50 protein-coding genes and 2 tRNA genes are annotated in these 49116 nt (G+C 36.1%); 1 reads left to right on the top strand and 51 read right to left on the bottom strand.

From position 1 onward, the window contains the following. Window positions 1-307: 307 nt before the first annotated feature. The 42 genes from lysS to metG form a co-directional block, all read right to left on the bottom strand. On the bottom strand, window positions 308-1807 hold the full coding sequence (lysS, locus tag LOK41_RS22875) for a lysine--tRNA ligase (protein ID WP_241818430.1): 1500 nt from the start codon (window positions 1805-1807) through the stop codon (window positions 308-310). Window positions 1808-1969: 162 nt separating this feature from the next. Next, window positions 1970-2968 (bottom strand): tRNA dihydrouridine synthase DusB, encoded by a 999-nt coding sequence (dusB, locus tag LOK41_RS22870; RefSeq protein WP_241818429.1) that lies wholly within the window; start codon window positions 2966-2968, stop codon window positions 1970-1972. Between the two features lie 23 nt (window positions 2969-2991). After that, window positions 2992-3195 (bottom strand): helix-turn-helix domain-containing protein, encoded by a 204-nt coding sequence (locus tag LOK41_RS22865; RefSeq protein ID WP_174102927.1) that lies wholly within the window; start codon window positions 3193-3195, stop codon window positions 2992-2994. After that, complete coding sequence (gene folK, locus LOK41_RS22860; RefSeq protein ID WP_241818428.1) at window positions 3147-3662, bottom strand: 2-amino-4-hydroxy-6-hydroxymethyldihydropteridine diphosphokinase; 516 nt, start codon at window positions 3660-3662, stop codon at window positions 3147-3149. The genes LOK41_RS22865 and folK overlap by 49 nt, the downstream gene beginning before the upstream one ends. Then, window positions 3659-4021, bottom strand: coding sequence for a dihydroneopterin aldolase (folB, locus tag LOK41_RS22855; protein WP_241818427.1), 363 nt, complete (start codon window positions 4019-4021; stop codon window positions 3659-3661). Before folB ends, folK begins: the two co-directional genes overlap by 4 nt. Then, window positions 4022-4882 (bottom strand): dihydropteroate synthase, encoded by an 861-nt coding sequence (folP, locus tag LOK41_RS22850; protein WP_241818426.1) that lies wholly within the window; start codon window positions 4880-4882, stop codon window positions 4022-4024. Continuing rightward, window positions 4857-5726 (bottom strand): aminodeoxychorismate lyase, encoded by an 870-nt coding sequence (pabC, locus tag LOK41_RS22845; RefSeq protein WP_241818425.1) that lies wholly within the window; start codon window positions 5724-5726, stop codon window positions 4857-4859. Before pabC ends, folP begins: the two co-directional genes overlap by 26 nt. Continuing rightward, window positions 5720-6307, bottom strand: a complete 588-nt coding sequence (gene pabA / locus LOK41_RS22840; RefSeq protein ID WP_241818424.1) for an aminodeoxychorismate/anthranilate synthase component II — start codon at window positions 6305-6307, stop codon at window positions 5720-5722. Before pabA ends, pabC begins: the two co-directional genes overlap by 7 nt. A 5-nt stretch (window positions 6308-6312) precedes the next feature. Beyond that, the gene (trpE, locus tag LOK41_RS22835) at window positions 6313-7710 is read right to left on the bottom strand and encodes an anthranilate synthase component I (RefSeq protein ID WP_241818423.1); all 1398 of its coding nucleotides are present in this window, start codon (window positions 7708-7710) and stop codon (window positions 6313-6315) included. A 220-nt stretch (window positions 7711-7930) separates the two neighbouring features. After that, on the bottom strand, window positions 7931-8854 hold the full coding sequence (gene cysK, locus LOK41_RS22830) for a cysteine synthase A (RefSeq protein WP_241818422.1): 924 nt from the start codon (window positions 8852-8854) through the stop codon (window positions 7931-7933). 115 nt (window positions 8855-8969) lie between these two features. Next, a complete protein-coding gene (gene hslO / locus LOK41_RS22825; protein ID WP_241818421.1) occupies window positions 8970-9845 on the bottom strand; it encodes a redox-regulated molecular chaperone HslO in 876 nt (291 codons plus the stop codon). A gap of 6 nt (window positions 9846-9851) precedes the next feature. Further along, window positions 9852-10640 (bottom strand): type III pantothenate kinase, encoded by a 789-nt coding sequence (locus LOK41_RS22820; RefSeq protein WP_174102919.1) that lies wholly within the window; start codon window positions 10638-10640, stop codon window positions 9852-9854. Between the two features lie 419 nt (window positions 10641-11059). Further along, entirely contained in the window at window positions 11060-12961 is a 1902-nt protein-coding gene (ftsH, locus tag LOK41_RS22815; RefSeq protein ID WP_174102918.1) for an ATP-dependent zinc metalloprotease FtsH, read from the bottom strand. 85 nt (window positions 12962-13046) lie between these two features. Further along, entirely contained in the window at window positions 13047-13589 is a 543-nt protein-coding gene (gene hpt, locus LOK41_RS22810; protein WP_174102917.1) for a hypoxanthine phosphoribosyltransferase, read from the bottom strand. Next, entirely contained in the window at window positions 13586-15016 is a 1431-nt protein-coding gene (tilS, locus tag LOK41_RS22805) for a tRNA lysidine(34) synthetase TilS (RefSeq protein WP_241818420.1), read from the bottom strand. Before tilS ends, hpt begins: the two co-directional genes overlap by 4 nt. A 226-nt stretch (window positions 15017-15242) precedes the next feature. Next, window positions 15243-17714 carry a stage II sporulation protein E gene (gene spoIIE, locus LOK41_RS22800; RefSeq protein ID WP_241818419.1) on the bottom strand — a complete coding sequence of 824 codons (2472 nt, stop codon included), beginning with the start codon at window positions 17712-17714 and terminating at the stop codon, window positions 15243-15245. Between the two features lie 260 nt (window positions 17715-17974). Continuing rightward, a tRNA-Glu gene (locus tag LOK41_RS22795) sits at window positions 17975-18046 on the bottom strand. 13 nt (window positions 18047-18059) lie between these two features. Continuing rightward, window positions 18060-18133, bottom strand: a tRNA-Met gene (locus LOK41_RS22790). A gap of 167 nt (window positions 18134-18300) precedes the next feature. Further along, window positions 18301-18786, bottom strand: a complete 486-nt coding sequence (locus LOK41_RS22785; protein ID WP_017154400.1) for a S1 domain-containing RNA-binding protein — start codon at window positions 18784-18786, stop codon at window positions 18301-18303. 87 nt (window positions 18787-18873) lie between these two features. Further along, window positions 18874-19233 carry a cell division protein DivIC gene (gene divIC, locus LOK41_RS22780; RefSeq protein ID WP_241818418.1) on the bottom strand — a complete coding sequence of 120 codons (360 nt, stop codon included), beginning with the start codon at window positions 19231-19233 and terminating at the stop codon, window positions 18874-18876. Beyond that, a complete protein-coding gene (gene yabQ, locus LOK41_RS22775) occupies window positions 19230-19883 on the bottom strand; it encodes a spore cortex biosynthesis protein YabQ (protein ID WP_241818417.1) in 654 nt (217 codons plus the stop codon). The genes divIC and yabQ overlap by 4 nt, the downstream gene beginning before the upstream one ends. Next, window positions 19880-20167, bottom strand: a complete 288-nt coding sequence (gene yabP / locus LOK41_RS22770; protein WP_217448138.1) for a sporulation protein YabP — start codon at window positions 20165-20167, stop codon at window positions 19880-19882. Before yabP ends, yabQ begins: the two co-directional genes overlap by 4 nt. An 80-nt stretch (window positions 20168-20247) precedes the next feature. Further along, window positions 20248-20523, bottom strand: a complete 276-nt coding sequence (locus LOK41_RS22765) for an RNA-binding S4 domain-containing protein (RefSeq protein WP_017154396.1) — start codon at window positions 20521-20523, stop codon at window positions 20248-20250. A 12-nt stretch (window positions 20524-20535) separates the two neighbouring features. After that, window positions 20536-21999 (bottom strand): bifunctional methyltransferase/pyrophosphohydrolase YabN, encoded by a 1464-nt coding sequence (gene yabN / locus LOK41_RS22760; RefSeq protein ID WP_241818416.1) that lies wholly within the window; start codon window positions 21997-21999, stop codon window positions 20536-20538. 12 nt (window positions 22000-22011) lie between these two features. Continuing rightward, window positions 22012-23613, bottom strand: coding sequence for a putative polysaccharide biosynthesis protein (locus LOK41_RS22755; protein ID WP_241818415.1), 1602 nt, complete (start codon window positions 23611-23613; stop codon window positions 22012-22014). Between the two features lie 176 nt (window positions 23614-23789). Further along, window positions 23790-24326, bottom strand: a complete 537-nt coding sequence (spoVT, locus tag LOK41_RS22750) for a stage V sporulation protein T (RefSeq protein WP_241818414.1) — start codon at window positions 24324-24326, stop codon at window positions 23790-23792. A 135-nt stretch (window positions 24327-24461) separates the two neighbouring features. Continuing rightward, the gene (gene mfd, locus LOK41_RS22745; RefSeq protein ID WP_241818413.1) at window positions 24462-27992 is read right to left on the bottom strand and encodes a transcription-repair coupling factor; all 3531 of its coding nucleotides are present in this window, start codon (window positions 27990-27992) and stop codon (window positions 24462-24464) included. Window positions 27993-28099: 107 nt separating this feature from the next. Continuing rightward, complete coding sequence (locus tag LOK41_RS22740; protein ID WP_241818412.1) at window positions 28100-28324, bottom strand: anti-sigma-F factor Fin family protein; 225 nt, start codon at window positions 28322-28324, stop codon at window positions 28100-28102. Between the two features lie 70 nt (window positions 28325-28394). Further along, window positions 28395-28955 carry an aminoacyl-tRNA hydrolase gene (pth, locus tag LOK41_RS22735; RefSeq protein ID WP_174102906.1) on the bottom strand — a complete coding sequence of 187 codons (561 nt, stop codon included), beginning with the start codon at window positions 28953-28955 and terminating at the stop codon, window positions 28395-28397. 72 nt (window positions 28956-29027) lie between these two features. Further along, on the bottom strand, window positions 29028-29981 hold the full coding sequence (locus LOK41_RS22730) for a ribose-phosphate diphosphokinase (RefSeq protein WP_000107420.1): 954 nt from the start codon (window positions 29979-29981) through the stop codon (window positions 29028-29030). An 18-nt stretch (window positions 29982-29999) separates the two neighbouring features. Next, window positions 30000-31379 carry a bifunctional UDP-N-acetylglucosamine diphosphorylase/glucosamine-1-phosphate N-acetyltransferase GlmU gene (gene glmU / locus LOK41_RS22725; protein ID WP_241818411.1) on the bottom strand — a complete coding sequence of 460 codons (1380 nt, stop codon included), beginning with the start codon at window positions 31377-31379 and terminating at the stop codon, window positions 30000-30002. Window positions 31380-32057: 678 nt separating this feature from the next. Further along, window positions 32058-32351, bottom strand: coding sequence for a septation regulator SpoVG (spoVG, locus tag LOK41_RS22720; RefSeq protein ID WP_000454042.1), 294 nt, complete (start codon window positions 32349-32351; stop codon window positions 32058-32060). 152 nt (window positions 32352-32503) lie between these two features. Then, entirely contained in the window at window positions 32504-32878 is a 375-nt protein-coding gene (locus LOK41_RS22715) for a RidA family protein (protein WP_241818410.1), read from the bottom strand. 350 nt (window positions 32879-33228) lie between these two features. Then, the gene (gene purR / locus LOK41_RS22710) at window positions 33229-34077 is read right to left on the bottom strand and encodes a pur operon repressor (RefSeq protein WP_241818409.1); all 849 of its coding nucleotides are present in this window, start codon (window positions 34075-34077) and stop codon (window positions 33229-33231) included. 54 nt (window positions 34078-34131) lie between these two features. Next, complete coding sequence (gene ispE, locus LOK41_RS22705; RefSeq protein WP_241818408.1) at window positions 34132-35001, bottom strand: 4-(cytidine 5'-diphospho)-2-C-methyl-D-erythritol kinase; 870 nt, start codon at window positions 34999-35001, stop codon at window positions 34132-34134. Window positions 35002-35197: 196 nt separating this feature from the next. Further along, the gene (gene sspF / locus LOK41_RS22700) at window positions 35198-35377 is read right to left on the bottom strand and encodes an acid-soluble spore protein SspF (protein WP_001985066.1); all 180 of its coding nucleotides are present in this window, start codon (window positions 35375-35377) and stop codon (window positions 35198-35200) included. Between the two features lie 92 nt (window positions 35378-35469). Then, on the bottom strand, window positions 35470-35733 hold the full coding sequence (gene veg / locus LOK41_RS22695) for a biofilm formation stimulator Veg (protein WP_018767332.1): 264 nt from the start codon (window positions 35731-35733) through the stop codon (window positions 35470-35472). 276 nt (window positions 35734-36009) lie between these two features. Then, window positions 36010-36873: a sporulation peptidase YabG gene (gene yabG, locus LOK41_RS22690; RefSeq protein WP_241818407.1), complete on the bottom strand. Its 864-nt coding sequence runs from the start codon at window positions 36871-36873 to the stop codon at window positions 36010-36012. Window positions 36874-37127: 254 nt separating this feature from the next. Continuing rightward, window positions 37128-38009 (bottom strand): 16S rRNA (adenine(1518)-N(6)/adenine(1519)-N(6))-dimethyltransferase RsmA, encoded by an 882-nt coding sequence (rsmA, locus tag LOK41_RS22685; protein ID WP_241818406.1) that lies wholly within the window; start codon window positions 38007-38009, stop codon window positions 37128-37130. Then, window positions 38006-38563 (bottom strand): ribonuclease M5, encoded by a 558-nt coding sequence (gene rnmV, locus LOK41_RS22680; RefSeq protein WP_241818405.1) that lies wholly within the window; start codon window positions 38561-38563, stop codon window positions 38006-38008. Before rnmV ends, rsmA begins: the two co-directional genes overlap by 4 nt. Window positions 38564-38804: 241 nt before the next feature. Then, window positions 38805-39572 (bottom strand): TatD family hydrolase, encoded by a 768-nt coding sequence (locus LOK41_RS22675; protein ID WP_174102896.1) that lies wholly within the window; start codon window positions 39570-39572, stop codon window positions 38805-38807. A gap of 179 nt (window positions 39573-39751) precedes the next feature. Continuing rightward, the gene (gene metG / locus LOK41_RS22670) at window positions 39752-41734 is read right to left on the bottom strand and encodes a methionine--tRNA ligase (RefSeq protein WP_241818404.1); all 1983 of its coding nucleotides are present in this window, start codon (window positions 41732-41734) and stop codon (window positions 39752-39754) included. A gap of 364 nt (window positions 41735-42098) precedes the next feature. On the opposite strand from metG, the gene LOK41_RS22665 reads away from it, so the two are divergent. After that, window positions 42099-42383 carry an AbrB/MazE/SpoVT family DNA-binding domain-containing protein gene (locus LOK41_RS22665; protein ID WP_241818403.1) on the top strand — a complete coding sequence of 95 codons (285 nt, stop codon included), beginning with the start codon at window positions 42099-42101 and terminating at the stop codon, window positions 42381-42383. A gap of 20 nt (window positions 42384-42403) precedes the next feature. On the opposite strand, the gene rsmI is transcribed toward LOK41_RS22665, so the two are convergent. The 9 genes from rsmI to LOK41_RS22620 form a co-directional block, all read right to left on the bottom strand. Beyond that, entirely contained in the window at window positions 42404-43279 is an 876-nt protein-coding gene (gene rsmI / locus LOK41_RS22660; protein WP_241818402.1) for a 16S rRNA (cytidine(1402)-2'-O)-methyltransferase, read from the bottom strand. Next, window positions 43248-43538, bottom strand: a complete 291-nt coding sequence (locus LOK41_RS22655; protein WP_241818401.1) for a GIY-YIG nuclease family protein — start codon at window positions 43536-43538, stop codon at window positions 43248-43250. Before LOK41_RS22655 ends, rsmI begins: the two co-directional genes overlap by 32 nt. Beyond that, window positions 43525-44265: a tRNA1(Val) (adenine(37)-N6)-methyltransferase gene (locus tag LOK41_RS22650; protein ID WP_174102893.1), complete on the bottom strand. Its 741-nt coding sequence runs from the start codon at window positions 44263-44265 to the stop codon at window positions 43525-43527. The genes LOK41_RS22655 and LOK41_RS22650 overlap by 14 nt, the downstream gene beginning before the upstream one ends. A 118-nt stretch (window positions 44266-44383) precedes the next feature. Further along, complete coding sequence (gene yabA / locus LOK41_RS22645) at window positions 44384-44734, bottom strand: DNA replication initiation control protein YabA (protein WP_000412052.1); 351 nt, start codon at window positions 44732-44734, stop codon at window positions 44384-44386. A gap of 14 nt (window positions 44735-44748) precedes the next feature. Beyond that, entirely contained in the window at window positions 44749-45576 is an 828-nt protein-coding gene (locus LOK41_RS22640) for a PSP1 domain-containing protein (protein ID WP_174102892.1), read from the bottom strand. Window positions 45577-45581: 5 nt separating this feature from the next. After that, window positions 45582-46565, bottom strand: coding sequence for a DNA polymerase III subunit delta' (gene holB, locus LOK41_RS22635; RefSeq protein WP_241818400.1), 984 nt, complete (start codon window positions 46563-46565; stop codon window positions 45582-45584). A 35-nt stretch (window positions 46566-46600) separates the two neighbouring features. Next, window positions 46601-47227: a dTMP kinase gene (gene tmk, locus LOK41_RS22630; protein WP_174102890.1), complete on the bottom strand. Its 627-nt coding sequence runs from the start codon at window positions 47225-47227 to the stop codon at window positions 46601-46603. 8 nt (window positions 47228-47235) lie between these two features. Beyond that, complete coding sequence (locus LOK41_RS22625; RefSeq protein ID WP_241818399.1) at window positions 47236-48654, bottom strand: aminotransferase class I/II-fold pyridoxal phosphate-dependent enzyme; 1419 nt, start codon at window positions 48652-48654, stop codon at window positions 47236-47238. An 82-nt stretch (window positions 48655-48736) separates the two neighbouring features. Further along, complete coding sequence (locus LOK41_RS22620) at window positions 48737-48916, bottom strand: sigma factor G inhibitor Gin (protein ID WP_241818398.1); 180 nt, start codon at window positions 48914-48916, stop codon at window positions 48737-48739. Window positions 48917-49116: the final 200 nt, after the last annotated feature.

The following is a 49116-nucleotide window of genomic DNA, read 5'->3' as shown; positions in this document are numbered from 1 at the left end:
TCCGCCTAAGCGACTTTATTAATATAACATTTCGTTATATTTTCGTCAACAACTTTTTTATTTAAAAGTTGTTTTCGTTTGTTTTCTTTGTTGTCTTTCGTGACAACGAATATAAATATACCAGTTCGTTTATTAAAATGCAATAGTTTTTCCAATAAAATTTTTAACATAGTAAAAAAATATAAAAACAGTACTATCTCCCTATGTAAAGTACCTTTCTTCTATATCGGAAATAAATCGCCAAGGTTTTACTTCTCTATACAAAACAACAAAAAGAAAAGCTTTGGAGAAATCTCCAAAGCTTAGTTTAGTCTTGTTTATGACGCATCGCTGGGAATAACAGCACATCACGAATAGATGGTGCATTTGTTAATAGCATAACAAGACGATCGATACCAATTCCAAGTCCACCTGTAGGAGGCATACCATACTCAAGTGCTTCGATATAATCATCGTCCATCATATGTGCTTCATCATTACCTTGCTCACGTTCTTTTAATTGTGCTTCAAAACGCTCTTTTTGATCGATCGGATCATTTAATTCTGTAAATGCATTTGCATGCTCACGAGCAACAATGAATAATTCGAAACGATCTGTAAAGCGTGGATCTTCATCATTCTTTTTCGCAAGAGGAGAAATTTCTACTGGATGACCATAGATAAATGTAGGTTGGATTAACTTTTCTTCTACCTTCTGTTCGAAGAATTCATTAATAATATGTCCAACTTCCATTGTATCTTTAATTTCTACACCATGCTCTTTCGCTAGTGTACGCGCTTCTTCAACGCTCATTGGATTCCAGAAATCCGCTCCAGAGTATTGTTTAATCGCATCTACCATATGAAGACGTGTCCATTCTGGCTCTAAATTAATTTCTTGCTCACCGTATTGGATTGTTGTTGTACCTAGCACTTGTTTCGCAATATGAGCGATCATATTTTCTGTTAGTTTCATAATATCTTTATAATCTGCATACGCTTCATATAATTCAATCATTGTAAATTCAGGATTATGACGCGTTGATACACCTTCATTACGGAATACACGACCGATTTCATATACTTTCTCTAAACCACCTACAATAAGGCGCTTTAAGTGTAACTCGATTGCAATACGCATATATAGTTCCATATCTAACGCATTGTGATGTGTAATGAATGGACGAGCAGATGCCCCACCCGCAATTGCATGCATCATCGGTGTTTCCACTTCAAGATAACCATTGTCATCTAAGTATCTTCTCATTTCACGAATGATTTTACTACGAGTAACAAATGTTTCACGACTTTCCATACTTGTAATTAAATCTAAGTAACGTTGACGGTAGCGTTGTTCAACATCTTTCAATCCATGATATTTATCCGGCAGCGGGCGAAGAGCTTTTGTTAATAATGTGAAGTCTGTCGCTTTTACTGAAAGCTCTCCTACATTTGTTTTGAAAACTTTCCCTTCAATCCCTACTAAATCACCTAAGTCAGCTGTCTTAAATAATTCATACTGCTCATCTCCAACAGCATCCTTACGAACATAGATTTGAACTTGTCCGTGTAAATCTTGAATATGTGCAAAACCTGCTTTCCCTTTACCTCGCTTTGTCATAATACGACCAGCAATAGAAACAGAGATTTCCTTCTCTTCTAATTCTTCTTTAGAGAACTCTCCATACAAGTTGAATAATTCTTTCGTTGAATGTGTACGCTCAAAACGTTTACCAAACGGATCGATTCCTTGTTCACGTAAATTATGTAACTTCTCGCGACGCACAAGCAATTGGTCGTTTAATTCTTCGTGGTTCATGTTATCCATGGTATTGATATCACTCCAGCTCTATTAAAATTTACAATATATACAGTATATCATTTTCTACCCAACTAGAAAAACTGCCAGTAGTATACTGGCAGTCTTCTTTCTTTCACGTAATTATAGGAAGTGAACGAGAGAATGTCAATCGTCTCCTCTTACTTCTACTTAACCAACATGAATTGTTTGTTGTTTCGCTTCTACTTCCTCTACAAACGCCCCTAATAAAGAAGCAAAGTCTCGACGCGTATTACAAGCATTAATCGCATTACGCACTCTCGCATTACCACTGACACCTTTTAGATACCAAGCTGCATGCTTTCTCATTTCCCTTACCGCAATATCTTCATTCTTTAAATCAATAAGGCGATCTAAGTGCAGCATACATACATCTATTTTCTCACGCACCATTGGTTCAGGCATTAATTCCCCTGTTTCTAAATATTTTACCGTACGATAAATCATCCATGGGTTACCAAGAGCTGCTCGACCTATCATAACACCATCAACACCAACTTCATCAAGCATACGTTTCGCATCTTGAGGTGTTTCTACATCACCATTTCCGATAACCGGAATATTTACAGATTGCTTTACTTGTTTAATAATATCCCAATCCGCTTTTCCTTCATACATTTGAACACGTGTACGACCATGAACCGCTACCGCTTGACCGCCTGCACGTTCAACCGCTCTAGCATTTTCAATTGCGAAAATGTGTTCCTCATCCCAACCAATACGCATTTTCACTGTAACTGGCTTTTCAACAGCATCTACAACCGCTGCTACCATTTCATATATTTTATTCGGGTCTAAAAGCCACTTTGCACCAGCATCACACTTTGTAATTTTTGGAACAGGGCAACCCATATTGATATCGATAATATCCGCTGTTGTGTTTTTATCTACATATCTCGCAGCGTCAACAAGCGTTTCTTTCTCACCACCAAAAATTTGCAAACTTAGCGGCTTTTCTCTCTCATCGATATATAGCATATCTAATGTTTTTTTGTTATTAAATAAAATCGCCTTATCACTTACCATTTCAGCACATACTAGACCTGCACCAAATTCCTTTACTGTTAAACGGAATGCAGAGTTACACACTCCCGCCATCGGTGCTAGCACAACCGGATTCTTCATCTCAATGTTTGCAATCTTTAACAATCAACTGCCTCCTTTCTTTATCCTCACTTTGGCATTAATTCATCTATTGAAATCTTTAATGTCTTCGCAACTTCTACTACAAAATCTTGAGTTGGAGTTCTATTCCCTCTCTCAACTTCTCCTAAAACAGATACAGATACCCCTAATTCCTTCGCAAAACCTTCTTGCGTATAACCTTTTAACTTCCGAAAAGCACGAATGCGTCTTCCCCATTTTTCTGCTTCCATACCGTTACTCCCTCTCGCCTTTTCATTTCATCTATTTGCGAACGTGAAATGTTTTGTTTTATATCTTGATTAATTTCTAACAACGGAACGATAACAAAAGCTCTTTCGAACATCCGCGGATGCGGAACAATAAGATTCTCTGCTTCAATATTTTCTTGATTATAAAGCAAAATGTCAAGGTCAACGGTTCGTGGTCCCCATCTAATTTCCCTTTTTCTTCCTAAACCATTCTCGACCTTTTGCGTTACTTTCAACAATTCTTGCGGCAATAAATTGGTAGAAATTTTTATAACTAAATTTAAAAAACGATTTTGTTCTGTATATCCAACTGGATCTGTTTCATATACAGAAGAAACATCTTCTACTCGAATATGGGGATTTTTATTTAACATTTCAATCGCTTGTGATAAATAAGCATAACGATCACCAATATTTGACCCTAAAGCAACATACGCTATATTTTTCATGGTCGTTCTCTCGTAATCTCTACCGCCACAGAACGATAATGCCCTGGTATTGGTGGATCTGGTTTAATAACTTTTACTGTGCACCGCGAAATACTTATATACTGCTTTAATATATTTGCCGCTATATTTTCTGCAATACTTTCTACAAGCTTGTATGTTCGGTCCTCAACCACTTGTCTACAAAATTCAAAGAGCTCTCCATAGTTTACCGAATGCTCTAAGTTATCACTTTCGCCCGCTTGTTTTAAATCCAATTCTACCGTTAAATCCACTCTAAATCTTTGGCCCAATTTATTCTCTTCTGGAAATACACCATGATAGCCATAAAACTCCATATCATGAATATAAATTTTATCCAATCATTTTACCCCCTTACCAATCATCGCATCCATCATCTTTGCCATACGTGCCATTTCCTTCACATCATGAACACGAATCATTTCACAACCTTTTTCAATTCCAAGACAAATCGATGCCCCTGTCCCTTCTACACGTTCCTCTACCGGTAAATCTAAAACATGCCCGATAAATGACTTTCTCGAAGTCGCAAGAAGAACTGGATATCCTAATACATGCAACTGTTCTAAATTACGCATTACTTCTAAGTTTTGTTCTGGCGTCTTCGCAAAACCGATACCTGGATCTAAAATAATATTTTCATCCGGTACACCTGCATCTTTTGCAATTTTAACACTCTCATATAAATCCGCAATCATATCAGCTATAAGATTGCGGTAATTTGTATTCTCACGATTATGCATCAAAATAATCGGCACATTATAACGAGCTGCAACTTCTGCAATTTTCGGTTCCGCCTTTGCTCCCCACACATCATTAATAACATGGGCACCCGCTTCAATCGCTTGCTTAGCTACTTCAGCTTTATACGTATCGATCGAAATAGGTACTTTCACTTCTTTTGATACCGCTTGAATCATCGGAATTACACGCCCCAGCTCTTCTTCCACCGAAACTTTTGCGAAACCAGGACGAGTTGATTCTCCACCTATATCAATAATATCTGCACCGTTTTCTACCATTTCTTTTGCATGACTTACAGCTGCGTTCACCTCATCGAAGTTCCCACCATCTGAGAATGAGTCCGGTGTAACATTTAAAATCCCCATGATTAATGTCTTTTTATTTAAATCTAATGTATATTCGCCGCAGCGCAAATCATAATTCCACTTCACACTACACATCTCCTCTTCGCAGTTCATTCCGGCTCCAAAGATTTTCTCTATGCATTTCATATACACGTATTAGAGACTTTGTAACCTTTCCTTCTTTACCAGGGAAATCACTTTCGCCAATCTGATTAAGCGGAACAATTTCTTGAATAGAATTTGTTACAAACACCTCATCAGCAGAAAGCAGTTCCTTTTGTGTAAAGAAACCTTCTTCCACATGTACATCTAATACTTCAGCAATTCTTATAATAAAAGCACGAGTGATTCCATTTAAAATCCCCGTTTCAAGTGATGGCGTATATAAAACACCTTCCTTTACAAAAAAGAGATTCGAAACAATCCCCTCCGCAACGTGACCTGCTTCAGTAAAGAAAATCCCTTCTTTATCCGGTGCATCTCCAATTTCACGTTTCCCTAAAATGTTATTTAAATAGTGATGAGACTTTAAACGAAATGCTCCTTCTGGCGTATTTCGTGTTTGTTTCAAAACAACGCCTTCCTTTTCCACTACACTCGGAACTGCCAAAGGCTTTATAAATACGATAACAGAGGGCCCTTCATAAGCCCCTGTTTGTAAACCTATTTCATCTATACCAGCTGAAACATTAAAACGAATATATGCATGTTCTAACCCATTTCTTACGAGTAATTCCTGTAAAATACGCAGCACATCATCTTTCGTCATCGTCCATTCAATTTGCAAAGTAGAAAGAGCACCCATTAAGCGTTCATAGTGATCATCTAATAAAAATGGATGCCCGTTATAAATACGAAATGTCTCAAAAACCCCTAGGCCATATAAATATCCATGGTCATAAGGAGAGATTTTTGCTTCATCCGCTTCTACATATGTGCCATTTACATAAATTAGCATGACGATACACTCGGACTATAACTACGAATAAAGTTCTGCAGTAACTCTTTCCCATGTGAAGTCATAATAGACTCTGGATGAAATTGCACCCCTTCAATTGGCAATGTTTTATGACGAAGCGCCATAATTTCTCCCTCTTCTGTCCAAGATGTCACCTCTAAACATTCTGGCAATGTTTCTTTTTTGACAATAAGAGAATGGTACCGCGTTGCTGTAAATGGATTCGGAATATCTACAAAAATCGTTTTTCCATCATGATACATCGGAGAAGTTTTCCCGTGCATTAAACGATCTGCACGAACAACATCTCCTCCAAATACTTGCGCAATCGATTGATGACCTAAGCACACACCAAAAATAGGAATCTTTCCTGCGAAATATTTAATGACATCCATACTTATACCAGCTTCATTAGGACTACAAGGTCCTGGTGAAATCATTAAAAAGTCTGGTTTCATTTGTTCAATGTCCGAAACCGTAACTTCATCATTACGTTTAACAACGAGCTCTTGTCCAAGTTCTCCAAGAAATTGTACTAAATTAAATGTAAAAGAATCATAATTATCAATCATCAATATCATTTCTCTCACCTAACCGTTTCTTCGCTGCTTTCTTTCGCATGCCATAGGGCGATTGCTTTTTTCAACGATTCTTTATACTCATTTTTTGGATTTGAATCAATTACAATTCCTGCCCCGGCCTGCACATACGCTTGACCATCCTTTGCAAGAAGCGTACGAATCACAATATTTAATTCCATATCTCCTGAGTAACCAATCCATCCAATTGAACCTGTATAAATCCCGCGGCGAACAGGCTCTAATTCTTCGATAATTTCCATCGTACGGATTTTCGGTGCACCCGTAATCGTTCCACCTGGAAACACAGCTCTTACTAAATCGAAAGCATCCTTATCCGGTTCAACCTCACCCCGAACATTTGAAACGATATGCATAACATGTGAGTATTTTTCGATTACCATAAATTCATCTACTTCTACAGTTCCATACTTACAAACTCGCCCTAAGTCATTACGCTCTAAATCTACAAGCATGACATGTTCTGCACGTTCTTTTTCATTTTCAATTAACTCTTTTGCCAAGATTTCATCTTCTTGTTCATTTTTCCCGCGAGAACGTGTACCGGCAATCGGACGAGTGCTCACTTCATTCTCTTGTTTTTTAATTAACAATTCCGGTGAACCGCTAACAATTTGAAAATCCCCAAGCTCTAAGTATCCCATATATGGTGATGGGTTAATTTCACGAAGGCTCGTATAAATTTCTAGTGGATGTGTTTGTAATGTTTTCTCTTGTCTTGTAGACAGATTTACTTGAAACACATCTCCAGCTCCAATGTATTCTTGAATACGCTGAACAGCTTTCATAAATCCTTCTTCTGTAAAAGCTACTGCTTCATTTCTATTTTCAGGACATTCAAATGGCACTTTAACTTCAGGAGCTTCCTTCACCCAAACGCTCTTCCATTCATTCAAACGCCCTTCTGCTTCTTCACGCTCATCTATATAATGTGTAATAATCCACAACACTTTCTCTTGTTGATCATACACAAACACGTCATCAAATAACAAAAAGAATATGTCAGGTATATCCACGTCATCCACTGCAAAGGAAGGAAGTTTCTCAATATAACGGATACAGTCGTAACTAAAATATCCGATTGCGCCTCCTTGAAACGGCGGGTAGTCTGGATTATGATCCGTTTTCCATCGTTCCATATACTTTTTCATTAAATCTAAAGGATTACCTTGTTCTATTGTTTCCTTACCACTTTCACTTATATGTAACGTTTCATTCTTCCCCTGAATCACCGCTACAGGATCAAGCCCCGCGATACTATAGCGACCCCCTCGTCCACTTTCTAACAAAATATGTTGATTCTTATTCTGAGAAAGAAACTTATACTGCTTAAAAAAATCTAACTGATATGGAATAGAAAGCGCTAAAGATTTTCTTTGCTGCATACCAACACCCCGTCTTCTTTTATCCCACTCCCTTAGAACTATCATCTCAAATTATAGATGTTTAGTGTGAAATAATTGTCCTTGGGAGCTAGTGAAAATAATTTAACTTTACTACTACTTATTTTACATGAAGTTTTCTAGTCATTCACTCTTTTCCTATTTTCAAACAAAAAAAGAGAAAGCATTCCTGAGAAGGAATGCTTTCTCTTAACCGTACTAATTATGATTCAAATTGATAAAGCGGTGTACTTAAATAACGCTCACCATTACTTGGAATAACAACAAGTACCTTTTTCCCTTTACCAAGTTTTTTCGCTACTTCTGTCGCAGCATAAATGACAGCACCTGAAGAAATACCAACTAAAATCCCTTCTTCACGAGCTACTCTTCTCGCATACTCGAATGCTTGCTCTGTTTTAACTTGGATCACTTCATCATATACTTCTACATCCAATGTTTCTGGAACAAATCCCGCTCCGATACCTTGAATCTTATGTGGACCTGGTTTCCCGCCCGATAACACCGGGGAATCTGCAGGTTCTACCGCATAAATTTTAATACCTTCATATTTTTCTTTTAAAACCTCACCAGCACCTGTGATTGTTCCACCAGTACCAATACCTGCGATAAACGCATCTAATTGATCGCCCATTTGTTCAACGATTTCTGGTCCTGTTGTCAGACGATGAATTTCTGGATTAGCTGGGTTTTGGAATTGTTGTGGTATAAAGTAACCATTCTCTTTTGCTAATTCAGTCGCTTTTCGAATTGCGCCGCCCATTCCTTCTGGCCCTGGAGTCAATACTAATTCAGCTCCATAAGCACGTAGTAAATTACGACGTTCAACGCTCATTGTTTCCGGCATTACTAAAATAGCCTTATATCCTTTTGCAGCAGCTACCATTGCTAAACCAATACCCGTGTTACCACTCGTTGGTTCAATAATTGTATCGCCCTCTTTTAATAATCCTTTTTGTTCAGCAGCTTCGATCATAGATAGTGCAATACGATCTTTCACACTACTTCCAGGATTCATAAATTCTAATTTTAAGTATATGTCTGCGCTGTCTTGCTCTACGATGCGGTTCAACTTAACGATCGGCGTTTTCCCGATTAATTCTGAAACTGATTGTGCCACTCGCATTCCTGTCACTCCTAACACCGAGTATTTTTATTGGTTTTGTCTATATTATAATTTTGACAGAATTTTTCTTAGTTGTCAATTTATTTAGATGATTGAAAATTAATAGAAATTACCCTTATAGACCATTAATTACATTTGTAATATCTTCTTTAGAGAACTTATATCTTTCATTACAGAAATGACAATGCACTTCTGTTTCATCTTCTTCCTCACGAACTTGCTTTAGTTCTTCCTTACCTAAACTAATCAATACTGCTTCAATGCGCTCACGAGAGCATGTACAGTTAAATTGAACATCCATTGTTTCTAGTACTTTTACTTTGTCTTTCCCTAATACTTCATATAGCAATTCTTCTGGCGAAAGACCTTGTTCAATTAATGTTGAAACAGGCGGGATTTTTTGTAAACGTTCTTCAATAAATGAGATCGTTTCTTCCTGTGCCCCCGGCATAATTTGTAGAATGAATCCACCAGCAGCCAATATACTATCATCTCCGTTTACAAGAACACCAACACCAACAGAAGAAGGCGTTTGTTCAGAGACAGCAAAATAGTATGTGAAATCTTCTCCTAATTCACCCGAAACAATTGGAGATTGTCCGATAAACGGTTCCCTCATACCGATATCTTTAATTACCGTTACGAAACCTTCTGTACCTACCGCTTGATATACACGTAATTTCCCTTGCTCCGTTGCTTCAAAATCAACATGCGGATTCGTTACATATCCACGCACATCACCATTTGCATGAGCATCTACTAGAATCGGGCCAAGTGGACCATTTCCTTCCACCTTAATCGTCAGCTTTTGGTCACCCTTTAACATAGCCCCCATCATTGTACCAGCTGTTAACGAACGCCCAAGTGCCGCTGAAGCAGTTCTCCACGTATCATGACGTCTTTGCGCCTCACTTACCGTATTTGTTGTACGTACACTATACGCACGAACTTCTCCATCAAACGCCAATGCTTTTACTAAATAATCTTTCATACTTATTTATTCACCCTTCTCATGTTGTAAATTTGCATTACGCTCATATAACATATGCAAGCCTTTTAATGTTAAAAACGGATCTACAATATCAATTACATTAGATTCTTCTGCAATTAACTTCGCTAATCCCCCAGTTGCAATAACTTTCGGTTCTTGTTTAGCTTCCTCTTTCATACGCTTCACAATACCTTCTACTTGTCCAACATATCCGTAAAGAATTCCAGATTGCATTGCACTTATCGTATTTTTTCCAACAACACTACTTGGTTTTGTAATTTCAATACGAGGAAGTTTAGCCGCTCTACTGTATAAAGCCTCTGCCGAAATCATAATCCCCGGTGTAATTACCCCACCCATATAATGCTTATTCTCGTTAATATAACAATATGTAGTCGCTGTACCAAAATCGACAATAATAAGCGGGCTTCCATATAATTGGATACCAGCTACAGCATTTACAATACGATCCGCTCCAACCTCACGTGGATTTTCATATTTAATATTTAAACCTGTCTTTATTCCCGGTCCCACTACAAGTGGTTTAATTTTGAAATACTTCTCACACATACGCTCTAAGGCAAACATAATTGGTGGTACAACCGAAGAAACAATAATCCCTTTCACATCTTGAAAAGAAAGGCCCTCATGTTCAAGTAACTGTTTCACTAACATACCGTATTCATCTTCTGTTTTATGACGATCTGTCTCCATGCGCCAATGCTGACGAAGTTTTCCACCTTCAAATACACCAAGCACCGCATTTGTATTCCCTACATCCAATACAAAAATCATATTCTCACCACTTATCTTATTTAATCTTATATTTGTGCAGTATGTACAAAACTGATACTGCCATCATATCATACATACCTATATAATCAGTTTTTCCATCTTCATCATTTTACAAAAAGATTGTTCACTATTTCAATTTTTAATGCAAAGAAGATTCAAATTTATATGTAAATCCGATTTGATTTTCTAACATATAAATTGTGGCTATGAAGAACAGAAAGAGACTTTCACTCATTTTCTCCTTCTGTTTTTACCTGGCATGTGGCTAAAAAAGGCACCGACCACTTCTATGCATGGGCGGATCCTCTTTCCCACCTAAAAGGAAGGGGTTCATGTTGGTTTTCAATCTGTATTTATATATACAAGCACACAATTTCCTCAACATAAAAAAGGAGTGACGATTGTCACTCCTTCATTTCTTATTTATCTTCTGTGTTTTCGTCATCTTTTTTCATAGTAATATTTACTTTCACATCTTCAGACGACTTCGTACGTTCAGGTAAAACCCCATAATCATATAAATGATTGATTTGCTCTGCATCTAATGTTTCTACTTCAAGTAACGTTTTTGCAATAATATCAAGCTTATCACGTTTTTCAGTAAGAATTTGTTTTGCACGAGCATAACATTCTTTCATAATTGTTTGCATTTCCACATCAATTTCATGTGCAATTGCATCACTGTAGTTTTGTTCTGAATGGAAGTCTCTTCCTAAGAACACTTGACCACCTTGTGAGCTACCAAACTGCATTGGTCCAAGCTTGTCACTCATACCAAATTCCGTTACCATGCGTCTTGCAATGCCAGTCGCACGTTGGAAGTCGTTATGAGCTCCTGTACTTACTTCACCAAATACAATTTCCTCAGCCACTCGACCACCAAGTAAACCAGTGATTTTATCAAGTAATTCTGGTTTTGTCATGAAGTAACGATCTTCTTTTGGAAGCATTACCGCATAACCACCAGCTTGACCACGAGGGACAATTGTTACTTTATGAACGATATCAGCTTCATCAAGCACGACACCGATTACAGTATGACCCGCTTCATGGAATGCCACGATGTTACGTTCTTTTTCAGAAATAACACGACTTTTCTTCGCAGGACCTGCAATAACGCGGTCTGTCGCTTCATCGATATCAGACATATCAATTTTCTTCTTATCTTGACGCGCAGCTACTAATGCTGCTTCGTTTAATAAGTTTTCAAGATCCGCACCAGAGAATCCTGGTGTACGGGTTGCAATGGCTCTTAAGTTAATATTCTCATCAAGCGGTTTATTACGAGCGTGTACTTTCAGTACTGCTTCACGCCCATTTACATCTGGACGATCCACTGTAATTTGACGGTCAAAACGTCCTGGACGTAATAATGCCGGATCAAGAATATCAGGACGGTTTGTTGCAGCGATGATAATAATACCTTCATTTGCACCGAATCCATCCATCTCAACAAGAAGTTGGTTTAACGTTTGCTCACGCTCATCGTGGCCACCGCCAAGACCAGCTCCACGCTGACGACCCACTGCATCAATTTCATCGATGAAAATGATACAAGGAGCATTTTTCTTTGCATTTTCAAATAAATCACGTACACGGGAAGCACCGACACCGACGAACATCTCTACGAAATCAGAACCACTAATAGAGAAGAAAGGAACACCAGCCTCACCTGCAACAGCACGTGCAAGTAATGTTTTACCTGTACCTGGAGGTCCAACTAATAGGACACCCTTCGGAATACGGGCACCAACTTCAGCAAACTTACGAGGATCTTTTAAGAATTCTACCACCTCAACAAGTTCTTGTTTCTCTTCGTCCGCTCCAGCTACATCTCTGAAACGTACTTTTTTCTTTTCATCATTGTATAACTTCGCCTTACTTTTTCCGAAGTTCATAACACGGCTACCACCGCCCTGAGCTTGGTTTAGTAAGAAGAAGAATAAAATGAAGATAATCACAAACGGAATGATAGAAGTAAAGAATGTCACCCAAGCACTTGTTTCCTCTGCTGGTTGGTACTTCACTTCAGCACCTTGCGCTTTGTCATTAATTTTCTTTTGTAATTCTTCAGTATTTGGTGCATAAGTAACAAATTGTTCTTCTTGACTAGCATTGCTAAATTGTCCTTTTACCTCAAATACACCATTTTTCGGTTGAAGCTGCACATTACGCACTTCACCTTTTTCAAGTTTAGTAATGAATTTATCGTAGCTAATTGATGTGGTTTTTTGTGTTGAACCATTAAAATAGCTCACGATTCCAATTACTACTAAGAATATCAGTAAATAAAAGATGGTATTACGGAAGATACGATTCATTCCTAACCTCCTCTCACGGCATAAACACTATAGTAAATCGTAACATAGAAAAACTTTCCTATCCAATTATAACGCCTGTATTTAATTAATTTGAGTAAACACTTGGTTTTAATACTCCAACATAAGGAAGATTACGATATTGCTCTTTATAATCTAAGCCATATCCTACAACAAATTCATGAGGAACAGTAAACCCAACGTAATCTGCTTTTAGATCGACTTTGCGGCCAGTTGGTTTATCTAGTAGCGTAACAATCTTTACAGATTTCGCCTTACGATATTTGAATAGGTCCACTAAATAGCTTAATGTAAGACCGCTATCAATAATATCTTCGACGATTAAAATATCGCGACCTTCTACAGAAGTATCAAGGTCTTTTAAAATTTTCACTTCACCTGTTGAAACTGTAGAATGACCGTAGCTAGAAACAGCCATAAAATCCATTTCAAGATATGTATCTGTTCTTTTTAATAAGTCTGCCATAAATGGCATTGCACCCTTTAATACACCAATTGCAAGAGGTACTGTATTTTTGTAGTCCTTTGCAATAATTTCACCTAGCTCATGCACCTTTTCTTGTATTTGTTCTTCGGAAATTAATACTTTTTCGATATCTTGATTCATCATTTCATTATCCTCCTGGAAGACTCCTTGCTTTTGTAGTGAATAGTAATATACTTATCCTTATCTGCTACTTCATTTGAAATAGCAAATGAAGATTGTTTCAACAATGGAACCCAAATAATATTCCCGCTTGCATCACAAACAATTGGCCACTCTTCTCTTTTTTCTTTCGGTACTTTCGCCTCAATAAAAATAGCTTTTATCTTTTTAGTACCACTCATACCTTTTATCGACATGCGATCTCCATTTTCTCTAGAGCGAATAAGAAGAGGATATGATATATCATTATACTTAGCAACAAATACCGTTTCATTCATGTTGCTTGGTAATTCCTCATTTACTTCTGCTACAAGTTCATCCCCATTTGCTAATGTAATGGCACCTGGTACTGATAAAACTTGTGAAAAAGGAAAAACAATTTCTTGCTCAAATCGGAAACTACATTCTTCATATGTACGAACAATTTTTAGACCAAAAGGAAAATCAAGTGATCCTGAAGGGTGTGCCCGTTTAAAAAATGCAATAACTTTGTCAATATGTATAGAAGAAAGCGAAGAAGGAATCTTGTATTCATAAAGATAGTTTAATATTAGTTGAATCCCTCGCCTTTGTAAAGGCATAGAAATGGATTCAAAAGCAGGAATTGATAAGACGATGTGTTTATCACTTTTTTTTGTAATTACTTTATTCATCTTTTCAAAAGCTAATTCCTGCAAATACGCCTCATCCTCTTGCATAAGCACACTAAATTTTTGAAATTGCTCATGCACATGAGGGTTTTCCTTCTTTAAATAAGGCAGGACATGCTTACGTAATCGATTCCTCGTATATATTTCCTTTTCATTACTCGGGTCCATACGTGGCGTAATCCCTATCCTATTACAATAAGCATTGATTTCTTTCTTTGTTACCGCTAATAAAGGTCTAATTAAATATCCACCATGGAAAGGGCGTTTCACAGCAATTCCAGCATAACCCTTCGGAGTACTCCCGCGGACGAGACGCATTAAAATCGTCTCCACTTGATCATCTCCATGATGTCCAAGAGCTACATATAGTGCATCATATTTCCTCATTATTCTTTCCAAAAATGCATATCGGCATTCCCTAGCAGCTACCTGTGCATTCATGCCATATTGCTGTTGATATTGCGATACATTAATTCTTATCGTTTCGCAAATAACCCCAATCTTTCGGCAAAGTTTTTCTACAAATTGCAAGTCTCCATAGGATTCATTTCCTCTAAACATGTGATCCACATGTGCGACTACAATCTTCAATTTCCTCTCTTCTCTTTTCTCTAATAAATAATATAAAAGGGCTAAAGAATCAGGGCCTCCAGAAACTCCTACAACAATTGTCGAATATTCCTCTAATACATCATGCCGCTTTGCAAACTCATCTACTTTTTCAACAAATGTATCTTTCAACTTCGCAATCACCTTTCGTTAAAACCAAACAATAACATACTTTACCTTGCTTATAATGGTACAACTTTTACAAACTTTGTGCAAAAAAAAGATGTACAAAATTCACATTTTTATCTTACATCCCTCCTCTATCTTCATAGGAAGAATGAAACTACTTTTTTCTATAAGAAAAAGGCCTAGGTATCACCCTAGACCTCATAATCAAACCGAGAAACCTGCCGCTCCTCTACTGTGCTTGTTTACCCATGATTGGAATCGTAGCCCATTTTGGCATATTCTTCTTTACCTTAGCAACGACAATCGTCATATCGTCATTAATATATCCATCACTAGAACGAATAACCTCTTCCATAATGATATCAGCAATTTCTTGTGGATCATCTGTTTGTAGTTCTTTAATTTTACGCTTCATCCACAATTCATGGTTTTCCACATGCTGTGCTCCCTCAAAAATCCCATCGCTCATCATAATCAAAATATCTTCTGTTTTTAATTGTTCACCAACAACATCTACCTCAACATCCTCAATGATTCCCATCGGCAAATTGCTTGCCTCTATTTTAATAACGTCATTTCCACGTTTTACAAAACTTGGGGTTGAACCAATTTTTAAAAATTTTGCACTTGCATCACGTAAATCCACCATAGCTAAATCAAGCGTCGTAAACATTTCTTCTGTCGTTCTCAATGAAAGAATTGAATTAATAGACTTAATAGCAATTTCTTCATCGATACCGGATTGCAATATTTTTTGTAACAATTTTACCGTTTCCTTACTTTCCATATGTGCCCTTTGTCCGTTACCCATTCCGTCACTAATGGCAAGAGCATATTTCCCAACACTTAAATCCATCATTGCATACGAATCTCCCGATACAAATCCGCCTCCTTTTGCCGCTGTAGCAAGTCCTGTATCAAGAAAAAATGTTTTCGCTGACCCAAAAGATATCATGCTATGACCATTCGGATAAGCAGAAGGTTCTTCATGTTTAACAATAATATTTTCTTTTACAATATCCGAAAGCATTGGTGCAACTAATTTTTCACATTCACCATGTTGATTAGATGCCGCTGGAATCATCATTTCAATATCAATATTCCCTCTATCTAAGCAATAGATATCAACATGTTCCACCTCAACACCAAAGTCACGAAACGCTTGTAGAATTTGTTCTTCCTGCACTTGATGATTTTCTCGTTCACGCTGAATTTCTTTCGCAAAATCTTCCATTACTTTTGAAACACCTAATAATTGTTCCGCAACAATTCTACGATTATCTTTCATTTGTTTTCGTAACTTTTGCCCCTCATAGAAATGTCCTAATTCTCCTTCCATTAAATCTGTTACCTTTTTTCCTCTTACACAGTGCTTTTCCCATTCACGAACTAGTTTACGGTTATGCTGAAGGGTTCCTTCTTCTGTTTCATTCATAATTTGTTTCATATAATCATATGTTTTATCAAAATTCACTACCCAACATTGATCCTTTTTAAAACATGATTGACACGTCTTGGCTGTAATTGTACTTAAGAATAAATCAGCTTCTGTTTCCTCATCTTCTTCCTCCACATATCCATATACCGAAAAACTATTAGATAATGCAGAAAATACATTTGCAAATTGATTAATTTTATTCGCTGTCACATCACGCATTCTACGTAAATATTGTTGTTGATCCTGAGAATGCTCTTGTGTTCCTGGCATAAATTTAGCAAGCCGATCAATAATTGCCTTCGGTGTTAATAGAAAGAATCCTATCGCCACTCCAGATTCTATTAAAGTTGTTATAATATTTACTTGCTTATCGACGTATAATGTAATTAAACTTGTACCAATTAACAACCCTAAACTTACACCAAGACGCTTCCCTTCTTTTAATAATCCACCAAGTAACCCGGAAAAAGCTAGCAGGCTAAGTTGAGATAAACTACCTACGTTCGCTAAACTCAATATCAATCCTGTAACAACTCCTACCGTTGAACCAGTAGCCGCCCCTGCAACAAAAGCAAATAATAATACTAAATATCTCGTGAAAATATGTTGAACTGAAGCATCGTAAATAAACCAATCTGTTGTACCCGTTAATACAGATGCGAGTAATATAATTAAACAAACAATTTCTTCCGTTTCTAATGCTTGTTGTTTTCCCTTTCTCTCCGTTAATAATGGTACACTCTGTAAGAAAATCATCGTTAAAACAAAACTAAGTCCTGCTTCAATGGTACTTACGAGTAAGTCATACATAGTGACGGTTTGCTGCGCGAAGTAAACAACAACGAGATGTGCGGTTAATGCGGAGATAAATACTTGAAATGGTACAAGTCCAACAATTTTACGTGTAAAACGACTAAAGAAGATATTATAAATAAAGAAAGTAAAAATAGATGCAAAGGCAAAAAGTAAATTGTCTAGCGAAACGGAAAGCGCACCACCCATAAGAGCCAGAAATGCAAGTGCCATCTTATCACGTTTCATTACATAAACAGCAGCAAAAAACGGTAGTGCAAACGGTAAAATGTTCGTTAATATATATGCTCGTCCTAAAAGAAAACCGATTACAGCAATAACAAATCCCCATCTAAAGAAAACTTGCTCTAACTTCACTTTCAACTTGCTTGTCCACGTTATTGACCTGAGTTGTCCATCATTCATAGCCAGTGTACTTGTGTTCACAGTATTCCTTCCTGCTTTTGGCATATTTTTAACACCACCTGCATAGTTTAATTACTGTCATTATAAAAGATGATTATTGGGATTTTTGTCAAAACAACAGTTCACACCTACATAATCGTTCGACTTTTTATTCAAAATAAACCTATATATATACAAGTTGTTAAACATAAGCACTTTAAAATAATAGAAAATTCTAAAAATATAGGGTATTTTTGTAGAAGCATTGTATTCATTTACAATTTCTTAACAAAAAAAGATCATGCGCTATGCATGATCTTTTTAGATGACCCGTACGGGATTCGAACCCGTGTTACCGCCGTGAAAGGGCGGTGTCTTAACCACTTGACCAACGGGCCGTTAAAATAAATATAGCGGCGGAGGGGATCGAACCCCCGACCTCACGGGTATGAACCGTACGCTCTAGCCAGCTGAGCTACACCGCCATGTCGTCTTATTTAACGGACAATTAGTATCTTATATCAAATACACTTTAAAGTCAACACGTTTTAAAAAGTTTTTTTATTCTTTTTTAAATATGCTTATTTACATAAAAAAGCACCCCGAGCAAATTACTCCGGGCACCTCTCTATATGTTAAGAATAAAACGTTCTTATCCGCGACGAGCGCCACGGCCACCACGTTTAGATTCTGTATTACGCTTTAAAGAAGTTAAACGATCTTCACTGTCTTTTAAAAAGCGTGCCATTTTTTGCTCAAACGTTTCTTTTTGATTGCCACCATTATCACGGCCACCACGGTTATCTCTGTTAAAAGAACGATTGCGTTGTGGACGTCCAGAACGTTGTTGATCCCCACCGCGTTGATATTCACCACGTGGACGATCTCCTTCTGTTCTTACACGTTCTTTCGCTTTTTTAATAGATAGACCAATTTTCCCGTCTTTTTCAACATTAATAACTTTTACTTCTACTTGATCGCCTACTTTTAAGTGATCATTAATATCCTTCACATAATTATCAGCAACTTCACTAATATGAACAAGACCCGTTAAGCCTTCTGGCAGCTCCACAAAAGCCCCAAAATTTGTAATACCTGTTACTTTACCTTGTAACTTGCTGCCTACCTCGATTGACATAAAAAAAATGCTCCTCCTTAGTGATTAAAAAGTCAAATTTTACTTTATTATATATAATCCTAAAATATAGTGTCAATAAGACACGACCTACTTAGAAACAGGAAAAATTATCTCCCCTTTTCCAGAGAAGAAATAATCTCTCCTAGCAATCTTTAAAACATACTCTTCGTCATTCAACTTTTGAACATCATCTTTTAGTTTTTTTTCTTCCTTTGTTAATGAATTCAATTCTTTTTGCATCTCTTCAACCTTTGCTGCTTTTGCTTTAATGGAACTATTTTGCTGATAAAACGTTACACTAATGCTCGCAATAATTGTAAAAGCAAAAACAAAAAAAACGGCCAAACGGCGATATAATCGCCTTCTGTTTTCATTCTTTTGTATTATATGTTCTTTGGCAGAATTTGGACTCTGTTCTTCAATCAATCTTTGCCTCAGTTCCCTCATTTCCGAGGTCCCCCTAACTTCTTTTTTATACGCTCCCAGATGTGAAAGATATAATTCTTCAATTTCTTTGTATGTTGCATTAACTCCGCATATCTCTTTATAAAAAGTTTAACACGGTTAGGGAGAAGTTTCCATATGAGCAAAGTAAGAAATCGAACAGGCCAGAAAAAAACTTTCCATACAAAAAGTAATATCCATCTGGAACACTTCCACAACACGTTCCCAATTGAAGATAGTATACGAAATAAAAATAATATAAAAGTAATAATAAGCTGCGCTATAATAATAACAGGTTTTATCATAAGTAGCTGTACAATTTTAATAAAAAATTGTACCGTTTGCACAAAAATATAAATGAGAAAATTCAATACTCGCATGTACACTGCTTTCAATAGGCTTTGATATGCAGCAAAACCACAAAGCAAAGCTGCAAAAACATATATACGTAATTCAGCTTCATTTACAATTAGCAATACGTAAAAGACAAACAGTGCTTGGACAATCCAAAACAGTATATCATATATAAATACTATCCAACGATTGCGCTGCGATCGCTGCAAGAAGCGTTGGTATGTATCTAATGCCGCTCCAACCCAAGCACCCATTCCGATCATGGAAAGCATTGTATACAATTGAATTGTTAAACTCATTTAAATAACTTACTAAAGAACCCTTTAGCTTTCTCCCCTTGATTCTCATCAATGTACAACATCTCATTAATTTTCCCTTTAATGGATACAATACCTTTTTCTACATCTAAATTTTTCATCTGTAAATTTTGACCGCGAATTGTTAAAAAACCCATTACAGTTTCTAACAAAAACTCTTCACTATCAAAACTCTCTACTTGTTTTACACCAGTAATATCTATTACACGTCTACCACGCATAACAATATCATGTTCTACAGAAACATTCTGTTGGTTAGAAGACATAGTTGAATAACTCTTATTCACGTCAATCCCCCCATAGATTTATACGATCTAGTAAATAATGTATGAGGGAAGGAAATAATTTAGAACAAGCCTTCTTCTGCTTTCACTTTCTCTTCACGTACTACTGTATACATGTTAGCTGCATCTTCTTTTTTTGTTGTTTCTTTTAATTCGTTCACTTTTACAGTTACTACTTTTTGTCCAAAACGAATTGTTAGTTCGTCATCTACCTTTACGTCGGAACTTGCCTTTGCAGCTTGTCCATTAATCGTAATTCTTCCTTGATCGGCTACTTCTTTTGCCAGCGTTCTTCTTTTAATTAAACGTGATACTTTCAGAAACTTATCTAAGCGCATCTCATTTCCCCCTTATTGATTTTCTATCCGTTTTGCTTCTTCCCATAAAGCGTCCATTTGCTCTAATGTTAACTCCTGCATTTCCTTATTCATTTCAGCTACTTTCGCTTCCATGAATATAAAACGGCTCATAAATTTTTCATTTGTTTTATGAAGTGCCTCTTCTGGGTTCAATTTGTGATAGCGAGCAACATTAACGAAGGCGAATAGTAAATCTCCAAGCTCACCTAACATTTTTTCCTTATCCATTTTTGCAACTTCTTGCTCAAACTCTTTCAATTCTTCAAAAACTTTTTCCATCATTGGCTGTATATCATCCCAATCAAAACCAACTGTTCCTGCTTTTTTCTGAATTTCACACGCGCGCAATAATTGTGGTAAACTTTTTGGAATTCCTGTTAAAACAGATTCCTCTACATGTCCTTTTTCTTGTTTTTTAATTTCTTCCCAGTTTGAAACAACTTCTTCTGCATTCTCCACATCTATATCTCCAAATACATGTGGATGACGACGTACCATTTTTTCAGCTAGCGTTCGGATAATGTCATCAATGGAGAACCAACCCTCATCTTCTCCAATTTGAGCGTGAAGCATAACTTGCAAGAGCACATCACCAAGCTCTTCAATCAGGTGATCATCATCTTCTTCATCAATTGCTTCTAACACTTCATATGCTTCTTCGATTAAATATTTCTTTAAAGACTGATGCGTTTGTTTTTTATCCCACGGACAACCATTTGGTCCACGAAGCTCAGCAATGATTTCCCTTAGCACATCAAATTGTTGATATAAAGAAGCACGCTCAGCAACAGGCGGTATGTACACGCTCGTTAAGTTATTCAACTCTGTTTCATGATCTAACAAATAGAGCGGTACTTTCTTCACCTGCTCAAACGATGTTCCTGCAGCTGTTACAATGTATACTTCATACTCATCAGGTAACATCTCCATTAATGTCAGCTTAACCTCAGATGCAACAAACGCATCATATACTTGGCAAAAAATTAAGTGTTGGCGTAATTCTAATTGTCCACGTTCAAATGAAGTCGCATCAATAAGCTGAAACCCTTCAATTGGATCTATTTTCAAACTAGCAAACATCGGATCCAAAAAGCTTTGTCCGCCTTCAATTTGCACCTCAACTTGCTTTTCTTTTCCTTTTTGCAAGAGTAGTTGAACAGTTCGTTCTGCAACAAGCGGATGTCCTGGTACAGCATATATAATATCCGTACCTTGTGCTTGTTCTATTAACGTATTTGCAATTGTTTCGTATACAATTTCAAATGTGTCATGCGCCTCATATACATCATCAAAAGCTGTATACTTTACTCCTTCTTTTTCTAACTCTTCAATAACAGGGTGTTCTTTCGTACGCACATACATATGATCTGCTTCTTTTATCTTTCGGTACACACCCATTGTCAGCTGATCTAATTCACCAGCACCTAATCCTAAAATCGTAATTACTCCACTCACAACCAGTCACCTCTATCCGCTCTTCTTCAATGAAGCTTGTACCTTTTCTTGCTTCATAACAGTTCCTAATTCTTTTTTTGTAAAAACACTTAATTTCATAATTAAAAATAGATATACCAACCCGCCAATTGCTACGCCTAATAGCGCTTCAATTGCAGCTAATCCTCTATAACCTTCATCACTCGCTAGTCCAAACCCTTCATAAATACGCATAAATAACATTAACATAACGACCATTCCTAATCCGCTTATCGTTACACCAAATATACCTTGTTTATGAATGAGTGGTTCTTCTACAATTCGAATAAGTAAAGCACTATTTAACAAAGCAATAACCATGAGCGAAATTACCGTCGCAATTGCCGCCCCAGTTACACCAAATTTCGGCATTAACATATAATTGAGCAATAATTTCAGACATCCTCCAAATACAACAAACAATGCTGGCTTTACAGTTTGACCAAGCCCTTGCAAAATGGAAGCTGTTGTAATGGATAAGGAACTAAATAAAATAGAAACAGCTAAAATAGCTAATACAGCTGACCCCTCACTATTTTCAAACAACATAATATTTGCCGGCTTAATAATACACGCTAACCCTAAGGCAGCCGCAACTCCAATCACAAAAGTGATCTTCATCGCTAACTGCACCTTTTGTTGAATAAACAGACGGTCTCCTCTTTCTTTTGCTGCCGTAATAATCGGAATAAGCGAAAGTGAAAATGAAGTCGTCACAACTGTACCAAGCTGCATAAGCGGGATACTTCTGTCATAAACACCTTTTAATACTTTTGCAACTTCTGCCGGTTCTCCCGCCTGAATAAGCAATGTATAAAACGAAACTGAATCTGCCATTTGCATAAAAATTAAAACTAAATTACTAACACAAATAGCTAGTCCTTGCCAAAAAAGGATTCGAATTATTTCTTTCTTATCGTGTATCCTCTTCCATCCTTGCAAGAAAATAGAACGAAAATTATGTCGCATATAAAAGAAAAGTACGAATGTACCGATAATCCCGCCTACAATCGATCCCAACATCGCTCCTGCTCCAACTGTATATAAATCAAATTCATGTGCGATGAGGAACAACGATAAAAACACAATAATAGATACACGAATCGTTTGTTCAATAACTTGTGATACAGCTGTCGGCATCATATTATTAAACCCTTGAAAATACCCTCGTGCAACAGATAAAAATGGCATTAACAAGAATGAAAATGAAATAATTCTTAGCAGTTTATCTAAATTTGCATCACCCATGGCTGATGCAATCGTGTGAGCACCAAAAAACAGTGTAAAGAAACCTATACAACCGATTCCTAATAAAAACCAAAAAGAAACACAAATAATCTCCTCTGCTTCTTCCTGCTTTCCTTGTTCCAAACGCTCTGCTACCATCTTAGAAATAATGATGGGGAAACCATAAGTAGCTAAAACTAAACAAAATCCATAAAACGGGTAAATTTGTTGATAAATATAAAAACCAATATCTCCCGCTATATTTTGATATGGAATACGGTAAAAAGCGCTTAATACTTTCGTAACAAAACTTGCAACAGTTAATATAATAGCTCCGCGCCAAAAAGCTTGATACTTCTTCGCTTCCATACGAGAAAACTCCTTTTCCTATTCTCATCCCTCGTATTATATCACAAAGAAAAAAACAGGCTTCTTTTTAGATTTATACAATTAAAAAAGGTAGCAAGATGCTACCTTTTAATGAAATACAATCCTACTTTCTGAAAAAAATTCTTTTTCATAAAAAATATTATAATTAAGAAAAATTACTGTTCCATTTGTTTTGCTAAAAAACTTGCAGCAGTATTTACTGCCTTATGCTCTACTTCACTTATAATTTCTTCTTTTGAAAAGATGATAACAGCTCCAATTGGATCTCCATTTGCAACGATTGGGCCAACTGTATAAGAACTAACCTTTTCAGTTACACCATCTATAATCGATATTTCACTTTCGTCTGTCATAACAACAGATTTTCGATCTTCCATTGTTTTTTCCACTAAATCGCCAACACTTTTATTTAAGTATTCTTTTTTAGATACCCCTGATACAGCGATAATAGAATCGCGATCACATACGAGTACGTTATGTCCTAAACTATCGTATAAAGCATCTGCATATTCTTTTGCAAAATCACCTAATTCACTAATCGGAGAATATTTTTTCAAAATAACTTCTCCATCGCGATCAACAAAAATTTCTAGCGGATCCCCTTCTCGAATACGAAGAGTCCTACGAATTTCTTTCGGAATTACTACCCTACCTAAATCATCAATTCGACGTACGATTCCAGTTGCTTTCATTATAATGCTGCCTCACTTTCTACTGATGATGAAAGTGGTGAATTTACCTGTTCATGTAAAAATCACCAACTGTTAGACATAGTATTTTACACATTAGTTCTTCTATGCACGTCGAATTGCATTTTTTATTTTGTTTTAGGCATTTATTACTTCTTTTTTCACGTCAGACAAACCTTTTAATAAATTTTCAGCGATTGTTAACCATTTTGATGTCTCTAATCCATTCGTTTTCATAACAACTTTCAAACGAGAACCTTCCATACCAAGACCAATCATACGGCCAAAACTATTACCAAGCATAAATAATTTTCCACCATCAATATTTTGGCTTGCTTGTTCTGAGAATAAAAACGTTACTTCAAATTTTGTTTGTTTAATTAGTTCAATCTGTTCTTTCGTTGCTAATACTTTAATATTTGCAATTTGTAATAAATATCCAACTTCTTGCGGATAGTCTCCGAAACGATCAATCATTTCTTCTTGTAATTCTTCAATATCTTCAATCGTAGAGACACCTCTAAATTGTTTGTACATCATAATTTTTTGTTTACTATCTGAAATATAAGCGTCTGGCAAGTATGCATCGACTTCTAAATCAATTTCAACATCGATCGTATTTTCAATTCCTTGTGTTCCTTTACGCTGTTCAATCGCATCTTTTAACATTTGAGAGTATAGATCGAATCCGACGGAATCAATAAATCCATGTTGCTCAGCTCCCAACAAATTACCAGCACCACGAATGGATAAATCTCGCATTGCAATTTTAAATCCTGACCCAAGTTCTGTGAATTCTTTAATTGCTTGTAAACGCTTCTCAGCAACCTCTGATAACACTTTATCACGCTTATATGCAAAGTATGCATAAGCAACACGGTTTGAACGACCAACGCGCCCACGAAGCTGATAAAGCTGTGATAATCCCATACGATCAGCATCAAATACAATTAATGTATTTACATTAGGGATATCAACACCTGTTTCAATAATCGTTGTACTTACAAGAACATCATGCTGTCCATCTAAAAATGATATCATGACAGACTCTAGTTCACTCTCGTTCATTTTCCCATGTGCATACGTCACACGTGCCTCTGGAACTAACATAGAGATTTCGTCTGCTTTTCTTTCAATATCTTCAACACGATTATATAAGAAATAAATTTGGCCGCCCCTTGCCAGTTCCCGTTCTATTGCCTCTCGAATTAACCCTGGATTATACTCAACCACATATGTTTGTACCGGGAAACGATTTTCTGGCGGCGTCTCAATAACAGATAAATCTCGTACACCGAGCATAGACATATGGAGCGTACGCGGAATTGGCGTTGCCGTTAATGTTAATACATCAACATTCGCTTTCAATTGTTTAATCTTTTCTTTATGCGTAACACCAAATCGTTGTTCTTCGTCAATAATTAGTAAACCTAAATCTTTATAAGTTACATCTTTAGATAAAATACGATGTGTTCCAATAACAATATCAACTGTCCCATCTTTTAAACCTTTAATGGTTTCATTTTGTTGTTTTCTAGTACGGAATCTACTTAACAATCCAATATTAATTGGGTAGTCTTGAAAACGCTCTCGAATCGTTTCATAGTGTTGTTGTGCAAGTATCGTTGTCGGTACTAAAATTGCAACTTGCTTTTCATCCATAATTGCTTTAAACGCTGCACGAATTGCAACTTCCGTTTTTCCATATCCAACATCACCACATAGAAGTCGATCCATCGGACGACCACGTTCCATATCTTTCTTAATTTCTTCAATAGAACGCAACTGATCTTCTGTCTCCTGATATGGGAAAGATGATTCAAATTCCTGTTGCTCCGCAGTATCCGGCGTGTATGCATATCCTTTGGAAGCCTCACGCTCTGCATACAATTTAATTAAGTCATCTGCAATATCTTGTACAGATTTTTCTACCTTTGTTTTGACTTTTTTCCAATCATTTCCGCCTAGTTTGTAAACTTTCGGGTCCTTACCTTCTGATCCTACATATTTTTGTACTTGATCAATTTGTTCGATTGGCACATATAACTTATCATTACCTTGATATTTAATATTCAAATAATCTTTATGGACACCATTAATTTCTAGTGTTTCAATTCCTAAAAATTTACCGATACCATGATTTACGTGAACAACGTAGTCTCCAACTTTTAACTCCGAATAACTTTTAATACGCTCTGCATTTGATAGTTTTTGCTTGCGTTGTGATTTTTTTATTTTCTTATGGAACAGCTCTTTTTCTGTAATTACAACAAGCTTTTGCATTGGCATTTCAAATCCTGCATGCAAATCACCTACAGCAACTTGAAGGCGACCAGGAAGCAATATATCCGTAGACTCTATAATGTCTGCTTCAATATCATAATCACTTAAAATATATTGTAATTTTTTTGCGCGCTCTTCGTCAGTTCCTAATACAACTGTCGTGAAATTCCCTTCAGTCCATCTATCAATTTCTGTTTTTAATAACTGCATTTGCCCATGAAAGTCCTGCATTGTTTTACACGTTACATTAACAATATTTTGTGGGTGCGTATGTGCAATATGGCGTAAAAATAATGTTAAATATACAAAGCTTCTTTTTTTATGATGTAGAAACTCTTCAAATTGGTGTGAGAACGTCAAATCTTGAATAATTGCTCCTTCACTTAGAAGCGATGTATACCATTCTGCTTCTTCTGTCTCAAGATGTGATGCTGTTTCTTGGATACGCGAAATTTCATCTAAAATAACAACACCATTCTCAGGTAAATAGTCTATTAGACTAGCATGTTCTTTGTAAAAAATAGATAAATATTTAAACATTTGCTCTATGGTCTGTCCGTTTTTCAATATTTCTATCTCATGACTAACCGTTTCAAGCACCGCTGTCTTGATTTTATCATCAGAGAGCTTCTGCATCGTCTTCATTAAACCTTCTTCAAGACGCTCCACTCCTAATTTTAGTTCATCTTTTGAAAATAAAAATTCCGTTGCAGGACCAAATTTCACGCTTTCCCTTTTATCTTGGGAGCGTTGTTCTTCTACATCGAATGAGCGGATAGAATCTACTTCTGTATCAAAGAACTCTATACGAAACGGTAATTCTTCAGTTAACGGGTAAATATCTAATATTCCCCCACGTAAACTGAATTCTCCAGGTGCTTCTACCATTGATTTACGTTCATATCCAATGTGATGCAACGTATGAAGCAATGCATCTAAATCAATCTCTTGCCCTAGATTAATTTCGATCTGCTTTTGCTTCCATAGTTCTTTTATTGGTAAAAATCTACGTAAACCAGCGACTGGAACAACAATAATGCCTTGCTCGCCCATTGCTAAACGATTTAAAACCTCAATACGCTGTGCTTTTAGTTCTGGACTTGCAACCCCTATTTCCGACGCAATTAATTCATTAACTGGATATAACCATACATCCTGTTCACCAAGTAATGAAACTAAATCCTCATATACTTTTTGCGCTTGAAATAAGTTGTGTGTAACAACAAGCTGTGACTGCTTTGTTTTTTTATATAAAGCAGCCATTAATAAAGAACGAGAAGAAGTTGCCATACCTGATACAAGCTGTTCCTTCAATCCTTCTTCTAACCCATTAATAATGGATTGTATTTCTTTATTTTTATAAAATTGCTCTAATAACCCTATCATTTTCAAAACTCCTCTCAACATAAAAGAGCAAGTTAATATATTTTTATGCAAATATTTTGGAAAAAGAAAACAGAAAAATGCTTTGGACATGCCAAAGCGACAACATTTTATTGCAGAAATTTTTCATACTCATAATACTCTGGATAAGATGAGAGCGTTTCTTGGCACGACTCACAGATTGTTTTTATATATATATTTCCATTTTCATGAAAATGAATCATATCCAATCGTTCTTGCTCTGTTAGTTGAAATAAAACTTTGCTGTATACCTTTTCTGCGGTAATGGAACCCACATTACCTCCACAATGTCTACAGTAATAATGCCCTTCCATACTATCCTCCTAAGTGTACAATTACTACTAGTATGGATAAAAACATCGTAAAATATTCCAAATTAGAACATTAACCATTAAAAGTATTCATAATTTGAAGAAATGGTTTCTTTAACCACTCTTCACATGCATCCGCAGCTTTTTCAATGGATTGATTTACCTCTGGCAACTCTTCTGCTGTGAAACGCCCTAATACATAATCCACTACTTTCATACCATTTTTCGGACGATCAATCCCCATACGAATACGTTGGAATTCTTGCGTACCTAAATGAGAAATTGTCGATTTCACACCATTATGACCACCTGCACTACCTTTCATACGAAGGCGCAATTTACCTACTGGAATATCTAAATCGTCATACATGACAACAAAATCTTCCACATCAATTTTATAGTAATCCATAAGTGGACGGATGCTTTCTCCAGATAAATTCATATACGTAAGTGGCTTTAATAAAATTACCTTCTCACCATTAACAAAACCTGAACCATACATCCCTTTAAACTTTTGTTCATTTAAAGAAATGCCCCATCGTCTTGCAAGCTCATCAATTCCCATAAATCCAATATTATGCCTTGTTAATTCATATTCTCTACCTGGGTTCCCAAGTCCTACTATTAATTTCATTCTTGTACCACTACTTTCTTTTTACGATACGAAAAGACGTAACCAAATTTGGTTACGTCTCATTCTATCCAATTAATTGAATAATACACTCACAGATTCTTCTTCATAAACACGGATGATTGCTTCTCCGATTAATGGAGCAACAGAAAGCTCGTGTACTTTATCAATTTTCTTCTCTTCTGGTAATACGATAGAGTTTGTTACAACTAACTCTTTAATATTTGAGTTTTGGATACGCTCAATTGCTGGTCCAGATAAAACTGGGTGTGTACAGCAAGCATATACTTCAGAAGCACCGTTCTCAACAAGAGCGTTTGCTGCTAATGTAATTGTACCAGCTGTATCAATGATGTCATCAATTAAAATTGCTGTCTTACCTTCAATGTTACCAATGATATTCATTACTTCCGATACGTTCGGACGTGGGCGACGTTTATCAATAATAGCGATTGGCGCTTTTAAGCGATCCGCCATTTTTCTTGCACGTGTTACGCCACCATGGTCAGGAGATACGATTACGATATCTTTAAGACCTTTTGTCTCGAAGTAATCTGAAAGGATCGGTACACCCATTAGATGATCGATTGGGATATCAAAGAACCCTTGAATTTGTGGAGCGTGTAAATCTAGAGTGATTACACGAGTTGCACCTGCTGTTTCAAGCAAGTTTGCTACAAGTTTCGATGTAATTGGTTCACGAGAACGCGCTTTACGGTCTTGACGCGCATAACCATAGTAAGGAATAACGATATTAATTGTTTTTGCAGATGCACGTTTTAATGCATCGATCATAATAAGTAATTCCATGATATGTTCGTTTACTGGGAAGCTTGTAGATTGAATAATGAATACATCGCAACCACGAATACTTTCTTCAATGTTAATTTGAACTTCTCCATCACTAAAACGGTCAACAGAACACTTTCCTAGCCCTACTCCAATATGCTTTGCAATTTGCTCAGCAAGTTCCTTATTAGAGTTTAAAGAGAATACTTTCAAATTAGAATTTAGATATTGAGTCGACATCTAGATTAACCCTCCACATTATGATTTTTTCTTATTCAGCAATTGATCAACATAGTCTTCTTTATTAACTTGACGTGCACGTGCAATCGATAATGCTTTTGATGGAACAGTCTCAGTAATTGTAGACCCTGCCGCAACATAAGCACCATCTTCAACTGTTACAGGAGCAACAAGGTTTGAATTACAACCAATAAATACGCCATCTCCAATAACTGTTTTGAATTTATTCTTGCCATCGTAATTCACTGTAATTGAACCACAACCAAGATTCACGTCTTCTCCAACTTGTGCATCCCCGATATAACTTAAGTGTGAAGCTTTACTTCTATTACCAAAAACAGTCTTTTTAATTTCCACGAAGTTTCCAACGCGTACTTCGTTACCAATAACTGAATCCGGGCGAATATGTGCAAATGGTCCGACTGAAACTCCCGTACCAATCTTACTGTCATGTACAGTAGATTGACGAATTGTTGTCTGGTCTCCAATTTCACTATCACGTATTACTGTATGTGGACCAATTTCACAATCAGAACCAATTACAGTTTTACCCTCAATAATCGTCCCTGGATGAAGAACTGTATCACTACCAATAATTGCATCCGCAGAAATATATGTGTTACTTGGATCAATAATTGTAACACCATTCACCATGTTCTTATGGTTGATACGCTTCTTCATAATAATTTCCGCTTGCGATAGAGCGACTCTGTCGTTAACACCTAACGTTTCATCAAAATGCTCCGTTTGATAAGCTGATACAATATGACCTTCATTTTTCAAAATTTCAATAACATCCGGAAGGTAGTATTCACCTTGTACGTTATCATTTGAAACTTTAGAAAGTGAAGCAAATAGTGCTTTATTATCAAAACAATACGTACCTGTATTAATTTCTTTAATAGATAGCTCTACTTCATTTGCATCTTTATGCTCAACGATCTTTTCAACATGACCGTGTTCATTACGAACAATACGTCCATATCCAGCAGGTTCTTCTATGTATGCCGTTAGCACTGTCGCCTTCGCCCCTGCTTCTTCATGATGTTTTAACAATGCTTCCATTGTTTCAGCTGTTATAAGTGGTGTATCACCACAAATAACTAAAGTTGTTCCTTCTTCATTTGCAAGTACATCAGCAGCTTGATCAACAGCATGTGCTGTACCAAGTTGTTCTGCTTGTAATGCAAATTCACTTACGTCCCCTAGTTGTTCTTGTACTTTTTCAGCACCATGTCCAACTACCGTTACAAGTTTCTGCAATCCTAATTGAGATACTTGATCGACTACATGCTGTACCATTGGTTTTCCACATACAGGATGAAGCACTTTGTATAGCTTGGACTTCATACGTGTGCCTTTACCTGCAGCTAGAATCACTGCAAATCTGTTTGACATATAGACCCTCCATCGCAACCTATTTATCCATTAAAGATATTATCCTAAATCACTATATATTTCAAGAAACAGAGCATAACTATTAAATTTTACCATACTTCTTATAAGATGTTTTACTCTTTAGTATCTTTTTTTAGGAAATAAGATATACTATTTCGAATGATTTTTAATAAATTAGGATTTTACATATAACATGGGGAATAAAGTGAAGTTTTATTTAGGGGAAAGTTTTATTTAAAATAAATATAAAACCTTTCTTTTTGGTTGGGAGAGAGCATTCGCCCTTGCATAGTAACGGTCAGGGCCTTTTGGGATCCCATGTCGTATGAAAACAAACGGAGTAAGCGAGTGGAGGGCTTCTTTTATTTCCATAACCGGAACTTATGTGCTAGTAAATCGAAATAGATTTATCAATTGAACGGACAATATAAGGTTTTCCTTTTAGATGGGAGAGCATCCGCCCTTGCATAGTAGTGGTCAGGGCCCTTTTGGATCCCATGTCGTATGAAAACAAACGGAGTAAGCGAGTGGAGGGCTTCTTTTATTTCCATAACCGGAACTTATGTGCCCGTAAATCAAAATAGATTTACAACTAAAAAACAAACTCCTGTAAGTGTTTACAGGAGTTTGTTACAAAATTATAGAGCTCTTTTTATTCGAGCTCTTTTTATTCGAATTTTACGAAGCTCCAGCTTCTTCAAACTCAACTTCTTCTAACTCGCCTAAACGGTGATACTCAGTTAAAACCGCATCTTGAATTTTAGAGCGTGTATTAGAATTAATCGGATGTGCAATATCACGGAACTCTCCATCTGGAGTACGTTTACTTGGCATTGCTACAAATAATCCATTATTGCCATCAATTACACGAATATCATGAACAACAAATTCATGGTCTAGAGTAATAGAGGCAATCGCTCTCATACGGCCTTCTGTGTTTACGCGGCGTAATCTTACGTCAGTCACTTCCATCTTGTGTTCACCACCCTTTTCTAAATAAGCGATATGTTTGTATAAATTCCACAAATTTTCTATTTTCCCTCTAATTTTTTAAAAATTTTTAAGATAAAAATTTTTATTTTAATGGAATATAAGAATTAATGGACGTTATCGCTTACAAATATTTATTTTATAAGGGCGATTACTTCAATTTCGACGGAAACATCCTTCGGTAATTTTGCAACTTGTACACAAGAGCGAGCTGGTTTATGTGTGGAAAAATATGTTCCATACACTTCGTTTACATCGTTAAAATCATCCATATCTTTTAAAAATACAGTTGTTTTTACAACTGTATCAAATGCCGCTCCTGCTTCTTCTAATACAGCCTGTAAATTTTGAAATACTTGTTCTGTTTGTACTTTTACATCACCGGTTACAAGTTCTCCACCTGCTGTTAATGGAATTTGTCCTGAGCTATAAAACATATTATTTACGATAATTCCTTGTGAATATGGACCAATTGCTTGCGGTGCTTGATTTGTTTGAACTACTTTCATATTTTCTCACCCTTTTATTGTTAGTTTCAAAAATAATTGACTCCTACAAACTGAGTTCACCTATTCTCAAACAAATAGAATGTACCTTGCTAGTAGGCGGTAAAACTTTAGCTATATAAATCTCTTTTTGCTTTTCAACATATAAGTTGCTGCTACTAAGAACAAAAAACCACCTAAATTTGTTCTCTCTCTTTATTTTCACTTGGCATGGGATAGAAAAATAGGCTGACCGCTTCCGCCCATAATTGGATCCTCTCCCACCTCAAAAAGAAAGGATTTATATAAGAAAAGGCTTACCGCCTACTAGCACTTTCATTTACAAAAAAAGATAAAGCGGATGCTTTACCTTTTTATTCAGCTTCTACAAGCCCTTCGTCAAATGGTACAAGTGAATAATTCCCTTTTTCCACTTGAATTGTTTTCTCTTTAATATCTACTTCTGCTAAACGGATTAGAGAAACAAATTTATTAATAAGTCTTTCTTCAATATCTGTTGATTCTACTAATACACCGATTCCAACAACGTTGGCATTAAACTCTTCTAGCATACTAATCATACCTTGAATTGTTCCACCGGCCTTCATGAAGTCATCAATAATTAAAACATTAGCACCTTCCGGAAGACTACGTTTTGCTAAAGTCATTGTTTGAATGCGCTTAGATGAACCTGATACATAGTTAATACTAACTGTAGGCCCTTCTGTTACCTTATTATCTTTTCTTGCAATTACCACAGGTACATCTAAATAATTTGCTACCGCATATGCAAGCGGAATCCCTTTTGTCGCTACCGTCATAACCGCATCAATTGGTTGTTTTGCAAATACAGAGGCAAATAGGCGACCCGCTCCATTGATATAACGCGGATTACTTAAAAGATCCGTCATATATAAGTATCCACCCGGAAGAATACGATCTGGATTCTCAAATAAACTACATAGCTCATTAATAATCAGATTTGCTTCTTCTTCACTTATATATGGTATATATTTCACTCCTCCTGCTGCCCCTGGTATCGTTTGCAATGTGCCGACTCCTTGTTGTTCAAACGTTTGCTTAATAATAACTAAATCTTCACTAATAGAGGACTTAGCTGATTGATACCGTTCAGCAAAAAAAGTGAGAGAAACTAACTGACGAGGATTTTGCAATAAATAGTAAGTCATATCGACTAGTCTTGTACTCCGTCTAATTTTCACACTCTCACCCCAAATCACGAATATTCTAACCAAATCATAACTTATTATACGTCTTTATTCAAGCGTTTCTCTCTCTCCTAATAAACGTACTGCATATACTTGTTCACAAAATCCTTTTAAACCATTATAAATACGATGCATTCTTGAATCATGATGTACTAATCCAAATACAGTTGGTCCACTACCACTCATTAAAACTGCATCTGCACCAAAGCGCTTCATCTGTGCCTTAATACGTGCAACTTCAGGGTGCATCTTAAACGTTACATCCTCTAGCACATTCCCTACAGCATCACAAATACCTTTATAATTACCGCTATTAATGGATTCAACCATCTGCTCTACATCTGGATGCGTAACACGATTTAATTGTAAATTTCCATATACGTCAGCAGTAGATACACCGATATGAGGCTTAGCTAAAATAACCCAACAAGAAGGAGGTGTCTTAATGTGCTCTATTTTTTCTCCTCTTCCTGTAGCAATAGCTGTCCCGCCATATACACAAAAAGATACATCTGATCCAATTTCTGCACCAAACTCTGCTAGCTCGTCTATTGTAAGACCCAAATTCCATAACTTATTAAGTCCTCTTAATGCAGCAGCTGCATCACTACTACCGCCAGCTAATCCTGCTGCCACCGGAATTGTTTTTTCAATAGAAATAGATACGCCTTTCTTTACATTGAATCTCTGTTTTAATAATTTCGCTGCTTGATAAGCTAAATTACGCTGGTCGTCTGGGACATACCGATTATGGGATACAATTTCAATGCGGTCTTCTGATAACTCCGTTAGCTCTAAACGATCTGCTAAATCAATTGTTGTCATAATCATTTTCACTTCATGATAGCCGTCTTGTCTTTTCCCTAGTACATCTAACGACAGATTAATCTTTGCTGGTGCTTTCACTAGTAGCTTCAATCTATTCACCCACTCTATGTACTCAATCTTTTATCGTTTATTTTACCATAAATTTATAGTAAGACGATGACACTTCCCTAATTATAACGAAAAGCATTCAGAATGAAACTACTTATGCAAAATGATGGTAACTTTTAGCGTGCAAAAAGCCGAGGAATTTCTCCTCGGCTACCGTAGCATAGAAGTTATCTTACAACTACTGGTTTTGTTTCATTAATTGCTGCTCTGCAATCTCAATGGCCCGTTTCACCATATTACCAGCATCTTTCGCACGAATTCCGCCCCATCCTTCTTTCTGAACAACATCATAGAATCCAAGCTCTTTTGCGAGTTCTTCTTTAAACTGATTTGACATGACTCCTCTTCGTCTACTCAATGCAGGGTCCCTCCTTATTTTGCTACGGTATAATTAGTTTACAAAAAAATGGCCTTCTTTATTTATGGGAATATATGTAACATACTAGGTCGTTATCCTAAAATAACCTCGTTCTGAGGGTCATCATAAAATGTTAATTCCACGGTTTCTGTCAAAACATCTGCATAGCTATAGGAAACGCGCTGCAGCGTATCCTCTTGTTGATCTAACTGCACAACAAAAACAGAGCGATATGTTTCTGCTAGTACCCCTGATTGTTCCACTGTTTTTCTTCTTCCACTATTCGCCTTTAACATAAGGCGCTTCCCAAGATGATGGTCTAATTCACTTTTTATTTCATCTAAACGTTTTGACATATACTTTGCTACACCTCGCTGTAATTTAGAGTGAATACATAAATACATGATATATCTATCCCAATCATTGCCCATACGTAATGGACAATATCTTCGCAAGAACCTAATGCGTTCGAATAGATAGAAGAATTACTATATTGTAAAAGTATCATTGTATAGTCTGTACGTTCTTATCTTTTTTTATCCAAACACTTACAAATCCTTGTTTAAGGTACAGCTTTTACCAAGAAAATTAATACTTTCCCATAAAAAAAGCAAGGTACATATATACCTTGCTTACTCTTCATAATATTGAAAAGGTAACCCTGTTCGTAAAAGCCCTCGGGTCTCAATACCACCAAGACCTTTTTCCCCAGTAATGGTATTTCGAACAACATCCCATACATTTACGCGTTCCATAAATGAAGTAAAACTAATCTTTCCCACTACATATACTGGATCCAATGCATGAATATTAATACGCGATGGTGAACTAGCAAAATTAGCACCAGCTCGAATTAAAGCTTCAAAATGAGACTGACATGCTCCAGCAAAAATAACAAGTTGATCTAAAGAAGGATATTTTTTACGTACTTCCCGAACGGCCTGTACAAAATGCCGAGAATGACGGTAAGCTGCTAAATCTCCCATAACTCCCTTTGATTTTGTATATGCATCATGTCCTGTAATTACTAAAATATCTGGACGAAAATGATCGATTAAATCGACTACCTTTTCATGCATTTCTGTTTCTTTGCAATGTATCCCTTGAACTGGAACACCTATCTTTGTATATAAATCTAAACATTTCCGTAAATATAATGGGTCCCCATCTATATGCAAAACCCTACCTGGCATTTGAAAATAATTAACTTCACTCGTATATCCACCTGTAGAATTATGTTCGTGACGTTGCTTCATCAAAACATAGTCCTGATGAAACAGACGATATGTTTGCTCCATCGTTTCCTTTTCACGCTTTGCTCTTTTTTTATACTCACGCTGATCAATGATAATTAAATCTTCAAGTGGTGCATCTGCTATCAGCCTAACTTCTTCTCCAAACAATATTGCAATTTCACCTTTTATTTCTGTAATACGAAAAAGAATATCTCGATTATATGAATGTCGTTCTACTAAATCTCCCACATGTACAGCCATTATCTTACCTCCAAACTCATTAGGCCATCTCACTAACCATCTTCTGTTTTTAACGTATGAATCCAGAGTAGAAAAGGTGACAAAAAGGACAGCTCCAATGGAGCTGTCCTTTTATTGTTTATCACGCTATTGTGTGCAGTAAGCCACACACACCAAAATTCAGTAAAAGCAAAGAATTTAGGTGGAAAGCAACTGACCGTAAAAGCCCGATTGGTAAGGACTGATAATCAATGGAAGATGAAACCTCCCACTAATTAAAGTTTTACTTTATGAGAGACTAACGCATTACTCAGTGCTGCGAATTCTTCAATTGATAATGTTTCGCCTCGTCGTTTTGGGTCAATGCCTACTTCTGTTAAAATACGCTCTAATAACTCTTTATTTTTCGGGAAACCGTTTAGATTATTTGATAAGTTATTCATCAACGTTTTACGACGTTGTGCAAAACTTGCTCGTACTACCTCAAAGAAAAACTTCTCATCTTTCACTTCTACAATTGGTTTTGGACGTTTTAAAAGACGAATAACTGCAGAATCTACATTTGGTTGTGGTACAAATACAGTACGAGGAACAGTCATCACTGTTTCCACTTCCGTATAATATTGGATTGCAATAGATAAAGAACCATAATCTTTCGTACCTGGTTTCGCTGCTAAACGATCGCCTACTTCCTTCTGCATCATAACAACAAATCCGCGCACTGGTAGCTTTTCTTCGAGCAACTTAAATAAAATTGGTGTTGTAACATAGTAAGGTAAATTCGCTACCACCATTACGTCTTGCCCTTCGTCAAATTGTTCTCCAAATACTTCATGCACATCTGCCTTTAAAACATCCTTATTAATAACAGTTACATTACCATACGGAGCTAACGTTTCATCTAATATTGGTAATAATCGTTGATCAATTTCAAATGCTACTACCTTTTTAGCACGCTTTGCTAATTGTTCTGTTAAAGCTCCAATACCGGGACCAATTTCAATCGCTCCGCTCTCTGATCCAATCTCTGCATAATCTACAATACGATTTAATACGTTTGTATCAATTAAAAAATTTTGTCCTAAACTTTTTTTGAATGAAAATCCGTATTTTTCAACAATGTCTTTCGTACGATTCGGTGTTGCAATATCCTTCATTTCTTTTCCTCCTGTAATACTTGTTTATATGCTTCCGCAAATGCTTCTTTTGAAACTTGAAACATTTGTAAACGTTTATGTAACTGCTTCGCATTTGTATAACCGATCTTTAATAGTTTACCCATTTTTTCTCTACGACTTTTTGCCTGTTCTCCGCCCACTAGACCAGCATCTACTAAGTCACTCCAACTAATTTCACTCGTATAAGCTTCCATTTCTTCATGAACATTTTCTAAAGCACGGCGAATGGATTCATTGGAAGCATGTTCAATTCCGACTCCTTTTTTTCTTTTTGCAAGTGCCTCTTCTTTCGGTAAGAAAGCATGCTTACAACCCGGAACCTTTTCAGAAATAATTTTCCTAATACGTTCTCCTGGATAATCAGGATCCGTCAAAATAATAACACCTCGTTTTTGCTGTGCCAATTTTACTTGCTCAATGACATGATCACCGATTGCTGAACCGTTCGTCTCAATTGTATCTGCATCAACAGCGCGCTTAATTGCAACTGTATCATCTTTACCTTCTACAACGATAATCTCTTTAATTTTCATGACTGCCTCCACACTCATTTCGTCTCTACTTAGTAAAACAAAAAAACGAATACTTTTCCATTATTATTTTCCCATTGATACAATTTAAAAAGCAGAGGAGAAAAAATCCTCTGCCTACTCTTCTTATTGTAACACTTTAACTTTTACTTGTTTTCCTCGCCATACATGTATCCGCTAGTTAACTAAATTACATTTTCTTTCTAAGATAACAACACAAAAAAGAATGAACCCCCATTCTTTCTTATTCAACACCAAATAACGCTTTTGCATTTTCTGTAGTTATCTTTGCGACCTCTTCATATGAAATCCCTTTTAAGTTTGCAATTTCTTCTGCTACAAGTTTCACATAGCTTGGTTCATTTCGTTTACCACGAAATGGATGTGGTGTTAAGTATGGACAATCCGTTTCTATTAATAACTTTTCCATTGGAATTTCCATTGCAACTTCCTTCGGTTTTTTTGCATTTTTGAAAGTTACTGGCCCACCCAATGAAATTAAGAAATTCATGCCAATACATTGCTGCGCCACTTCTACACTGCCGCTAAAGCAATGCATAATGCCTCCTACTTCAGCTGCATTTTCTTCTTCTAGAATATCCACGATATCTTGCGTTGCATCACGATTGTGTATAATAATAGGTAACTTTACTTTCTTTGCTAACTGAATTTGTTTACGAAATACTTCTTTCTGTACTTCTTTCGGAGATTTGTCCCAATGATAATCTAATCCCATTTCACCAAGAGCAACCACTTTTGGGTGCGCTGCTAATTCTTCTAGCCAAACTAAATGCTCTTCTGTCATATCAATTGCATCAACCGGATGCCAACCAACTGCCGCATAAATAAAATCATACGTTTCTGCAAGTTCCATTGCCTTTTTTATCGTTACTTCATCAAAACCAACTACAACTGTATATGAAACCCCAGCTTCTTTCATTCTTACAATGACTTCCTGCAAATCTTCTTTAAATTGCTCTGCATTTAAATGTGAATGTGTATCAAACAACATAGCAAATAACTCCTTTTATATGAAATAAACTCTATCATGTTTCAAAATCTCTATCCTAACAACGTAATAAAAACGATAGTACAATCTTAATACAAAAAAGAAATTTTTAAAAAGATTCCTAACAAGAAAAAAGATGCTTCACGAATGTTACACGTGAAACATCTCTTATTTTGTCAGGATTACTTGATTTTTGTACCATTTGGTAAACTTTGATCAATTGTCGCTAACGATAATACTCCGTTTTCTTCGCCTGCTAAAATCATACCTTGTGATAATTCACCACGTAATTTCACTGGCTTTAAATTCGTTACACAAATAACTTTTTTCCCCTTTAATTCTTCCGGTGTGTAAAATTTAGCAATGCCAGAAACAACTTGTCGCTTTTCTGTGCCTAAATCAAGTTGAATTTTTAAAAGCTTATCTGCTTTTTTCACAGGTTCTGCTTCTATTACTTCCGCCACACGCAATTCAACTTTAAAGAAATCATCAATTGTAATTTCTTCTGCTTTCGGTTCTTCTTCCTTTTTCTCTTCCACTTTAGGGGCAGAACCTTTCATTTGTTCTTTAATATATTCAACCTCTACTTCCACCTCTAAGCGTGGGAATATTGGCTGTCCTTTCACTACTTTTGTACCAGCAGGAATACAACCAATCGTAGAAAGGCTATTCCAAGATTGATGTGCTTCATCAGTAAGGCCAAGTTGCGTAAAGATTTTACTTGGTGTTGCTGTCAAGAATGGCATAAGCATAATACCTGTTTGACGAAGCATTTCTGCAAGATGTGCCATTACAGAAGCAAGTTTATCACGGTCATTCTCATCTTTTGCTAATACCCAAGGTTGTGTTTCATCAATGTATTTATTCGTACGGCTAACCAATTGCCAAATAGAGCTTAATGCCACTGAGAACTCCATGTTCTCCATTGCTTCTTCTACTTTTTTCAATATATCTTGTGCGAATGCTACTAACGTTTGATCAAACTCTGTTACATTTTCTTTAAAAGCAGGAATTTCTCCATCAAAGTACTTATCAATCATCGCTACTGTACGATTTAATAAGTTTCCTAAGTCGTTCGCAAGATCAAAGTTAATGCGCTCTACAAATCCTTCTGGTGTGAATACACCGTCTGATCCAAATGGCACTTCACGAAGTAAATAATAACGTAGTGCATCTAATCCGTAACGATCAATTAACGTAACAGGATCAACTACATTTCCTTTTGATTTACTCATTTTTCCGTCTTTCATTAAGATCCATCCATGAGCAAATACTTTTTTCGGCAGTGGTAAATCTAGTGCCATTAAAATAATTGGCCAATAAATCGTATGGAAACGAACAATTTCTTTTCCTACTAAATGAACATCTGCTGGCCAATACTTTTTATACTTCTCTTCATTATCTGTTCCATATCCTAGTGCTGTAATGTAGTTAGACAATGCATCTACCCATACGTAAATAACGTGTTTTGGGTTACCTGGTACACGAACTCCCCAATCAAAAGAAGTACGTGAAACTGCTAAATCTTCTAAACCTGGTTTAATGAAGTTATTAATCATTTCATTTTTACGAGATTCAGGTTGGATGAAGTGTGGATTTTCTTCGTAAAACTGTAATAGTCGATCTACATATTTACCCATTCTAAAGAAATAAGATTCTTCACGAACAAGCTCTACAGCATGACCGCTATCTGGGCTTTTTCCACCAACTACTTTGTCACCTTCCATAATTGGATCAACAAGCTGGTGTTCTGTGTAGAATGTTTCATCTTGTACAGAGTACCACCCTTCATACTCATCAAGATAAATATCACCTTGATCGACAAGTTGTTTAAAAATCTTTTCGACAACTTCTTTATGACGGTCTTCTGTTGTACGAATAAAGTCATCGTAAGAAATGTCCATTTTCCCCCACAGTTCTTTAATTCCTTCTACAATGTTATCAACATATGCTTGTGGTGTAACTTGCAATTCTTCTGCTTTCTTTTGAATCTTTTGTCCATGCTCATCAGTACCTGTTAAATAATGAACATCGTATCCCTGCATGCGCTTGTAGCGTGCCATTGCATCTCCCGCTACCGTCGTATAAGCATGTCCAATATGAAGCTTTCCGCTCGGATAATAAATTGGAGTAGTAATATAAAAGGTTTTCTTTTCCTCTGTCATTGTTTTAAGCCTCCCAAATGACCTCATATGTATTTATAAACAGTATATCAAAAACTGACGCATAAAAACGAATTAATGCTCGATTATCTTTATCATCTATTACTCATTTTCCAAAAAATATACAGTGTTTTTTCTGAAAAAATTGATAAAATTAAAAAATGCAGTAAAAATACTTGTGCAATTCTTTCATTTTCTATTATATATAAGGAGTAAAAAAATCTATAATTCTTTCATAAAATCTATAATTTATGAATTGACGGAAATGTAAATGATTGGTATCATATGTTCATAGGGTATTTTGTCGAAAAATGACGAATTAAAATATAGACTCACAAACTTACAGAATATGAGGAGGATAAAGAATATGAAATCTACTGGTATCGTTCGTAAAGTTGATGAATTAGGCCGTGTTGTAATTCCGATTGAATTACGTCGTACATTAGGTATTGCAGAGAAGGATGCTCTTGAAATTTACGTTGATGACGAAAAAATCATCCTAAAAAAATATAAGCCAAACATGACTTGCCAAGTAACTGGTGAAGTATCTGATGGCAACCTTGCTTTAGCTGAAGGTAAAATTATTTTAAGCAAAGAAGGCGCTGAACAAATCTTAAACGAACTTCAACAATATATTCAAGCTGCAAAATAAGCTTCTCAATTATGAGAAGCTTATTTTTTATCGACATGATAGATTTGATACACGTCCCGTTTCGACAAATCTCGATCTTTTGCAACTTTTTTAATTGCATCCTTTGAAGACATTCCTTGCTCATTTATATAATGTTCGATATGATCGTATACTGATATAGCTTCCCACCATTGTTCCTCTGATGCAGCTTCCTCTTTTGATCCAGATACCAATATACAAAATTCACCACGAACTTCATTTTGTTTTGTCCATTCAATCGCTTCTTCTATCGATCCACGAATAAATTCTTCAAATTTTTTCGTTAGCTCTCGGCACAATACAATCTCTCTATTTCCAAGTACTTCTTTCATAGAAATTAACGTATCATCTAATCGATGTGGTGCTTCGTAAAACATCATCGTAGTTGGAACATAACGAAGCTTTTCCAATTCCGCTTTACGTTCTTTTTTATTTCTTTGTAAAAATCCATAAAAATAGAAATGTCTTGTCTCTAATCCTGACGCAATTAACGCTGTAAGAGCAGCGTTTGCCCCTGGAAGCGGAATAACATGATATCGCTCCTCTACAGCTGCTACCACAATGTCGTAGCCGGGATCAGAAATACAAGGCATACCCGCATCACTTACAAGAGCTACTGTTTTTCCATCTTCTAGCTTATCTAAAATTTTCTGTCCACTTATTTCCTTATTGTGCTCATGATAACTCATGACTGGTGTGTCAATTTCAAAATAGTTACAAAGCTTTTTCGTCTGCCGTGTATCTTCAGCAGCAATGATATCAGCCTCTTTCAATATCCGAATCGAACGAAACGTCATATCTTCTAAATTACCAATCGGTGTCGGAACTAAATATAAGACACCCTTTTCATTTACTTGAAAGCTTTTTTGCTGCCACATAGCGCTCTCCTTTTTGCATATATTCTTCTTTGTCTTTTCGCTTTAACTGTTTAAAATGATATTCGGCTTGCATAGCTGTCGTTTTCTCTTCATGAACCTCTACATATTTTAAAACAACAGGAAGCCTAGCACGAGTATAACGTGCTCCCTTACCGCTATTATGGGTTTGAATTCGTTTCTCTAAATTATTTGTATATCCTGCATAATAACTTTTATCTGAACATTCCACTACATAAAAATAATGTTTATTTTTCTCCATATAAGATTGAACGAAGCTCCTTTGTATATTCATTATTTTCCTCATATACGAAAAGGGGCGGTAAAATTTTCAAATCTGCATTTCCATCTTTAATTCCTTCTATTAGTAGCGTATTTGCTTCTTTACCCGCCTTTGGATATACAAACTGTACACGTTTTGGTTCAATCTTATACTTTCTCATTAATGTTACAATATCAAGTAATCGACCTGGACGATGAACAAATGCTACCTTACCACCCTGCTTTACAAGCTGACTACTAGCATATACGACATCTTCTAATGTACACATAATTTCATGACGAGCTATAGCTAAATGCTCGTTAATGTTTTTCTCAGATGCCTTTGGCGTTTGAAAATATGGTGGATTACATGTTACAACATCATATTGATGGCGCCCCAGCTGCTCCGGCATATCTTTTAAATCCCCATGTATTAAATGAATTCGCTCTTCCAGATTGTTATACTGAACACTTCTGATTCCCATATCATATAAACGCTCTTGAATTTCTACACCTGTAATCTTACCTTTTGTTCTTGTACTTAATAAAAGTGGAATAACAGCATTTCCTGTACATAAATCAAGTAAATTCCCTTTTTGAATCGGAACCCACGCAAAATTTGCAAGTAATACTGCGTCTAAAGAAAAATTAAACACAGATGGGCTTTGAATGATTTTCATTTCTTCTGCTAGTAAATAATCTAAACGTTCATCTTCATATAAGTGCATATACAATTCCCTTTCTTATACTTAACCTACCCTATTTACGTAAAAGCAAAAACGATTCCATCTTAACTTTACTCACATGTATAAAAAATTACCTTTCCAATATATTGGAAAGGTAATTTCATTTTTTATTTAAAAATGACAGACAGAATAAACAATCCCCTTCTTTACGTACACTTCCATAATGTAAATTACAGATATGGAAACCTTCTTGATATAGACGAGCTAAGTTATCATATCCTTCACCAATATCTGTTTTAGGTTTCATTTCTTTTCGCTTTTGCGTTTTTTGTTTTTCCTTATTCTGTACTTCTTCAAAACGGCGTCGCAAATTTTCATTTTCCATTTTAATATGTTGGTTTTCTTCAAGTAACTCTGCAAGATGTTGCTTTAATTCTCCCAACTGCTTATATAAATGTCCAATTTGCTCTTCCATACTGGAAACAGCTGCAAAAATATCCTTTTTCTCCACAAGCACCCACCTCATTAATCTGTGGTTTGACTCGAAACGACCCCTTCATTAATCAATTCATCTAACGTATATTCCACTATCCGTTCCTTGTCTACTAGTTCCACTTGAATTAATCTTTCTAAAATATTTAATCCGATGACGCGCCCAAGCCCATGCGGCGTTTGTATACGTTGATCTAAATCAGGAAGTTGCTCTTTTGCCGCTTCATACTCGTCATTCTCATATTTTAAGCAACACATTAATCGGCCACATAAACCAGAAATTTTCGCAGGATTTAATGATAAATTTTGATCTTTCGCCATTTTAATGGATACGGGTTCAAAATCACCTAAAAATGTAGAACAACAAAGCATACGACCACATGGACCAATACCACCAAGCATTTTCGCTTCATCACGAACACCAATTTGTCTTAACTCAATTCTTGTCCGGAAAATTGCAGCTAAGTCTTTTACAAGCTCACGGAAGTCAATACGACCATCGGCTGTAAAATAGAAAATGATCTTATTACGATCAAAAGTATATTCTACGTCTACAAGTTTCATATCAAGCTTGTGTTCCCCTACCTTTTGTTGACAAACTTGATATGCTTCTTTTGCAGCATGTTTGTTCTCTTCAACAACTGTCCGATCATTTTCATTCGCAATGCGAATAACTTTCTTTAACGGTAGTACCACATCGTTTTCATCAACCTGCTTTTTTGTAATAACTACTTTCCCATATTCAATACCTCTTACAGTTTCCACGATCACGAATTCATTTTCTGAGATATCAAATTGATTCGGGTCAAAGTAATACACTTTTCCGGCCTTCTTAAAGCGAACACCTACTACATCATACAAAACGGTCATCCCTCCTGCAACCGCAACACTAACTGTTCGAACACAAGCTGCGCATTTACATTAGCGTTGATTCTATTTTTTGCTTCTAATATATTAAAAAGAGCTGATACAATGCGCTTCTGAGCGTAGGAGAAAGAATGAAACATCTCCTTTTGCTCTTGAAAGACGAGACGATCTTCTTCTCCTAGTTGAACATATAATAAATCCTTATAAATAAGGAGTAACATATCTAAACCTTGTTGTAATTGTTCCTTCTCTCCAAAGTGTTTCCCCCACTTTTCTTGTACAAAAAAAAGAGAGGCTGTATCTTTTTCGAGCGCTTCACATAATTTTATCACTAAAGTTCGTGCTTGTGCAAACCATTCATCATTGCACAGTAATAATGCTTCCTCAAAACTATTCGTAAGCTGTGCAGCAAGAGTAGATAAAGAAACCGGAACGCCATCCGCCTGTAATCTCTCAATTAAAGCTTCTGCAGCGAGGGGTCTAAATGTTACAACTTGGCAACGGGATAAGATTGTATTTAAAATTTGATGACTTTGTTCAGTAAGTAAAATAGCCGTTGTATCGCTACTTGGTTCTTCTAAAAATTTCAATAAGGTATTAGCAGCATTTGCCGTCATTCGATCTGCATGCTCAATAATATATACCTTTTTATTTGCCTCTAAACCTGTTTTTGAAAACTCTTCCTGTAAGTCATGAATTTGTTGTTTTTTAATAGATAATCCATCTGGTTTTACAACGTGTAAATTGGGATGATTACCTGAATCAATCCGTCGACAATTCGTACATGTATGACACGGTTCTACACCTTTTCTTTGTAAACAAAGAAAACTTTTTGCCATTTGAATTGCCGTTTCGTATTTTCCAGTTCCTTTCGCACCTTCTAACAAATAAGCGTGGGATATACGCCCTTTTGCAATACTATTCATCAACATCTTTACACCAATGGGTTGTATAGCAGAAAGCTGCTCCCACGTCCTCGTCATAATGCATACCTCACTTGTTTTATACTTTCCTTCTATTATAACAATTTATCTTCTATAAGCTGAATAACTTCTTCCATAATTTTTTCCATTGATTGATTTGCATTCACAACAACTATGCGATCTGAAAAACGATCTACAAGCTGTAAGTACCCTTCACGAACGCGCTTATGAAATTTCATACTTTCCATATCTAAACGATTCACTTCACGATTAGCATCCTTTTCAATGCGTGCTAAGCCTACTTCAGGTTCTATATCTAGATAGATTGTCAAACCAGGCATACAGTCTTCTGTTGCAAATCGATTAATTTCAAATACTTTATCAATTCCTAGCCCTCTTGCATAACCTTGATAGGCAAGAGAACTATCAATAAAACGATCACATAATACAAGATAGTTTCTTTCCAAAGCTGGCATAACTTTTTCTACTAAATGCTGTCTACGTGCTGCAGCATATAGCAATGCTTCCGTACGTGCTTCCATCATTGTATACTCTTTTTTATGTAAGATTTCTCGAATCTCTTCTGAAATTACGATACCCCCCGGTTCTCTTGTTGCTATTACTTTTTGTTCTTTCTTTTCAAAGTGCGGTAACAACTTTGTAATTAATGTTGATTTACCTGAGCCCTCTGGTCCTTCAATTGTTACAAATAATCCCTTCATCCTAAAACCTACTTTCTTTCTATATCATACACATTCATATATTTTATATTTCCTTGAAAACGGGCACCTATTTCTTCTAAATAAGAAATTTGTTCAATATGTTCTGTCGTAATTTCTTCTCCATACATAAGTAAGGGAATACCCGGTGGATACGGAATAATCATATCCGCTGCAATCATTCCGGTAGCTTCTTGTAAAGATACAACTTTTTTTTTATACTTTTCTAATTGCTTATAAGTAAATGGTAAAGAAGAAAAGCCTTCTTTGTAAGTATACCGAATTGATGGTCTCTTGTCTGTTACCGTATAATTACGTAATGCCAGTCGTACAACTTCTATCGCTTTTATATACTGTTCATTCACCTGCAACGGTAAAATCAATAGAACATTATATGGATCTGCCATTTCTGCGTATATACCTATCTTTTCAAATATAGATTGTAATTCGTATCCAGAAAGCTCACAGCGCGTTTGTACTGTAACTTTGAGCTCGTCCTGCAAAGGATACTGTAAGACAGAAATTTGTGGAATACTATGTAATTCCTCTCTAAATCTCCTCACAAACCCCACAATTTCATGACAGCCCTTCTCCTTCATATTTGCTAATGCAAAACGAGCTACATCTAGTGAAGCCATAATCGGATAAGATGGACTGCTAGATTGTAACATATTTAAATAAGAAGAAATTTTTTCTTCATTCACTAAATTACTATTTATATGTAGATAAGAACCCATAGTCATAGCAGGTAATGTCTTATGTGCTGAATGTACAACTATATCAGCACCGTATTCTAATGCTGATTTGGGAAATGGCTCTCCTATACAAAAATGCGCTCCATGTGCCTCATCTACTAAAACAGGAATGTTATGTGCGTGTGCATATAAAATATTTTCTTTTAAATCAAGCCCCATACCATAATAATTAGGATGTGTTAAAATCAATGCCTTTGCTTCTGGATATCGTTCAATAGCTCTCTTAATAACCTCATGCTGAACTCCGACTGGCACGCCATACAATTCATCAATCCACGGCTCTAAAAATACTGGATTCACTCCAGCTAACTTCAAGCCATTGATAATAGACTTATGGCAATTTCTTTGTACAAGAACAATGTCATGCTCTCCGCAACATGATAAAATCATTGCCAAATTTCCAACTGTAGAACCATTAATTAAAAAATAACTCTTTTTTACACGATATACATCAGCCAGCAATTGCTGTGCTTCATCTATACATTCAAACGGACTATGCAAATCATCTAATCCTGTTAGTTCTGTTACATCGATAGAAAGTACATCACCAAAACCAACTTGTGCTCGCTCTGGAAAATTCGAACCATTTTTATGTCCTGGAACATGTAAAGATAAAGGATTTTTATCTTTAAACTGAATTAACGTCTCATATAACGGTATTTGATTTTGATTCATGTTTATCTCTTCCTTATTTTTCATTCTTTACTTATTATACAGAGATATTGAGACAAAAAAAATAATAGGCGTGTATGCCTATTTATGAATATGATATTTGAATTTTTCGTAGTTGTTGTAAATAATATATATATTTAGGATCATTCGTTTCAGTTTCTACCATGTCTCGCTCACAAGTGTCACATATAAAACTTGTTTGTACACGTATACCATCATCTTTCTTATTTTCACATACAATACAAACCTCGTGTTTTGTTTCCATATCTTTATCCTAATCATTCTCACCTAACCGAGAACAATATAAGATATTTCCTCCCCTCTATTTTAAATCAAAATATACCTACTCCTATTCCTTAACACTTTTCTGAAAAATATACATCGCTTTGTTATATATATAATATGAAGCACAATTGGGTATTGTGTTTGTCACCTATACAATGAAATAAAACTTTCATTTATACT

Origin of the sequence: Bacillus sp. TL12, assembly GCF_022625245.1 — a bacterium.
In the GTDB taxonomy this organism is placed as follows: domain Bacteria; phylum Bacillota; class Bacilli; order Bacillales; family Bacillaceae_G; genus Bacillus_A.
The sequence above is the reverse complement of the archived record's forward strand: the minus strand, read 5'-3'. Positions and strand labels throughout refer to the sequence as shown.

Coding starts and splice junctions, on each gene's coding strand:
- lysS (WP_241818430.1), bottom strand. CDS start 1,807: ATGGATAACATGAACCACGAAGAATTAAACGACCAATTGCTTGTGCGT.
- LOK41_RS22865 (WP_174102927.1), bottom strand. CDS start 3,195: ATGGAAGCAGAAAAATGGGGAAGACGCATTCGTGCTTTTCGGAAGTTA.
- folK (WP_241818428.1), bottom strand. CDS start 3,662: ATGAAAAATATAGCGTATGTTGCTTTAGGGTCAAATATTGGTGATCGT.
- folP (WP_241818426.1), bottom strand. CDS start 4,882: ATGAACTGCGAAGAGGAGATGTGTAGTGTGAAGTGGAATTATGATTTG.
- pabC (WP_241818425.1), bottom strand. CDS start 5,726: ATGCTAATTTATGTAAATGGCACATATGTAGAAGCGGATGAAGCAAAA.
- pabA (WP_241818424.1), bottom strand. CDS start 6,307: ATGATATTGATGATTGATAATTATGATTCTTTTACATTTAATTTAGTA.
- trpE (WP_241818423.1), bottom strand. CDS start 7,710: ATGCAGCAAAGAAAATCTTTAGCGCTTTCTATTCCATATCAGTTAGAT.
- cysK (WP_241818422.1), bottom strand. CDS start 8,854: ATGCGAGTGGCACAATCAGTTTCAGAATTAATCGGGAAAACGCCGATC.
- hslO (WP_241818421.1), bottom strand. CDS start 9,845: ATGAAAGATTATTTAGTAAAAGCATTGGCGTTTGATGGAGAAGTTCGT.
- LOK41_RS22820 (WP_174102919.1), bottom strand. CDS start 10,640: ATGATTTTTGTATTGGATGTAGGGAATACAAATGCGGTGCTTGGTGTA.
- ftsH (WP_174102918.1), bottom strand. CDS start 12,961: ATGAATCGTATCTTCCGTAATACCATCTTTTATTTACTGATATTCTTA.
- hpt (WP_174102917.1), bottom strand. CDS start 13,589: ATGATGAATCAAGATATCGAAAAAGTATTAATTTCCGAAGAACAAATA.
- spoIIE (WP_241818419.1), bottom strand. CDS start 17,714: ATGCCAAAAGCAGGAAGGAATACTGTGAACACAAGTACACTGGCTATG.
- LOK41_RS22785 (WP_017154400.1), bottom strand. CDS start 18,786: ATGTCAATCGAGGTAGGCAGCAAGTTACAAGGTAAAGTAACAGGTATT.
- divIC (WP_241818418.1), bottom strand. CDS start 19,233: ATGAGGGAACTGAGGCAAAGATTGATTGAAGAACAGAGTCCAAATTCT.
- yabQ (WP_241818417.1), bottom strand. CDS start 19,883: ATGAGTTTAACAATTCAATTGTATACAATGCTTTCCATGATCGGAATG.
- yabP (WP_217448138.1), bottom strand. CDS start 20,167: ATGTCTTCTAACCAACAGAATGTTTCTGTAGAACATGATATTGTTATG.
- LOK41_RS22765 (WP_017154396.1), bottom strand. CDS start 20,523: ATGCGCTTAGATAAGTTTCTGAAAGTATCACGTTTAATTAAAAGAAGA.
- LOK41_RS22755 (WP_241818415.1), bottom strand. CDS start 23,613: ATGGAAGCGAAGAAGTATCAAGCTTTTTGGCGCGGAGCTATTATATTA.
- spoVT (WP_241818414.1), bottom strand. CDS start 24,326: ATGAAAGCAACTGGAATCGTACGTCGAATTGATGATTTAGGTAGGGTA.
- mfd (WP_241818413.1), bottom strand. CDS start 27,992: ATGATAGGGTTATTAGAGCAATTTTATAAAAATAAAGAAATACAATCC.
- LOK41_RS22740 (WP_241818412.1), bottom strand. CDS start 28,324: ATGGAAGGGCATTATTACTGTAGACATTGTGGAGGTAATGTGGGTTCC.
- pth (WP_174102906.1), bottom strand. CDS start 28,955: ATGAAATTAATAGTAGGACTTGGGAACCCAGGTAGAGAATATGAATTA.
- LOK41_RS22730 (WP_000107420.1), bottom strand. CDS start 29,981: ATGTCGACTCAATATCTAAATTCTAATTTGAAAGTATTCTCTTTAAAC.
- glmU (WP_241818411.1), bottom strand. CDS start 31,379: ATGTCAAACAGATTTGCAGTGATTCTAGCTGCAGGTAAAGGCACACGT.
- spoVG (WP_000454042.1), bottom strand. CDS start 32,351: ATGGAAGTGACTGACGTAAGATTACGCCGCGTAAACACAGAAGGCCGT.
- LOK41_RS22715 (WP_241818410.1), bottom strand. CDS start 32,878: ATGAAAGTAGTTCAAACAAATCAAGCACCGCAAGCAATTGGTCCATAT.
- veg (WP_018767332.1), bottom strand. CDS start 35,733: ATGTCAAAACGTTTAGATGAAATAAAAAGTGAATTAGACCATCATCTT.
- yabG (WP_241818407.1), bottom strand. CDS start 36,873: ATGGCTGTACATGTGGGAGATTTAGTAGAACGACATTCATATAATCGA.
- rsmA (WP_241818406.1), bottom strand. CDS start 38,009: ATGAAGGATATTGCAACACCGAATCGTACGAAAGACATTGTTGAAAAA.
- rnmV (WP_241818405.1), bottom strand. CDS start 38,563: ATGAAAATTAAAGAGATTATCGTTGTAGAAGGTAAAGATGATACAGTT.
- LOK41_RS22675 (WP_174102896.1), bottom strand. CDS start 39,572: ATGTTGTTTGATACACATTCACATTTAAATGCAGAGCAATTTAAAGAA.
- metG (WP_241818404.1), bottom strand. CDS start 41,734: ATGACAGAGGAAAAGAAAACCTTTTATATTACTACTCCAATTTATTAT.
- LOK41_RS22665 (WP_241818403.1), top strand. CDS start 42,099: ATGAAATCTACTGGTATCGTTCGTAAAGTTGATGAATTAGGCCGTGTT.
- rsmI (WP_241818402.1), bottom strand. CDS start 43,279: ATGTGGCAGCAAAAAAGCTTTCAAGTAAATGAAAAGGGTGTCTTATAT.
- LOK41_RS22655 (WP_241818401.1), bottom strand. CDS start 43,538: ATGGAGAAAAATAAACATTATTTTTATGTAGTGGAATGTTCAGATAAA.
- LOK41_RS22650 (WP_174102893.1), bottom strand. CDS start 44,265: ATGCACTTATATGAAGATGAACGTTTAGATTATTTACTAGCAGAAGAA.
- holB (WP_241818400.1), bottom strand. CDS start 46,565: ATGACGAGGACGTGGGAGCAGCTTTCTGCTATACAACCCATTGGTGTA.
- tmk (WP_174102890.1), bottom strand. CDS start 47,227: ATGAAGGGATTATTTGTAACAATTGAAGGACCAGAGGGCTCAGGTAAA.
- LOK41_RS22625 (WP_241818399.1), bottom strand. CDS start 48,654: ATGAATCAAAATCAAATACCGTTATATGAGACGTTAATTCAGTTTAAA.
- LOK41_RS22620 (WP_241818398.1), bottom strand. CDS start 48,916: ATGGAAACAAAACACGAGGTTTGTATTGTATGTGAAAATAAGAAAGAT.